Here is a 57,671-nt window from a genome sequence, read left to right as displayed (position 1 = left end):
TGCTTCAACCATAGCAACAGTCGTTTCACGCTCAACCCAACAGCCAGCACCATCTGGGATTAACTCTACAACCTTGACTTTATCTTGGCTGACTTCAGTAATTCGACCATTATAAAGCCCTAGGTAGCTTCCTACCGCAACACGATGAAGTGTTGAATCAGATGCTTGAACCAATGCCCATGTAATACCCAACTCACCTAACGTACCCCGCATTGATAGATCACTTATTGCGAACTTTTCTAACGGTTGCTTGCGTCTACGAGGATCAGGACTTAAACAACCTGACATTTGTTGGATTTTTTCTTGAATCGCTTCAGGTTTTGGTGCATCGAATGGACTTCTTAACGTTGATGCACCATATTCTACATGATTAAACACTGGCACTTCTGGCATTGGCTCTATCGTACTTGGTGTTGTTGATTTCACCTGCTCAATATGTGCATGTAAATCAGCTTTATCATTAAAGCAGCCACCTAAAAATATTAATAAAAGAGGTAAGCATCGTTGTTTTATCATTGTGCTGTCTCCCTATACCGATAGGTTTTAGCCTGTAATTTTAAATTTAACTGTCCGTTTGTATCGGCTACCATATTAATGTCAAAATCATGCAAGGTAACAATACGTGGTAACCCTGCGATTTTACTCACAAAGTTTCCAAATTCATGATAAGAACCAACAACTTCTATATCGATAGGTAGTTCAATATATATCTCTTGTGTTATCTCTGGCTGCCAATTTAATTTAACAAAATCTAAGCCGCTAGTAGTGCCTACAAAAGTAATATCGTCTAATAAACCTGGCGTTTCATGGCTTTCAGGTAAACTTTTTAATTGTTCAGCAAAAAGTGTTTCGGCTTCAACCATCTGTTGTTGAAAGCGTTCTAAATTGGCTGCAACATAATATTTACTTTGATACTGCTGTTTTAACGTTGTCTCTTCAGCAACAACCCTATCGAGTTGTTTGATTTTATCTGAGACAATAAGAAAATAGCCCAACGCTATCACAACAATGGCGAGGAACGTTGCAAACACTCCTTTTGCCAACGGTGGCCAGTTGCCAATATTGTCGAGTTCTAAGTTGTCAAATTGCGAGAAATCTATCTTCATTAACTCGCCCCTTGGGTTGCTGTTTGTTCGTTTGCGTTTAATAAACCTTTAATACGAACACGCATTTTAAAATCACTTAATAATTTACTTGTTGCGTCGTTAGAGGTAATAGATTCAAGCACGGCATCCGTTAATAAATCTGAGCCTTCAATGTTACGGATCATATTAGCTAAATGATTGTTTGACTCACTTTTACCTAACAATTGAATAGTATTGCCCTGTTTTTCCATCTTGGTTAAATAAACGCCTGAAGGCACAATCTTAGCGATTTCATCCAGTACTTGCGTACCGACATTACGACTACGCTGTAATTGTTCAACAACTGAGATACGTTTTTCTAACTCTTGTTTTTTCTCATTTAAGGTTTTTATTTCACTAATACGTTTATCTAAAATCGCTATTTCAGTTTGTAAAAAGCGATTTCTTTCTAGTTGACCATCAATGCGTAATTGATAAAACTGTCCAATCAAAAAAACGACAGCAAACGCAACTAAAGCAACCGCTGTTAATAACGTAAAATATTGCCGCTGTTTGGCTTTTTCAGCTTCTTCACGCCATGGTAGTAAGTTTATATATGCCATGTAGAGAAACTCCTTAGCGCTAATCCAGCGGCAACCATGTATTGACTTGCTGATTGCGAGAGTTCAGTTTTATCGATATCAGCTGAAATTTCCATCCCAGTGAATGGATCCGCAATAATGGTATGTATACCAAGCTCTTCATTCAATAGTTTTTCTAAACCTTCAACTTGCGCGCAACCACCTGACACAACAAGGTAATCAATTTTTTCTTTACCACTAGAAGTTAAAAACATTTGTATCGCTCGACGTACTTGCTGTACAAAAATAGTATGAAAAGGCGCTAACACTTCAAACGTATAATTTGGTGGAAGATTATGTGTAACCTTTGCCTGCTCAGCTTCTTCAAATGATTGGTTATAATAAGAAACGATTGAACGGGTATATTGTTCACCGCCAAACATTTGGTCGCGACTATAAAGGTGTTCTCCATTTTGTGTCACTGAAAAAAGTGTCATCATGGCACCTACATCTACCATCGCAACAACTTTGTCATTCGCATCATCAGGTAATTGCGATAAAATTAAATCATATGAACGACTTATCGCGTATGACTCTACGTCGATTACTTTAGTAGTAAAGCCTCCGGTATCTAAAGCAGAAACCCTTGCTTCAACCGACTCTGTACGGGCAGCGCTGAGTAATACATTAATTTTAGTCGGGTCAGATTCATTTACTTCAAGAGGTTCAAAGTCCAGGCTTACTTCGTCAAGTGGATATGGGATCAAACTGTCGGCTTCAATTTCAATTTGGCTGGCAAGTTCTTGCTCATTCAATGAAACATCCATATAAATAACTTTCGTAATGACGGTTTGCCCTGAAACAGCAGCAGCAGCATAGGTAGCAGAAGAGGCGATTTGTGTGCGAAGTTTTGCAATCACTTTGCCAACGGCTTCGATATCTTGAATCTCTCTATCGATCAAAGCACCTCTTGGCATTGACTCTGTAGCAATCGATTCTAATTTATAGGAATCGCCAGTTTGACTAAGCAAAACAGCTTTTGCAGAGTGCGAACCAATGTCAATTCCGACAATGAGAGAAGCTTTCTTTCTCAATAGATTACTAAGCATAACTTCCTACTAAATCATTTTATTATAATAATATAGATATATTTTCCATATAAATACATTTATTACATGGTTTTAAAGGATATACTAGTAGTTATAGTCAATTTTTGTAAATTTTTGTCGAGCAGTTTAATTTGAAATCTTTCAGAAAAACGATCAAAGTCCTATTTTACATCGGCTGTGCGGGTGTTCTAGCACTGAGCGCTTTATACTTATATATGCGTGATGATCTGCCAAGCGTAACCTCTTTAAAAAGTGTTAAGTGGCAAACCCCAATGACCATATATAGCGCTGATGGTAACTTAATGAACCAATTTGGTGAGAAAAAGCGCATTCCTTTATCCATTGATGAAATGCCACAGCAGCTTATCAATGCGGTACTTGCAACTGAAGATGATCGTTTTTATCTGCATTTCGGTGTGGATCCAATCGGCATGACTCGGGCAATTATCGGTCAAGTTATGGGGCAAAATAAAGGTGGCGCAAGTACCATCACCATGCAAGTCGCTCGTAACTTTTTTCTCACTCGCGAGCAAACCTACATTCGAAAAATTCGGGAGATATTCACCGCGTTCCATATTGAAATGTTGCTAACGAAAGATGAAATTTTGGCTTTGTATATGAACAAAATTCCACTTGGACATCGTTCATTTGGTTTCGGTGCCGCTGCACAAGTTTATTATAACAAAGATGTACAAGATCTTACCCTTGCACAAATGGCGGTGTTAGCGGGTTTACCAAAAGCCCCCTCTACGATAAACCCAATTAGTAATCCTGAGCGTGCAAAGGCACGTAGAGCTGTTGTATTACATAGAATGTTAGTCACGAACTATATTACCGAGCAAGCGTATCAACAAGCACTCAATGCACCGATAACCGCGCAAAAGCATGGCGCTGAAATTGTACTTAACGCACCTTATGCTGCCGAAATGGCTCACCAAGAAATGATTGAGCGCTTTGGCAAAGAACAAGCTTATACCGGTGGTTATAAAGTGTTCACCACAGTATCGACTTCCTTACAAAATGCTGCAAAAAAAGCGGTGATTAACAACTTAATGGCTTATGATCAGCGGCATGGCTATCGTGGCCCGATTATGCACTTGCGAGAACCTAAAGATGAGGACGAACAAGGAAATATCGAAGCTGAACAGCCTGTTACTCCCCTTTCAGATAAAGAGATACAAGAAGCTTTATCGCAAATACCGCCCTATGAGCCTTTAATACCTGCCATTGTTTCACAAGTAAACGAACGTTCGGTACAAATCATGTTTTCTGATCTCTCTACAGAGAACATTAATTGGCAAGGTTTATCTTGGGCTCGAGAATTTTTCAACGATAACAAACAAGGGCCTGCTCCAAAACAAGCGGCTGAAATTCTACATTATGGTGACGTTATTTACGTGACCAAAGAAAAAGGACAGCTTAGATTAAGTCAATTACCTTCAGCAAGTTCTGCCTTAGTCTCGCTTTCTCCTGATGATGGCTCAATCAAAGCAGTTATTGGTGGGTTTAATTATGCACAATCACAGTTCAACCGTGTTACTCAAGCTAAGCGTCAAGTCGGTTCAAACATTAAACCATTCGTTTATTCTGCAGCATTAGAAAACAACTTTACCTTAGCCTCATTGGTTAATGATGTACCTATTAATCAATGGGATCAACGAACAGGTGTTGTTTGGCGACCAAAAAATTCGCCGGAACAATACAGTGGTGAAATTCGCGTAAAAAGAGCCTTGGCACAATCTAAAAACGTGGTTGCAGTTAGGCTCTTTCGCGCTGTTGGTTTAGATAAAATGATCCCACATTTGGCCTCTTTTGGTTTTGCTCCTGACGAGTTGCCTCGTGATGAATCTTTAGCACTCGGTTCTGCCTCATTAACCCCTTTAGAGGTGGCAACAGGTTTTGCAACCTTTGCCAATGGCGGTTATTTAATTGAACCTTATATTATCGACAGGATAGAAGATGCCAACGGTAATATTATCTTTCAAGCAAGTCCCAAGCTCGCTTGTGATGATTGCAGTGAGTTGGTTAATCAACAAGGCGATGCAGAAAATGAGAACATAGCAATTTCTGCAGATCCACTTACGACAGAAATAATAGACTCATCAATAGATGAAAACACTCCTCAATACGAACGCGCAACACGGGTAATCAGCAAGCAAAATGCATTTTTAATTACACAAGCATTAAATGAAGCTATTTGGGGGGCTGACTGGTCAGTTTCACCCGGTTGGCAAGGCACTGGCTTTCGTGCAAGAAGCCTTAAAAGAAGGGATATAGCAGGGAAAACTGGAACAACTAACGAAGCCAAAGATGCCTGGTTCTCTGGCTTTAGCCGACGCATAGTCACTACAGCTTGGATAGGCTTCGATGATCCATCTCGGAACCTTGGTAGTACGTCGTATAATAACAACTTAGATAAAAATCAGATCACTGGAAGAGAGTTTGGCGCGAAGTCTGCTCAGCCTGCTTGGATCGACTTTATGGAAAAAGCTTTGCAAACACTTCCTGTTGAACCATTTGTTCAACCTGAAAATATCATTTCTGTGCGTATCGATAAAGCCACTGGAAAATTAACCGATAAAACCGATCGAAGTAGTACCTTTGAATATTTTATTTTTGGCTCTGCACCAAGCGAATATGTAACCAGTGATAATAGCCATGAAATTTTTGACTCCAACAAAAATGCTGAAAGTGAGATTTTTTAACCAATATATTTGGTGGAATATTCTTTCGTTTCGATAGCTTTTAGTATTAAAAAAGTGAAATTCAGCCATTGGGTTTCACTTTTTTTGTTTCAATTCCTACATTTTTACGTATAACCTTACTTACGCTCTACCCCTTTTGAGCATTGAACATTCATAAAAGTACCAGTCAGTTAACTATATCTCTATTGGTTTTCAATTAACATCACTGAAAGTTACACTGAAAACTTTCACTTCGAAACAAAAAAACCTTTCGTTTTATTTTATGATCGCCTAAAATTGCGCCTCAATACAGATTGAAACATTCTTACCCCGAACGTCATACCTTTAGGAGCTGACACGCTATGACTGCTTTGTTACAAAACTTAGACTTATCTCAATACGGCATTACTGATATATCAGAAGTGGTTTATAACCCGTCGTATGAAGTGTTATTTGCAGAAGAAACCAAAGCAGAACTCAGTGGTTTTGATAAAGGTACAGTGACTGAATCAGGAGCTGTAGCGGTTGATACGGGTATTTTTACGGGACGCTCTCCGAAAGATAAATACATCGTTCGTGATGACGTAACAAAAGACACGGTATGGTGGTCAGATCAAGGCAAGAATGATAACAAACCCATGACGCAAGAGACCTGGGATCATTTAAAGGGCTTGGTTACCAGCCGGCTCTCTGGAAAGCGACTATTCATTGTGGATACCTATTGTGGTGCCAATAAAGATACTCGTTTAAAAGTACGCTTTATCACGGAAGTTGCTTGGCAAGCACACTTCGTTAAAAACATGTTCATCAGACCTTCTGAAGAAGAGTTAAAAAATTATCAACCTGATTTCGTCGTAATGAATGGTGCTAAAACCACCAATAATAAATGGCAAGAACAGGGGCTTAATTCAGAAAATTTTGTTGCGTTTAACTTAACCGAAAAAATGCAGCTTATCGGTGGTACTTGGTACGGCGGAGAAATGAAAAAAGGCATGTTTTCAATGATGAACTACTTGCTACCGCTTAAAGGGATTGCTTCAATGCACTGTAGTGCTAACGTTGGTAAAGAAGGTGATGTAGCCATATTCTTTGGCCTTTCTGGTACGGGTAAAACAACACTGTCAACGGATCCGAAGCGTGAACTGATCGGTGACGACGAACATGGCTGGGATGATAATGGCGTCTTCAATTTCGAAGGTGGTTGTTATGCCAAAACCATCAATTTAAGCGAAGAAAATGAACCTGACATTTTCAATGCGATTCGTCGTGATGCGTTATTAGAAAATGTTTCGGTCGATGAAAATGGAAAAATTGACTACGACGATAACTCTAAAACAGAAAACACACGTGTGTCATACCCTATTCACCATATAGAAAACATCGTAAAACCTGTATCACGTGCGGGACATGCAAAAAAAGTTATCTTTTTAACGGCGGATGCCTTTGGTGTATTGCCACCAGTAGCAAAATTAACACCAGAGCAAACGGAATATTATTTTCTTTCTGGATTTACTGCCAAATTAGCTGGTACTGAACGCGGTATAACAGAACCAACGCCAACGTTCTCAAGTTGTTTTGGTGCAGCATTCTTAAGTTTACACCCAACGAAGTACGCTGAAGTATTACGCAATAGAATGCAAAACGTTGGTGCTGAAGCATATTTAGTGAATACTGGCTGGAATGGCACTGGTAAGCGTATTTCAATTAAAGCAACCCGCGCTATTATAGATTCAATTTTAGATGGCTCTATTGATAATGCAGAAACAGAAGTATTACCATTATTTAATTTAGCTGTGCCTAAGGGAATTTCAGGCGTTGATGATAATATTCTTGATCCAAGAGCGACGTATCAAAATACCAACGAATGGCATGAAAAAGCCGTAAGTTTAGCCAATAGATTTATTGAAAACTTTACTAAATTTACCGATACAGATAACGGTAAATCTTTAGTAAAAGCAGGACCACGAGTGTAACGATACTCAACTCAGAAGAGAGCCGGTTATTCCGGCTTTTTTTATGGCTGATGAAGTGGTAGAGAAACTTTCGCAGACAACCCACCTTTTACGCGATTCGATAATACTATTTTACCGTTATGAGTATCCACAATCCGTTTAATAATCGCCAACCCTAAACCACTACCTTCAGTGCCTCGAGCTTTATCACCTTGAGTAAATGGTTGGAATAGACGGTCTATATCCGTTTCAGGAATACCTGGCCCTGAATCACAAACAGCAAAGTAAACGCTTTCACTTGCCTTATCAATACCCGATTTAAGCGTAATATCTTCATCACTATAACGTAAGGCATTTTGGATTAAATTCGACACTACCCTTTTGATCGCCACATACCTTACTGGTACTTTAGGGGGATCGCCGGCCTCAAATGTTATAGTTCTATCAATATTTGACTCAGCCTGAACCACTTCACCAATCAAGACATTAAGATCCGTAAGCTCCATTGTGTCTTTACTGTCATGGCGAATATAATCAATAAATTGATCTATGATGGTGTTCATGTCATCAATATCGCCTTCGATGCCTTCCTTGAGAAACTCATCTTCTTTTGACATCATTTCAGTTGCCAGTCTGATCCGTGTTAATGGCGTGCGTAAATCATGAGAAATACCTGCCATTAATAAATTTCTATCTTCCTCTAACTGTTTGATGCCTTTAGACATATGATTAAAAGCTTGCGTTACCGCCACAATTTCCGTAGTGCCATGTTCATTAAGCGGTTCTGGAAATGCGCCACGCCCCACCTGATGGGCTGCCGATTGTAGTGCTTTTAAAGGCCTATTTAATTGCCTAACAACAAGCCAACCACCAATGACACTTAATCCCCCTAAAATCATGAGTACAATAACAAGGGGGGTGTAATTTGCTTCTTCTAAACTATTTAATGGTATTTTCACCCAGTACTCAGGAGCTTGAGGTGGACGAACCCAGTAAAGAAAATCATCTTCTTGGGTGAACCTTACTTCGGCTGGTCCCCCTAATAAGTTAGACATATTACGGGAGGCTATTTCTTTGTAGATAGCGCCACGTAAACCTTGTTCCATGGCGTCTTGTTCAGTGTATACATTGATACCGGTTTCTTGTTGAAATGCCTTCACCATACTCGCACTGAGTACAGGTTCATCAACTTCAATAAAAATAACACGAATTTGTTTAGCTAATAATTGTTCTATTTGATCCGAATTGGGTTGTAAAATATACACCATTATTGAACCAAGCGTGATTGCCTGATTGATCAATAATAAAATACCAATTAATAATATGGTTTGCCCAAAAGCACTACGTGGCAAAATTCTCATAAATGGTTAAGCAACAGCCTTACCTTCAGGCACAAAGACATACCCTAAGCCCCACACAGTTTGAATATACCTTGGTTTAGCAGGGTCTTCTTCAAGCATGCGACGTAATCGTGAAACTTGCACATCAATACTGCGCTCTAATGCAGAGTAATCTCTTCCACGAGCTAGATTCATTAATTTATCACGCGATAAAGGTTCACGCGGGTGGGTGATCAGCGCTTTTAGCACTGCAAATTCACCACTGGTAAGTGGCATATTAATATCGCCTTTACACATTTCACGTGTGGCAAGGTTGAGCGAATACTCACCGAACTGGACCACGTTTTCTTCTTGTGATGGCGCGCCTGGTGCTTCAGTAACTCTTCTTCTTAATACTGCTTTTATTCGCGCCAACAATTCTCGAGGATTAAAAGGTTTAGGCATATAATCATCAGCACCTAATTCTAGGCCAATAATGCGATCAACTTCGTCACCCTTAGCAGTAAGCATAACAATAGGAATATCATTATTCATTTGTCTTAAGCGACGACAAATTGATAAACCATCTTCACCTGGTAACATTAAATCAAGCACCAATAAATGAAAATTTTCACGCTCTAACAAACGATCCATTTGTTCTGCGTTAGCAGCACTACGCACCACAAAGTTTTGTTCCACTAAGTAACGCTCTAATAATGCGCGTAAACGCATGTCGTCGTCGACGACTAAAACCTTCGGTGTTTCTTGTCCCATACCCTCACCATTCTTATAATTTTTAATTACAGCTACTATAAGCTATTCGTTGTAAATATGATAAAGGAAGTATGTGTCAATTTTCCTCGATTTGTTACAAATTATTAAACTTTTTTTATCAAGTAAGCCAAAGAGTTATTACAAAATGTTATTAGTTGATTAAATATCAAAATGATAAAAATATCATTCAAAAAATAAAACAAGTGACAACATTATTTCAACATACTGAAAAGATTATAGAATGTAGCTGTTTTCTTCCTTTGTTTGTCGTTTATGCCAACAATACGTTTATACTCAATGAAATAAATATTGACAACTTTTTGCGAAAACCAAAAGGTGTAACGGCAAGCATTGTTAGTACAGAATTGATTTGTCTGCAATACATACGCTTTGAAAGGCAATAACACGCTAATGTAATTTTAAATAAGTCAAATAGTTATATCATTAGTATGACTTGTATTGCTTTTGTCGATGTTTAATCTACGAGAAACAAGGTAGAATATAAACCATGAAAGTTTGGCGTCATGTTTTTAAAGCCCCACGTCGTGTTGTTTCCATCAAGCGACGGAAAAACACCTCACTATTGAAACGACAATTGGTGATGATTAAACTCGCCCTCGAACAAGAGAAGAAAGAAACCAAAGAAATGCTGTTTACGTATAAACGTTACACATTGCGTCAAGCATCTTCCGAGGAAATGAAAATTGCCAATAAACAATTTATTGATGTTTTAAAAGGCTTAGGTATAGGTGTTGTTGCCGTTTTACCGTTTGCGCCAATTACCATTCCTATTGTGATAAAATTAGGAAAGTGGTTTGGCGTTGATATTCTTCCCAGTTCGTTTAACGAACAGCATAATATTATTTCAGATAAGAAATCGCTTGATCAGTAACACAATGGGTAAACGATTTTTGTCGGTCTGATTTTGATAACTTCGCAATTGCCTGCTTAACTAATTTTTGTTTAACCTTCTTATCTTTTTCTGGCATACCTTTTAATTGCTCATCAAAACAACCAATTAAACCAAAATTAAGAGCAGTATCTGAATTAGGCAATTCACCAGCTAAACAATCCGATAACTTCAATGCAAGTTCGTCTCGACCCATTTTCGTAATCAACTGTTTAACACTGGGTTGGCTAGCATCTACATTACGCGCTTTATTGCAGCCAAAAAACATATCGGCCACAGCCACAACGGGTAACAGTTCTTCATGCTGTTGCTGAAATTTATCTTTTAACCATTTATCGTAATCTACCGCTGCTTCTTGCGCTGCACTCATAAAAGAAACAACGCAATACAGTGAGAAAAAACTTAATGTTTTTACTTTCAAGTTAAGATCTCTCGTTAACCGCCCATTTCTAATAAGTGTACCCTAATTTCCGTGGTAATCTTAGTGCTTTATCCACATTTTCCGTAAAGAAATGTTATTTCATTGTTGGCCATGAAAAAATATCAATATACCCTTTACTTTCTATGGCTATTTTTTTCACTTCACCCTGTAAATCTTTCACAGCACCCTCAAATAAAAATAAAATTTCAATATTAAAACAATAAGTTAGGAGTTGGCACAGTGTTCGCTTATTAGCATTTGAACATGTTAAATGAAATCAAGGAGAAATGATGAAATATTTATCAAGTGCTATATTAATTGCAACAACGTTAACAATGACATCTGCTGCAGCGAATGAAAATGATTGGAGTAAAGAAGCAAAAGATGCATGGATTGACGGTAAAACTGAAGCTGTACTCTTATTTAATGGCAATTTAGATTCATTCGATATCAACACCACCGTTAAAAAGGGTGAAGTTACCCTAACTGGTGAAGTTGAATCAGATGTTGAGCGTAAGCTTGCTGAAGAGCTTGTACACGGTGTTGATGGTGTAAAGGCTGTTAACAACGAACTTACAGTAATGAAGCCTGATAGAGACAACAGAAATGACTCGAAACAAAATGATAACGAAGTCGGTGCAATGGTTGATACCAAAATCGCAGTGGTATTGAAATCTCGTTATTTACTAGACTCTGATATCGATGGTACTGACATCAATGTAGACGTTGAAAACGGTCGTGTATCATTATCAGGTGAAGTTGACTCAACGTCTGAAAAACAATTAGTCATTCAAATGGCTAAGAATATTGATGATGTAGTTGAAGTATCAGAAGACTTAACGATTATTACCGCTTCATAATACTTATTAATACTTAGTTTTTAGACAAATGTGTAGCAAAGAAGTAGTTGTTTTGATTTTATATTCTTGAGAAATAGTTATATGCCGTCATCTACTTCTTTCGCTAGTTTCTCGACATTTAAAACCTTTTATTACTCGCTGTAAATGTATTGGCCTGGCAACTTCTGTCAGGTCTTTTTTTGAGGAAGCTTTATGCGACAATTAAATTATCTTTGGCTCCCCGTGTTAGTTATTATCGGTTTATGGCTAGATAAGCCTATTATATCAGTGCTATTAATCTGGTGTGCTATGTCTATTGGCTTAGCGACACTTAACGACTCCGCAAGATACACAGCTTTCTGGCTCAAAAAAGAAACCAATAAGGTCCCATGGTGGTTTCGTTCGCTATTCTTTCCTTATTACGCATGGCAAAAAGGCGAGACATATATACGTACACGTAAAAACATCCGAAAAGAACCAATAAAAATTACATCTAACCTTTTTATATCACCAACGATTCATATGACGAAAGAAGCAATGGAAAAACACAACATTGATGCCATGCTAGATCTTTCTAACCCTTTAAACGTCACATCTTGGTTTAATAAAGATGAAAACATTGATTATTTATCAATCTCATTTACCCACCTTAAGCAAAATGATTTGCTCAGATCATTGCGGTGGCTGCACAAGCAAATTACTCAACAGAAAAACTGTCTTATCTATTGTGATGACAACAGCGCAGCAGTAGTGCTTTCTGCATACTTTTTAGCAACAAATAAAGTTAAATTTTCTGCGCTAGCGATGAAAGAGTTCAAAAAACAATACCCATCCTTAAAATTAACAGAACAACAAACACAATGGCTTGATCAACTATCAAGAAATAAAAGCTTAGCCTTAAAACAAAAAGCTTGGCTTATTGCCAACCCCGTAGCAGGACGAGGTAGTTGGCCAGAAGTTAAGCCAGATATCGTAGAACAATTATCGCCATTTTTCGACTTACACATACATGAAACAACAGAAGAAAAAATCGCCGAATCAATAGCCAAACAAGCGATAACAGAGTCTGTAGATTTGCTGATTGCTGGCGGTGGTGATGGTACTATTAAAGAGGTTGCTACCATTGCGATAGAGCATAATACCAGTATAGCGCTAATGCCTTTAGGCACGGCAAATTCACTAGTTCATGCCCTTCAAGGCAGCGTGGCTAAGTTATCACCGATTTCTAACGCCTGTAAACATATTATTGAAGGTGTTGATACCTTAATTGATACAGGTAAATGTAACAATGAAACCTTTTTATTATTATGTGGTTTAGGTATTGAACATAAAATGGTTTCCGCAGCAGATAGAAATAAAAAAAATGACAGTGGTGCTCTAGCTTATCTACAAGGGTTTACAGAGTCCGTTATCAATCACCAAGCAAAAGGATTAACCGTAACAATCGATGAACAACCAGCAAAAACAGTATCAATCGCGAGTCTGGTTGTCGCAAATGCTGCGCCATTTACGACTATGTTAGCTCAGGGTAATGGCGAGCCAAACTTTGCTGATGGGAAGCTTGATTTAACGTGGATAAACGCGCTACCAGATAACACAATACCACTGGCGAGTTTAGCCGATTTAGCACAGTCGACTTTAACGGACACGCATATTGGAGATAATGTGCAACACAGCCAAGGTAAACAAGTAATCATTACCGCTGATGAGCCTATCGACTATATTATTGATGGTGAAACACGACAAGCATCAGCGCTTGATATTTATATTAAACCGCAAGCCCTATCCATAGTAATGTGTGCTGATGAATAGTATGAGTGCTTGCTATTCATCATATTTTTCAAGCTTGTTGTACAAGGTTTTAACACTAATATCTAATAGCTTCGCGGTATCACTTTTATTACCATGTTGCTCTTCTAATGTATTTAAAATAGCTTGTTTTTCCACTTCAGCAAGTGGAATACCTGTGGGTACAGATTGATCATTCACTTCATCATTTAGTGGGTCTTCAAGGATAATGTGTTCACCATCAATCACATCGATTGACATGATATAAGCACGTTCAACAGCGTGCTTTAATTCTCGAACATTGCCTGGCCAATGATAATCGCTTATTTTTGCTATTGCGGTATCAGAAATTTTTTTACCAAATCCTGCACTGGCATTTTTATAGGCCAAAAAGTGCTTTGCTAACCCCTCAACATCACCGCCTCTACTTCTTAAAGGTGGTACATGTAATAAAAATTGCGCTAAACGAAAATAGAGATCTTCTCTGAACACTCCCAGATTAACTGATTGCGCTAAATCTCGGTTAGTCGCGGCAATAATTCGTACATTAGAGTTTAACACTTTGTTACTACCAACAGGGCTATAATCTCCTGTTTCTAATACGCGTAACAACTGAACTTGTAACTCTTCTGGCATTTCAGTCACTTCGTCAAGAAATAACGTGCCACCTTTTGCTTCCGTAAAAAAACCGGTGCGATCGCCAACTGCGCCCGTAAATGCACCTTTTACATGACCGAATAAATCACTGGTAGCTAAATCTTTAGATAACGCACCACAATTTACGGTTACAAAGGGGGATTCAGCACGTTCACTGGCATTATGAATAGTATTAGCGACAAGCTCTTTACCAACACCACTTTCACCAACAATCAAAATACTGGTGTCATACATAGCGACCTTACGTAAACTTCTATACAGCTTTTTCATCGCACGGGAAGAACCAAATAATAAACCAAACTGATCTAACTCACTTGATTCGATACTTTTTGTTTTACGTGGACGTTGTTGATATTCAGCAGTCAGCTCTTCTATAACTTCTGCAAGATTGTGTCTTTTAATCGGGGTTCTATAATGATACGCAGCACACCTAACCACAGCTTTATCTAACAATGGATTTGGTATTCCTTCACTTAAAAAAATAATATCTGTTTCAGGACAAAAATTAAGTGCTTGTAGCGTATCGTAATGTGATTGCTCAAAGGTATTTACTTCAATAATAGCAACATCAGGCGAATCACTTAACCCACTGAGCCAGTCGTAATGTTCTGGTTCAATAACAGTAAAATTTTTCGTTAACGATAAAGAAGAAATAAGCTGCATAAATTGCGCTTGATTAACACAAACTAACGCCGAAGGATAAGACATGCGTATATTCCATGTATGTTTAAGTTGTCAAAGTTACAAATTAACCCTGTAAAAACTACCGGATTATAAATAAACGTATTCCTTAAGTATGGTGGTATAAGGCTTTATATCAAGACTAACTAGATTGGCACATATATTGGTTGTTGTCATGTTAACTACATTGAAAAGGTGAAGTAACGTGACCAATAACGTAGAGACAGCACATAGGTTTGGTGATTTAGCGCTTATTCAACAAGCGTTACAAGCTTGCTATGAAGAAACTGAAAACTTTCTCTCTATTCAATGCCAATTAGCCAATAAGCAAATGACAATTGATTTAACCAAGCCAATTGATACTAGATTAGAGGCAGTTTCAAGCTTAAATCACTTAATGATCAAACAAACCCCGCTCATTCAACAAGAATTTGGGCTAACAAAGTCGCCCTCAACAAATGTATCTGTAGAAACTAGCACAGTAGAACAATTACTTGCGCTTAAACAACTATTAAAACATACGCAACAAACAATCGATTTGCTAAACAATATTCAACGTTATACTAAAGATACACTCATTAAGAAGAATTTCGATTTAATCGGCGAGCAACTATCTCTTTCTTATCAACGTACAAAAGCAATGCACGATACATTATTAAGCCAGAGTGAACGGACGATCAAATCTTGAGCTACCAAACAGAATACCATTAGATTAAGTAGCTTATACATTATATTTTTCGCTGCTTTTACAGAGCATTACCTGTTTTATTTTTTTAGGTTTTTTTAAATGAAAATAGATATTGAAGAACAAGAACGCGAACGTATGCCATTAGAGCGTAATTTCGATCGCATTATTTCTCCACTGCAAAGCTTCCTACAAAGCCAATCATCAGCTGGCATGTTGTTATTGATCGCCACGTTTATTGCTTTATTTATGGCGAACTCTCAGTGGCAAGAAACGTATACGTGGTTAACAGAGTATCACGTTGGCTTTATTTGGGGAGAGGGCTATATCATTCACTCAGCAGTAGAGTGGGTAAATGAAGGCTTAATCGTACTATTTTTCTTTTTACTAGGCTTAGAAATTAAATATCAAGTGCTTGCAGGTGAGTTACAAGACACGAAAAGTTCAATGTTGGCAATTTTTATGGCTGTAGGTGGGATGGTTATTCCAGCACTTACCTATTTAGCCATTATGACGTTAATGGCAGGCGATAGTTGGCAAGGATGGGGGATCCCGATGGCAACCGATACTGCTTTTGCCATCGGTTTATTAGTGCTACTCGGTCGCAGAGTCCCTACCTCGGTATTAGTGCTTATCACTGCACTGGCAATCGTTGACGACATGGGTGCTGTGTTAATTATCAGCTTTTTTTACACCGATAGCGTTTCTTTATTGCAGTTAGGTTATGGTGCGATCACATTATCGTTGATGGTATTAGCCAACTTTTTAGGAATACGATGGGCATGGTTTTACCTGTTTGCCGGGTTAGTGTTATGGTGGTTTGTCTCTCACTCTGGCGTACACGCAACAACAGCCGGTATTTTAGCTGCCTTAACTGTACCAGCAAAGCCTTACGCTGATACTCACTGGTTTGCACGGAATATGGAACGTTTAGTAAGTCGCTTCAAGCGCATGGATAGTAACGACACAACCATACTAGAACAACAGCAACAACATGATTTAGCCGAAGCGGCCGAAGACATTGCAATCACTGCTACAACCCCTGTGCAGCGCTGGCAAAGTAAATTAAGCAAACCGATAAGCTTATTGGTATTGCCACTTTTTGCTTTATTGAATGCTGGTGTGATAATGCCAGATAACAGCGCATCAATGGGTTCTGCAACCGTTTTTTGGGCGACCATGCTCGGCTTACTGGTCGGTAAACCATTAGGCATATTTTTCTTTGCATACTTCGCGATAAAGCTTGGTTTCGCTCAAAAACCAAAAGATATGATTTGGCGTGATGTTATAGCACTAGGTTGTTTTGCCGGCATAGGTTTTACCATGTCATTATTTATCGCTAACTTAGCATTTTCTGGGGCCGCTGATTCATTAGCGCATGCAAAACTTGGGATATTAGCCGGTTCACTTTTATCCGCGGTACTTGGTTTCTGCTTATTCCTAAGCAAAAGTAAAACTGAATTGAAGTAATCGCAATCCGTATAAATACATGAGCTCGTATTTATACGGATTAACACCTGCTCTTCGTTTATATCGCTGATTCGGTAATTTTTACCATACCCGTGAAAATATTTACCCTTCTCTTAGCAGATCACTAGTAAAACACTTCATCAAAGAACAGTAACGCATTGTTTTTAATATATTTTCAATTCTTGGCATAGCTTCTGCTTTTATCAGTGTGAATTAAATAATTTCACAAGGAGTAATCTTTATGTCAATTGATATTGGTATTGCACATCAAGCTCGTCAACAAGTTGCCAATCAATTAAACTCACTGTTAGCTGATACGTATACCTTGTATTTACAAAGTCATAATTTCCATTGGAATGTAACAGGGCCCTTGTTTCGTGAGTTACATTTAATGTTTGAGGAACATTACGTCGAATTGGCAGAAGCCGTTGACGAAATTGCAGAGCGTATACGCACCTTAGGTTTTCCTGCTCCTGGTACATATCAAGCCTTTGCTTCATTAAGCTCAGTCAAAGAGCCGAAAGAAACGCCAGATGCACAAGGCATGTTAGCAACGCTGTTGGAAAACCATGAAACACTCGTTAAAACATGTCGTTCTGCACTAAAAGAAGCACAGCAAGCTGATGATGAATCATCAATGGCGCTTATTTCAGATCGCATGAGAGTTCACGAAAAAACCGCCTGGATGTTACGCGCAATGACACAAAAGTAGCGCAAATATCTCTGTCAATAAAACTAAAAACCAGTCACGTTGTTGACTGGTTTTTGCCTATTACCTCTTTAACATTACACTGACATTGGCTTGAAAGGGATGTCCCGATAACGCTTCCCAGAAGCTGCGAATACAGCATTGCTTAATGCCGGTGCAAAAGGAGCAACACCTGGTTCCCCTAGCCCTGTAGAGGGATGCTCAGAATCAACAATATGTACATTAACTTGCGGCATTTCATTGATTCGCATTACAGGGTAATTATGAAAATTAGTATTAACCACAGCACCCTCTCTAAACGTTACCTCTGTACGAAGTGCTAACCCCATCCCCATGACTACGGCCCCCTCCATTTGCGCCGTTGCCCCATTTACGTTTAGCACTTGACCACAATCAATTGCTGAATCAACCTGTAAGACTTTTATATCTTCACCATTGACTTCCACACGAACAGCCATAGCAACATAACTTTGGAAACTATAATGAATTGCAAGGCCAATCGCTTGATTTTTAGGTAGTTTATCTCGCTCAAACCAACCGGATTTTTCAGCAGCGAGATTAACAACATGTTTTGAGCGAGCCGCTTGTTCTTGCTGATCTGGGTTAGTGTTATTATCATATAATTGGTTTAAATAGGTAAGCGGATCTTTACCAGCTAAGTAAGCTAATTCATCAGTAAAGCTGCTAAACGAGAAACCGTAGAAAATCGCATAAACAGCACGATACCAACCTATACGGGTATGGGCTTTTGCTTCACCACTCTCACTGCGAAAGTTTTCAATGCCATAGGGGTAATTGTCAACCGCATTAAAATCGCTATTACTAGGTCGCGTTTGAGCAGGATTAAATAAGGTACCTATAGAAGGAAATGCGACTCTATGTAACCAACCTTTAATATTACCTTGTTCATCTATCCCTGCCTCGATATGCTGCGCATTAATTGAGTGATAATACCCAGTTTTCGTGTCTTCTTCGCGTGTCCACGTTAATTGTACCGGCGCGTTAATTTTTTGTGAGATTGCCGCTGCTTCATGCACGTAATCACATTTAAATTTACGACCAAAAGCACCGCCAGACATAGTCACATGTACTGCTATATCTTTTGCTTCGCGACCTAAAAACTGCGCTAACACTTTCTGAATATCCGCAGGGCTTTGCGTTGCAGCCCATACTTCGCAACTATCATCTTTCACCCAAACCACGCTGGCATTTGGTTCCATTGGAGCATGTACTAAATGGCCACCTGTGTATGTCGCTTTTAGTGTTTGAGCCGCACCTGATAATCCTTCAGTCACATTACCGCGTTCAGTCACTAATTGTGCTTGCGTTTCTACGTTTTTAACCAACTGCGCTTTATATTTCACAGTGTCATAATGCGCATTTTCACCAAGATCCCACTCTATTTTTAACTTCTTAACTGCTTGTTGAGCTGTCCAGCTATTATCTGCAACAACAGCGACACCACCTATAGAACCATAAGGAATAGCGAGTCGATCAATAACTACAACATCAATAACACCTTTAATGGCACGCGCATCTTTGTCATCTAATGTCTTCAGTTTACCGCCTAATACAGGACAATGAACGATAGCCGCATACTTCAGTCCAGGTAATTTTGTATCAACACCGTAAGTAAGTTGCCCTTTAATAATTTGTTCAATATTTTGGTTGGGAATAAATTTACCAATGTAGTTAAAGTCTTTTTTGGCTTTGAGCGTCACCACCTCTGGCACCGTTTGTTTTGCCGCTAAGCTTGCTAATTGTCCATAAGAAAGCTGTTTACCGCTTGCTTGATGATGAACAACATGGTTTTCCGCATAACAGCTACTTGGGTCAACATTCCACACTTTAGCTGCAGCAGCAATAAGCATTATTTTTGCACTGGCGCCGGCTTCACGCATGGGTGTTAACATTACACGTATACTAGCCGAACCTCCGGTTGCTTGTGGCCCGTATTTTTCTTCATTACCATCGGCCTGCTTCACAGTAACTCTTTGCCAATCAGCGTCCATCTCATCAGCAACAGCCGCGGGTAAGGCGGTATTGATACCCTGCCCCATTTCACATCGACCACAATAAATCAACACGTCGCCATTATCTTGTATATGAATAAAGGCATTGGGTGAAAACGTTGATTCTTGTGCGTCTTCACTAAAGGCTACCGCATGTGCAGGTAAGTTGATACTGATCGCTAAACCACCTGTTGCCAAGGTTGATGCTTTCAGAAATTGTCTTCGACTTTCGTTGGTAATCGACATTATGACACCTCCTTAGCCAGCTCATCAGCCGCATCAGCAACTGCTTTCTTGATTCGCTGATAAGTACCGCATCGGCATATGTTGCCTTGCATCGCGGTGTCAATTTCTTCAGCAGAAGGTGTTGGGTTTTGTTGTAAAAAGCTAGCGGCATTCATAATTTGCCCTGCCTGACAATAGCCACATTGTGGCACATTATTTTCCACCCAGGCTTTTTGTAATGGATGCTCGCCGGTTTCTGACAATCCCTCAATTGTCGTGATTTTTTTATCAGCTAACACACCTACAGGTGTAATACATGCTCGTGTTGCAACGCCATCTACATGGACAGTACAAGCGCCACATAAGCCAGCTCCACAGCCAAATTTAGTACCTGTTATTTCTAACCTATCTCGTAGAAACCATAGCAATGGCATATTGCTATCAACATCAATCTGATACTTTTCACCATTTATAATTATCATTTTTTCCATAATAGCCAACTCTCTTTTGGTTGTAATATGAGCATAAAGAATAATATTTGAAAACAGAGTCCCCTTACGACCAGCTGTTCACTTTTTACGTTTAACAACCCGATACACACAATTTGTTACAGGCGATTAAATAAGTACTTTATGCTTTAAAGTGTAATCATTTCCTCATGTCATTTGCCGAAAATAAACGATAAGCAATCAAGATCGACATTGTTAGTTATAGTGCTATCAACTTTTAATTGCAATGCAAACAATGTTAGGCGAGGAAGAAACAAGTATAGCCTGTTGTTAACCTTTTTAAGAAAGCTTGTTATCATCAATGCAACTACGCGATTGATACTACAATAATGAAAAAAATATTCTTTGTTCTACTGCTATTAAGTAATATCCATTTAAGCCAAGCTAACAACACCCTAGATGAGTTTGAACAACAAGTTCATCAATTAAAAGGACAAGTCGTTCTAATCGATTTTTGGGCGTCTTGGTGTATTCCTTGTAAAGATTCATTTCCTTGGCTTAATGAAATTCACACAAGCTACAAGGATGATGGGTTTACTGTGTTGAGTGTTAACCTTGATGCCATTAAGCAAAACGCCACAGATTTCTTAAAAAAGTATCCGGCAAGCTTCCCTGTATTTTACGATCCTAGAGGTAAAGTGGCCAAAGCATTTAAACTCAAAGGTATGCCAAGTAGTATTTTAATCAACCGAAGTGGTAACGTTGTTAGCCGGCATGTTGGCTTTAATGAAGAAAAGAAACACCAATATCAGCAAGAGATCGTACAGCTATTATTAAATAACCCAATCGATGATTAAAGCGTTAATACTCACTTAATTGGAGCCAATATTTCGCTTCTTTTATCGGAGTTTCAGCAGGGAGAAAACGATTATGCAGGCGAATAATATTTTTATTTGACCACTTTTCAATCGGAAATATTGCTTCTGTAAGCGGGTGACGTTGCATGAACGCTATAAAACTTCCGTCATCAATCGCTTTATTTAATGCGTAACGTAATCGTTCTGCCAGCATTATGTTTTGTGGTTCAACAAAGAAGTACAAAGGAAATTGATAATGCAGAATTTTGTCATCAAACATCATTAAATTAGGGTACTTTTTAATGATAGCGTTCAGTTCATTGTACCCTTCATAAACAGCTCGTGGAAAGTAGTCACAACGTCCATGAGCTAACATTTTAAACATTAAATCAAAACGGCTTATACGCATTACATTATAGCCATTATCTTCCAAAATATCAGAATCTCCCCAAACTTGTCCTTGGCAAGCAATCATCGATTTGAACTGTTCAACAGAAGCTTTCGAAAACTTATCATGATCATCTTTTCTGATAATCGACACACGGTACCCTAGCAAGCCACCCAATAATGGTATTCGAATAGGTAACAGCTTTCTTTCTAAATTCTTAGTCGTTCCTGCCCAAGACAAATCTAACAAACCGGTACTAATAAGGTTTAAAGTCTTTTCATGCGTATTATTTTCTGCATAATATAATTCGATCGTTGCTTCACCATATTTTTCGCGTGACACATCGAGAAGAAAGTGAACTAAATCAACAAAATATTGATGACTTGCATTCTCTTCATAAGGCGTATCAATAATAGCAATACGTTTGTCATTCGCATTTACCTGTGTAGCAAACGCTAAAAAAGTCACTAGCCAGTAAAATAAATAATGAATAAAAACTCGCACTCGTATTTTCTTTTAACTCCAGTTTGGTGTGATTACCCTTACCGTTTTATCCTAGATCGCTGAATATGTCACGCGTCAAGATCTTGTTTAATACATAAAGACAAAAATAAACGTTGTTTACACTTCTTTAAATTTATACGCAAAAATTGACGTTGGCAGAATACATGACATAAAAAACGCTCCAAAAAAGGAGCGTTTTTATCAATGCTTGTTCTATTATTTATTTAGAGAAGCTTCAACGCTTTAATACAACGACCAACATTTTGGTGACGTGCTTTAACCGTTTTCAACACTTGAGGCTTCATTGACTTGTATTCTTCAATCAATTTCGCGAGTTCCGCTTCACTTTCAGCAGTACATTCGCTGGGTATCATACTACTGGCAAATGCCCCTAATAAGCCTAAGTCACTTCCATCATTTAATTTAGGAATGTGCGCCAGGATTCTTTCTTTATATGGTGCCTCTAATGTTGATTGTTCTGTTGGGAAAAGCCCCCACATAATGTAACGTAGTGTAGATAACTTGAGATTTTCAGGATTATTGATCACCACATCAAACCATTTCTTTTTCACATCTGCTTCTGGGCGAACCACTTCGGCATAAATGGCATTTTTAACTCCGGTATCAGAATTATCTTGCTCTTTTTCACTATCTAATAGTGCAACATAATTACCATATTGATAACGATTTAGTTGTGCGAGTATGCCCCAGCGTTTATCTTGATCAATGGTTAACCCTTCATAACTACGCTCACCTTGTAATATCGCAAGTAAGTTTTTCAGATGTTTATCTGATTTACTAAAAGATACATAACGACCATACCACATTTTTTGCAGATCAGAGCCAGCAGGTGCTTTCTCTAACAAACGTAAGTAGAGATTTTCAACATCTTGATATAAGGCGGAATAATCCTGTTTTTCCAGACGAGTTGCTGTGTTTAAGTAACCCATAGCAGTGGTTAAACTAGCTGATATTTTTCGGATCACATTATAATCTTGTTCACCTTCAATATTAGCTATAGCAAAATTCACAAATTTATCGGCAGCTAGATTTGCATCTCTGACACTATCTGAAAGACTTTGCCATAGCATTAGTCGCATCGTAGCACTTTCAACAGCATTAATATGTTGTTCAACGGCCGCCAGTGACTTTTCATCAAGATCAACTTTAACAAACCCCCAGTCCCCTTCGTTAGGGTACACTATATCAGGGCAGGCTTGGCCGATAGCATCGCTTACCTTAGTGCTTTCACCTTTATACATAACAGGTATTGCATTAGCTAATGCCATATTCTCGCCATCTAATTGATACAAACCAACTTGTACTCGTTGCTCACGTAATGTTGGATAGTCATCAGGTGCACTTTGAACAATGTTCATCTCTGTAATTTTATCTGCGTCACATTGATAATTAACTTTAATCGTATTAAGACCTGCATTGTATAACCAGTCTTGAGTCCATTGTTCCATATCCATATCAGCTGCTTTACCAAGCTCGCCGATAAAGTCTTCTAATTCAGTGTTTTTGTAAGAAAACTTTTTCAAGTAATTACTCACCCCAACGCGGAAGTTTTCTTCGCCAAGGTAATAAGGTAGCTGTTTTAACACTGAAGCCCCCTTACCGTATGTAATACCATCAAAATTTGTTAATGCATCTCCTGTTGATGGAACTGGCAATTCAATAGCATGAGTATTCACTGAATCGTCACTGCGATATGCCCACTGCTTAGTGCCTGAATAAAAGACATCCCAATTATTTTTAAAGTCACTGGCCTCTGCTACTTCTAAATTCGCCATGTAAGTTGCAAAACTTTCATTCAGCCATAGGCCATTCCACCAACGCATGGTCACCAAATTACCAAACCACATATGCGCCATTTCATGAGCAATCACATTCGCTAAGCTCATTTTGGCTCTAGTTGATTTTTCACCTCGTGATATATAGCCTTCATTGAAGGTTACTGCAGCAACATTTTCCATCGCGCCGGCATTAAAATCTGGCGCCACTATTTGGTCGTATTTAACGAAAGGATAACGTACACCAAAGTAATCATTAAAAAATTTAAAGCTTTGCTTAGTCGGTGTGAACCACTCATCGGTATTCACATATTCCGCTAAGCTCTGACGAGCAAATAAGCGTAATGGAATATCTTCAAATTTATCTTCCCATACGGCGTAATTACCAGCATGTAATGAAAAAATATAGGATGAAAATTTAGCGGATTCAGGAAAATGCCATACGTTGTTATCACCACTTTCTTCAATCTTATTTTCTCTTACTGAAGTGATCACTTTCCAATGATCAGGTGCCGTCACTTTCATGGAATACGTTGCTTTTAAATCTGGCTGATCGAAATGAGGAAATAAGCGATTAGCATCGTAAGGTTCAAAATCTGTGTAGAGATACACTTCACCATTTTCAGGATCTACAAAACGATGTAAGCCTGAACCATCGGTAGAATATGGACGCTCATAAGCAACTGTGACAGTATTTTTTCCAGCAGATAACTCACTTTTTGGAATGGTAATAAACCATTTCTCGTAGTTAAATGTTACTTCTTTACCATTCACTTTGACAGATGAGACTGTGCCCTCATCAAAATCGATGGTTAAATCATTTTGATTATCATTGGTTAAGTCAAACACAATGTCTGTGACACCTGAAAAACTTTCAGAAGTATTATCAAGGGTAACTTGAAGGTGATAATTAACGTTGCTAACTTGTTGAGCACGCATTTTAGCGTATTCTTCAAATAATGACTCACTTTGTTGGCGAGCCGCTGTGGCTTGTGTTTTTTGAGTTGTTACATGCTCAGGGGCAGAGGTATTTTTTTCACACCCTGTTAATGCAACAACACCCACTGCCAAGGCAACAGTAACTGCTTTGTTTATTTTTGTTAATTTCATGAGGAGCTCAATATTTTTGTTATGTATTAAATTTAGCGGAAGCACAAAATATGAAAATATTTTGTATATATTTGGTTATATCATATGCTTTTTCATAACGGCATTAAAAGATGTGATTTGTGTAATATATTAATATTTTGTTACATTTAGCCTGTTAACAACTATATTTTATGCTTATAACGTTAACTTTATTGAAACAATTATCGAATAAATAGGGACTAATTAAATGTCCGTAAATCCGCTATAGTGACTACTATCAATTTTCGCTTTACAAGGACTTCTGGTTAAACAAGTAGCTAATCATATGACAGAAACCGTTTATCGAAATTTTTCATTACAGGCGTTAGCTAGGGAATATTCACCTAGCAGTTGCGTTGCCAATTTAGATATTTATCTACAGCAGTACGCAGAACAAAGCCAGCAAGTAAAACAACTTGCCTCTCATCATGGCTCGTTAAAAGAAAATTTACGTTATGGTCAAAGCCCTGATGAAACCCTCGACTTATTTCTTCCCCATCACCACAATTCGCAACGTTCGACTATTTCAATAAAAAGAAAGCTACAAGTCTTTATTCATGGTGGTTATTGGCAGGAGCTAAGCAAGGAAGAAAGTTGCTTTGCTGCGAACAATTTTCAACAACATGGTTACCATGTTGCAGTAATAAATTACACGCTAGCGCCAAAAGCCTCATTAACAAAAATTGTAAACCAAGTTAGAAATGCCATTGCTTGGCTCTATCGTCATGCAGACCAATACGGTTATGATAAAGACCAAATTTATTTGTCTGGAAGTTCAGCAGGCGCACAATTAGCTGTTATGGCTGCAATGACTGACTGGCAAACAACGTTTGATCTCACTGCTAATCCCGTAAAAGGTGTTTGTGCGGTTAGCGGTATTTATGATTTAACGCCACTTCAATTTACCTATATCAATGAAGCATTAGCGTTAACACAAGATGAAATTACTCACTTGAGTCCATTATTAGCGGCAAATAAATTAACACACTGTAATGAAACACGCTTTATCGTTGCTTATGGTGATCATGAAACAGACGAATTTAAACGCCAATCGAATGATTTTTATCAATTAAATTGTTTAGGCTGCAACAAAGTATTATTAGCGAATATTGAAAATAAAAACCACTTTGATGTGATCACCACGTTATCAGATAAAAAAAGCACACTATTCAATAGTGTACTTAAGCAAATGGAAGCGTAAAGTTAAGCCTTACAAGCTGCTAATAGCCGCTCAGTAAATAAATTGCTGGCAACAATGATCTCTTTACCTTCTTTATGTAAACGGTGTAACGTGTTTTTAATACGCTTCGCTTCATCATGGCGAATCTTTACACCGTTGTAACAACTTTGTGCAATGGTTAACGCCAAGGTATTTATATCTCTTGCTTGATCGATAACATCTGGTAAATCATCAAGCTTTGGTGCAATTTTCACTAGTGATATCACCTTGTCAAAATTGAAGTGCCAAACCCGTAACCGATCAATAATACCTTGCAATGCGTTTTTATCCCCTTGTTGAAAGGCTTTCAATTGTTGATGCATTTCAATTAACGCCATACTTTCAACTGGTAAAAAATCAGCAAAACGATTCAATGGTGCATTTTGGTGATATTTATCTTGCTGAAACTTAATATGATGACGCGTGTAATAATTTGCTGGTTCTAATTGCTCAGCCAATACCGTTAAAGGTGTGATGTTGGTTTTAGCAAAAACAAGTGATTGTAAACCCGCACGATATTGCTGTTTATGATGCAAACCTATCTGCTGCGAAAACTTATCTAACACCATCAAACGCGAAAACATGTTATCAATATTTTTCAGTGATTTAGATGACCAAAAACGCTCGGCTATAACAAACAATCGCGGCCAAGCACGTACGTCAAGGTTTTGCTCTGTCACTAATTCACTCCATAACGTCGCTTCGCCACCTAAAATATTTCGCGCGGCAATCGGTGAAATATTGGGTAGTAACGTGACTTGGCTATAATCAAAATTATCTATCGGTGCAATTGATACTGGATAATAGGTATTGCCAATTAATATGCGCCCTGTTGATTGTTCATCCGTTAGTAAAAACTCACCACGCGTTGGTCCCATCCAACTATCAATAGCAACATTGACTTCCCCTTTACTGAGCACTAGATGCCTATCAACATTCGCCTTTTTGAAGTGATTATTGTTAAGCTTCACATAAGCGTGTAACACGTAATCATTATGCATCACCATGGCTAACGTACCGTTAACTGCGCTGCCTTTCAAACGAGGCATCTCAAATTGATAAGCGACGACTTGTTGCCCCTCTTTTGGCTGAACCGCCGTTCTAGGGCGTTGTTGAAGCAGCTCATTTCGATAATGATAAGCACTACTTTGAGGCTGATCGATATAAAAACCTGTAGATAGCAGGCCTTGATAACCACTGACAGCGATCTCTGATAAGTTTTCCATACCTCGCCACGATTGCACCATAATATTTTGTGGCAAATCTGGATGGAATATTTCATCCCACCCCATCATTTTACGTTGATGTTTAGCCAGTATTCCAGCCACTTTTTGATTAAAAAATGCTTGTAATGCATGCGCATCTTGCAAGCTATTTTCTTTCATGAATGCCTGAATTTCAGTACTATTATTCCATTGCGTTGGATCAACTTCATCACCGCCAATGTGTAAATATTGATCAGGAAATAGCGTGGTTAACTCTGCAATCACACCATCAATAAACTGATAGACTTCAGGGTTACTTGGATCTAATAACGGTTCAAATACTCCCCAACCATCTTCCATTTGATAGTGTTTTTGCTCACTCATTAAATGAGGATATGCAACAGCAATAGCAGACGCATGACCTGGTACATCAAACTCGGGTACTACGCGAATGCCTAGCAAGCTTGCATACTCAACCACTTCACGAATTTGTGCTTTGGTATAGTATTGTCCATCAGAGGCTTTTTTATGTAATTCAGGGTAACTATCTAGGGCAATACGCCACCCTTGATCATCGGTAAGATGCCAATGAAATACATTTAACTTTGCCGCAGCCATACCACGTAATTGACGCTTTATCGCATCAATAGAAATAAAGTGGCGAACACTGTCTAGCATAAAGCCACGCCATGGAAACCTAGGAAGATCTTTAATGGTAAGCTGGGCCAACACCTGGTTACTTTTTGCTTGATAAAGCAATTGTGTCAATGTTGCCACGCCATGCAATGCACCGAAGTCAGATTTTGCTTCGAGCAATACTTGCTGGTTATCTAGCGTGAGTTGATAACTTTCATCTTGGTGTAACGCCGGAAATTGATAATCCAACCCCCCCCCTTGGTTAATACGAATAACAATCGGTATTGCCTTATCATTCGTTGTAGAGACTTGCCAGCCAAAGGTACTGATTTGTGACTCTAAGGTATTTTTCAATTGAGCGGAACGTTGTTTACTCCCACCTTCTACCGAAATCGAAAAGCCATCGCTAATGGTAAATTCCTGCTCATTAATAATGACTGTTTTAGGGTAGGGCATTACGTTGAGTGACAAATCGTTAGCCCACGAGACCATGGTGATGTTTAGGCACAACATAACAAGAGCAATAGAAAATAATCGATTAAACATTAAATTTTACCTTTTACGTCAAAAAAGATCGGCCATAACCTTGCGGTCAACAATGGCACCTGAGTACTGAATAACTCTACCTGCAACTCGATGGGCAAATTGCGCACAATGTTCAACACTTGCATGCTGAAGCCGTTGCGAAAGATAACCTGCCGCAAATGCATCACCCGCAGCACAGGTATCAACAAGATTAGTGACAGGTTCAGCACTTACCGTTTGTTGCTCACCTTGGCTATTGATAATAATACAAGGTTCACTGCCCCGTTTAATAATGGTTTCCGTTGTATTGTATTGTTTTGCGCGAGAAATAATACCATCCAATGAATTATCTTGATAAATTTCAAATTCATCTTCATCGGTTAAAAAAGCAATATCCGCTAACGCCATTGCGCTCTGATAAGTAGGTAGAACCTCTTTTTTATTCCACAGTACCGGTCGATAATTATTGTCAAAAATAACCTTGCCACCATTCGCTTTAAAACGTGCTAATGCATCAAATAGCCACACTCTATCTTCAGGAGAAATAATCGCTAGGCTAATCCCGCTAACATATAAATAATCACCTGTACGACCAGCAATAAATCGGGTTAAAGCGCCTGGTGATGAGGTTAAATAATATCGAGCAGCACTTTTACTTCGTTGGTATTTAAAGCTTCGCTCACCTTGTTTATCCGTTTTAATACGGTAACGACCAGGGAATTTATCGACAAGCTGAGTAACAAACCTGGTATCAATGCCTTCTTTTTTCCACGCGGCGAGTAATAAGTTACTGTCTAAATCAATACCAATTGACGTCGCAAACGCAACATTTATCGGTACATTTTCAGTAAGCCTAGCTAAATACAACGCAGTATTGAGCGTATCACCACCGAAACGGAACAAACCGTCTGAGTGGTCCTCAATCATACATTCCCCTAAAAATACAATATTATTCAAGGCTTACTCCATTTGCTTCCGTTCTTTCGCTAAGACATCCAATGCATGTTGTTCGTCTAATTCTGACGCTGGTGTCACTAAACTGCCAATAATACCCGATATTGTACCGGCAATTAGCGCAGGAATAACGGGATTACCCCAGTAACTTTCCCATTGTGGTATTAAACTTACCGCTAACGCACAAACAGTTGAACACAATAAGGTGAGTAACGCACCTTGCCAGTTATATCTTGGCCAGAAACGACCGAGTAAGCCAGCAACACACATACCAGACATTAATATAGCGATCATCTTGGTAATATAGGAAATAATATCATCCGACAATAGTGCAAAACCAAGCGCGATGCTGATGGTAAAAAACAGGCTAAAACGTGACAACCAAATCACGCGATCAGGCTTTGGCATTTTGCCGGTAACTAAGCGATATAAATCGCGCATAGCTACACTTACTGCTGCGATCGCATCTGAACTTGCACTTGATAATGTCGCAGATATACCCGCAATAATAATTAACACCCCTAACGCAAGTGGCATCACATTCAATGCAATATGAGGAAAGGCAAATGAAGCATTGTCTAAATCTTGATTAATCGCATACGCTGACATGCCAATGATTGCAGGTACAATTGAAAATCCCAGATACAGCACACCTGAATAAATAAAAGAGCGACGAATTGAGCTAACACTTTTACCCGAATATATCCGTTGTCTAAATGACGGCGTTGCCAAAATACCTACTAATATCGCTAAACTTAATGATAAAGCATGCAAGGCACCAACTTTATCTATTGCAAACCAAGAAGTGTTCGCTGTTGGTTGTGCATCTAGCATTGCTTGCCAGCCACCTACATAGTCCACTGAAAAATATGCCATTAAAATAAAGCCAACAAATAAGATCAGCGCCTGAATTGAATCTGTCCAAACCACAGCAGTATAACCGCCAATAATGACATAAATAGCGAAACTAATCGCAATAATCATTTTAGCGGTGTTGATATCTAAGCCAGTCAGCCAAGAAAGATACATGCCACCACCAATGATATGTGCGCCTAGCCAACCAATACTGGCGATGTATATTACAATCGCCAATAAGTTTTTGATTAAAGGATGAGCACCAACATAAAACGCTATTTCTTCACTCATGGTCATAAATTGATATCTGCGCATAGGGGCAAATATCCACGCTAATAGCAAGATACCAATGGCGCCGCCTATGCCGTACAGCATGCCAGCCCAGCCGTTGTGATAAGCAAAACCCACCGCTCCCATCGAAGAGCCAGTACCAACCATAGTCGCGACGGTAGTACCTAAGGTAAGCAGTAACGGTAAACTGCGACCACCCAGTAGAAAGTCTTCACCCGACGTTTGTCGGCGAGATACCCACCAACTCAGTCCGATCATACCTAACACATATAGCGCGAATGCAACGAAGAAAACACCTTCCATTAGCTCACTCCCTCTTTATTTACGGTGCTTTATAACACGTAACGTCAACTTCAACTTTTACATCAACCACTAAGTCAGCAACGGCACAAATACGCGCTGGTGGATGTTCACCGAAGTATTCTTTAAAGACTTTATTAAACGATTGAAAATAACGTGCATCGGTTAAGATCACTTTCACATGCACCACATCTTCTAAACCGTACCCCGCATCTGTCATAATTTTAATGCAGTTATCAATTGCTAAGCGTGACTGTTCAACAACACCACCTTCGACAACTTCACCATCGGTCATCGGTGTTTGACCAGAAACATAAAGCCAACCGCCAGCTTCTACTGCACTTGAAAACGGTAAATGTTGACCACCTGTACCTACGCCGCCATCAGCGCCAAAACGAGTAATTGTCATGATTTATTCCTCTTGATATATGTATGTTTTAAAAATTGTCCGGTGCGAGGAGAATGCTCTGTAGGGCATACTCCTTCACCTTGTTGGTAGGTTAACCGACCATTGACCCACAGCTTTTTAATGCCAGAAGAAACAGCAAAAGGTGCAGTAAAGTCAGCATTGTCAATGATGCTTTTTGGATCAAATAACACTAAATCAGCGTAATAGCCTGATTTAATCAGTCCCCGATTGTGTAAATTGAAATTTTCCGCCGACTTTCCTGTCATTTTATGAATTGCAGTTGCTAACGGAAATAATGATTTATCTCGGCTGTATCGTCCAAGTACGCGAGGAAACGCTCCCCACAACCTAGGGTGTGGATGTGGATCACACGGCAAGCCATCTGAACCAATCATGCTTCTGTCATATTTTAAAAATGCTTCAACATCTTGTTCGTTCATACCGTGGTAAACAGCACCTGCTGGCATTAAACGTTTTGCTGCATCCTGTAAGCTCACGTTCCACGTCTTCGCAATAGTCGCCAAGCTCTGACCGGCCATTGTTGGCTCTGCATCTGACCAGGTTATAAAAATTTCAAAATCATCAGTCACTTGGTTTAAATCTAAGGTGCTAGAACTTGCGTGATACGGATAACAATCACAGGCAATCGGCTGTTGTTGTGCGGCCTGCTCAACATGCGCTATGATCTCTTTTGATCTGCCCCAATTTTGCTTCCCTGCACATTTTAAATGAGAGATAACCACCGGTGATTGCACTTTCTTCCCTAAGGTAAACGCCTCATCTAACGCGTCAATAATCCCGTCAAACTCTGTGCGTAAATGCGTGGTATATAATGCATCAAAATCATGCAGTACACTGGCAAGAGCTTGTGTTTCGTGCTCAGTTGACGCTTTAGCATTTTTATAAGCCAGCCCTGTACTTAACCCCTTTGCACCTTGTTCAAGTGCACGGCGGAGTAATTGCTGCATTTTAGCAATTTCATCATCGGTAGCACCTCGAGATAAATCATCCATTACCTGCGCGCGTAATGCCGTATGACCCACCAATGCGACGACATTCACGTTAGGCGGTGCTGATGATAAATAATCAATATATTCAGACAAACAAGCAAAGTTAAACTCACCCTGCTTGCCCAACAAATTGATAGGGTCTGGTGGTTCAATGCCAAGTTGATAGGGGCTAGCACTGATGCCGCAATTTCCAACGACAACGGTAGAAACCCCCTGACTCACTTTGGCGAGCATGTCAGGGTTACGCACAACTTCCAGATCGTCATGGGTATGAACATCTATAAACCCTGGCGAAAGCACTAAACCTTTCGCATCAATAACATGTTTACTAAATGCCTGTGACTCACCTACCGTAGCAATTTTGTCTCCACAAATGGCAACATCAACTTGCTGAGCAGGGGCTCCGCTGCCATCTATTACTTGTGCATTTTTAATGATCAAATCGTACAAATCATGCTTCCTTTTAATCGCCTAATGGTGTTCTACTTGCACAACCACGATGCTCATCAAGTTGTAATTTAATTCGGCGCAATTTTTCACGCGAATTTCGCTGATTCTTAAACGCTACTTCACTTGCTAGCATGTCAATCGCAGCTAATAACACGTACCGTGATGCGCTTGGCATATAAATAAAATCCATTTCTTGAGTGGTGATAGGCAAGTGCACATCAGCCAACGCTGATAACTCGCCTTCTGGACAAATAGCAACGACTTTGCCACCGTACTCCTTAGCGATGTTGGCAGCTTCTAATACATCAGGGCTTTTACCGCTTAACGATAAACAAATCAGTAAATCATTGGCATCAATGCTTGCTGCTGTCATCCGCATTAACATGGGATCAGAATACGCATTACTTTTGACATCTAAGCGGAATAATCGATGTTGGCACTCTTGCGCAAAGATGGTACTACCACCGCCTACACCAAAAATTAAACAATGATTTGCCGCTAAAATTAATTCGGCTGCCGTGATACATTTATCTTTGGTGATTAAACCCCGATTAACCTGCAAAATATCTTGAATAGATTGATATACCTCTGGCATATCTTGTTGTTCGATATGCTGTTCATTATGAAAACGCTCTCCAACGGCAGCAACTTGTGCTAGCTGCAGTTTTAAATCACGTACATCATCACAAGCTAACGTTTTTGCTAAACGGGTAATACTGGCATGACTCACGCCTGCTTTTTTCGCCAACTGTTGAATGGCACAACGACTGGCAAACTTTAAATCTTTTCGGATCAAATCTGCTACTTTTTGTTCCGCCGGGCGCATGTGATCATAACGCTGACTTATTCGGGTTAAAATATCCATTTAGAAGTAAGTCGCCACTTGTTTTGTGATCACATGTTGGTCATTACTAATGCCAATAAAACGCCATTTATCAAACGTTAGACACGGGTGTGACGTTGAAAAACACATCATATCGCCAGGTTGTAAATCGGCACTTTCGTCAACCTTGAGCATCAAGTGTTGATCCATTATTTTTACCGACTCCCAGCTATTAGGTACTTGCTGTGGTTTGTCGTTACCAGGGCGATAATACAAGGTAGGGGTTGGCAACCCTGCGTCAAACGCAGCATCTCGCTTACCTAAACCGACAATGACTAATCCTGGTTCAGGCGTAGCATAAACATACGCCCACACGTAAAGGCTAGAAATCAGGTCGCCGCCAATATCACACGCTAGTTGGCTGCGTTGCATGATCGTTTGCTGCGCATCTTGATAGATGCCGGTATCATGTATCAAATAGCAACCAGGTCTAATAATGGCGGTAAAGTTTAATGATTGTTCTTGAGTTAATGCGTTAGCGACGACATCATACCAAGCGGAGCCAGCACCTGTAATGATCACATTTTCACCGTTGAATCGGCCTTGTTGCTGTAGCTGGTTAAACAATTGCTTAATACGCTCAATAAAATGCACTATCTTTGCTTGTGCATCTTCACCGTGAATCACGCCTTCATAAAAGCTAACACCCGATAACTGCAACGCAGGTTGTGCTGAAATTGCATCAACAAGTGGCTCAATGTTATCAATATTGCGCCAACCACAACGACCACCTGGCACGCCTATTTCTATCAACACGTTTAACGTTGCTTTTTGCTGTTGGAAAAATTCACCTAAAAACACAACATTAGCCACTGATTCAACAAAGCAATAAAATTCAACATCAGGATCTTGTAAAATTTCCACTAGTTGCTGACAGTGAAATTTACCGATTAATTGATTGGCGAGTATAAAGCGTTTAACGCCTTGTTTGTAAGCACTTACCACCTGAGGAATAGTTGCCAAGCTTATGCCCCAACATCCTTGTGACAACTGTTGCTTAAAAAGCTCTGGGGACATGGTAGTTTTACCATGCGGAGCTAATTTAACACCGGCTTGCTCACTAAAAGATTGCATCCACTGCGCATTACTCTGTAAAGATGCCTCATCAAGTACCGCTACGGGTAAGCCAACCTCTTCATTAAGAATATTCCAACCAGAGCCCTCTAACGCGGTTACATCGCCAAAGCCTTTATTTACATGCAGTTGCTGTTTGCTTGTTGTCATATTATCGCCTTTCAACAGACATCAATGTTAAAATATAACAACAATATATCAAATTAATAGTTACTAAGTAACATTAAAAGAGATAAATTTACTTATATCGCTATAGTGTTTAGTTATAATGTTGAGATAAAAGAGAAAATAATTTTTCTGCCGGTGCGATAATATGCTCGTGATTGCGATAAACGACATGCCAAAATACCGGTAACCCAGCTTCACCTAATCGGCATGTTGTTAAGGAAGCATCGGGGAGATAGCGGGTTAATTGACGTTGAGAAAATATAGACACACCTACATTTGCTTTAACTAACGCGAGAATGGCATCATTAAAACCTACTTGTAACACTTTTGGCGGGATAACCCCTGCTGGTTTAAAAAACAACTCATATTCACGTTCAGTTTCTGCTTCAGTTGAATTTGTCACATAGGTTTGATCGGCGAAATCTTCCGGCATCAAAAACGCCTGATTTGATTTGTGATGTTGCTTAGATAAACAAGCGACTAACTCATCTTGCGTGATCACTTTAGCAACATATTGCTCTGCATCTATTTCTAACTCGGCCTTAGCACTAGAAATAATAGCCACATCTACATCATGATTATGCAAAGCTTGAAGCGGTTTAACCGGTGATTGCGAAGTAATTTCAAGCTCTATTTGAGGGTAGCTTAACGAAAAACCTTCAAGTACATCAGGTAGCCATGAAAAGTTTGCATAGTGCGGCATACTAATGCGTAGCACCTGCTCAACACCATGAGTTAAGCGAGAAATATCATGTTCGACGCGCGCTAATTCTTGTAAAATTTTCTTGGCTGATACCAGCAAACGTTTACCCGCATTCGACATATAAATTCGACGACCACGGCGGTAGAATAATTGGCTATTTAAACGTTTTTCAGCCTCGCGAATACGGTTGGTTAATGCCGGCTGAGAAATAAATAATGCTTGAGCAGCCTCTTTTACCGTTTCACTTTCAGCTAACTGACAAATCATTTTTAAATGACTGATCGTTAATTGGCTTTTGCTAATATCCACTGAGTTTCAACATATCAATATTACTGATATATCATGCTATAACGATAAAAATAATTTCACAATTATAAATGAGTACGTAAAGCAAACAGTTCAGGAAAAAAACTAATATCTAATGCTTTCTTTAAAAAACTGACACCAGACGAACCACCTGTTCCTGCTTTATGACCAATAATACGTTGCACCGTATACATATGTTTAAACCGCCACTGCTGAAAGGCATCTTCAATATCAATCAATTTTTCAGCAAGCTCATACATCTGGAAATGTTCATCAGCATGTTGATAAACGTTTAACCATGCTTGCAGCACAGATTCATCTTGCTGATAGGGTTGGGTAAAATCTCTTTCAAGTACGTGCTTATCAATAGCCAAGCCATTTTTTGCTAATGCTCGAAGTACTTCATCGTATAAGCTTGGCGCATGAAGCACAGCATTTAAAGATTGATAACTTTCCGGTTGATTTTTATGCACCGCTAATAAACTCGCGTTTTTGTTCCCTAATAAAAATTCAAGTTTACGATAACCATATGATTGAAATCCAGATGAGTGGCCTAACGCATCACGAAATTTCAAATAATCAACAGGCGTCAATGTTGACAGAATGTGCCAAGATTGCGTTAGTTGATTAAGTATGTGTTTAACGCGAGAAATCACTTTAAAAGCGTGACCAAAGTCTGCTTGTTGAATATTTGTAATGGCAGCAGTTAATTCATGCCCAGCGAGCTTTAACCATAATTCACTTGTTTGATGAATAGTGATAAAGAGCATTTCATCATGTTGTTCAGAGACGGGTTTTTGAGCCGTTAATATTTGCTCAAGACATAAATAATCGCCATAAGACATGTCATCTTCAAAGTTGGTATGAATGCCCTCTTCCATATCGCGGTAGTTTGATTTTTTCTTATCCGAATTTGATGCTTGGTATGGACAACTCATGTTATACCTCTTGCTTGATCAGCGGTATTCTGTCACGACTCAATTCATATAGGGTCGTCATCACCGATTCGTCTTGCCAACATTGCTCAATATTATCTATGTGCATAATGTCATCCATGATTTTGGCTTGAATGTCACCTATTTCAAGTGCAGTTTTGTATGAAATATTGGGTGAAAATGTCACCATTGAATAGAGCGGGATCCATAATTCAGGATAACGTTGATGAAAGCGAGCTTCAATTTTCTTACGTAACAGAAAGCGTTCATCGCCGGCTAAGTCACTCATTTCAATAAAGTTACGCTTTGCTAATTCAATGATCGCATCGCCATTTTCTTTTCGCTCCTGCTGGTAGGCCATTAATGTTTGCTGCCAGTCTCCCTGAAAATTATCCAGTAGCTCACACAACACACGACAATCTTCAAAGCCACAGTTCATGCCTTGACCATAAAATGGCACCATTGCATGTGCAGCATCACCAATAAGTGCTACTTGATGATTAACCAACCAAGGGTAAACATGTACCAAACATAACGGTGAAGGTGCCTTCGCAAGAAATTCTTCTATCGGATTAACGAGTAACGGTAGCGCATCGGCAAAATACTGTTCAAAGAACGCTGCGACTGTTTCATATTCAGTGAACGCAGAGAATGAAACCTCACCTTGATGATCCATAAACAAGGTGCAAGTAAACGAGCCATCAGCATTCGGTAATGCGATCAGCATAAAATCTTTACGTGGCCAGATATGAAGCGCATTTTTTTCCATCAGATGTTCGCCGTTTTCCCCTGCCGGAATGGTTAATTCAATGTAGCTTTGCGGCATGTACTCTAAACTATAGCTTATTCGCTGCAGCGGCAGTTCTTGCATTAATCGTCTTACTTTAGAAAACGTGCCATCAGCGCCAAAAAGTAAATCGGTTTGATGTTGTTTGATTTGTTTATTTGCATCAATATAAGTCGCGGTGTTTGTGTCAAAATCATGCTGGGTGAGTCGATGAGAGAAATTTAGTGACACATTGTTTTGCTGTTCGGCTAATGTCATTAATTGTTCATTAATACCTGAGCGAGAAACAGACCAAATGGCTTGACTATCTTTGCCATAATTTTGTTTGGTGATATTCCCTTCAATATCGTGCATGACACGGCAATACATGGGAATCGCTTGTTGACGAATTTCTTCATCAACGCCCACTGCATTTAACGCTTTCCAACCACGATCGGAAAGCGCTAAATTAATCGATTTACCTTGATAGATATTGCTTTTTCGTGAATCTGGTCGAGATTCGAATAGATCAATAGGGTAACCGCGCTTAGCTAACATCAGCGCTAATAATGCGCCAACAGGCCCAGCACCGTTAATCGCAATAGATGGCTTAGCTATCATTGGCCATTTCCTTAAGCAAGGCGTTTAATTGTTGACCGAATTGATAGATATCTTCAAAGGAATTATACAGCGGCACGGGGGCAAGCCTAACCACATCTGGCTCTCTAAAATCAGTGATCACACCAGCGTTAGTTAATTGATTAAAAAATCGTTTATCGGTACCAATAAGCTTTACTGATAATTGGCATCCTCGTTGCTCTGGTGCTACGGGAGTAATAATTTGCAGTTTAATATGAGTAAACTTGTTAACAACATCATTAAACACATATTGCAAAAAGGCGGTGAGTGTAAGGCTCTTTTTTCGTAGCGCATCCATACCAGCCTTTTCAAAAATATCAAGTGATGATTTCAACACCGCCATCCCCATTATCGGCACATTGCTTAATTGCCAACCTTCAGCGCCTGCCATGGGCTCAAAGGTGTTTTCCATTAAAAACCGACGTTCTTTATTATGCCCCCACCAACCACCAAAACGGGGAATTTCGGTATCTTGACCATGCTTATCATGCACAAAAATTCCCCCGACATTACCAGCACTTCCGTTGAGATATTTGTAAGTACACCAAGCGGCAAAATCTACTTGCCAATCATGAAGTTTCAATGGCACATTACCAACAGCATGTGCCAAATCAAAACCCGCTAATGCGCCAACATTATGTGCAGCTGCGGTTAGTTTTTTCATATCAAATAGCTGGCCAGTAAAATAATTAACCCCACCGAAAAACACTAAGGCAAGTTCATCACGGTGCTCTTCAATCGCGGCTAAAATATCGCTTTCTCTGATGGTAAATTCACCCTCTCGCGGTGAAATTTCGATAATGGCTTCATCAGGTTCAAAGCCATGATGTTTTACTTGAGTTTCCAGTAAGTAGCGGTCAGATGGAAACATTTTAGCTTCACTGATAATTTTAAAACGCTGCTTAGACGGACGATAAAAGCTGACAAATAATAAATGTAAGTTGGTGGTCAACGAGTTCATACACACCACTTCTGATGCTTTTGCACCAACAAGTTCTGCACTTGCTGGTGTTAACAGTTCATGATAACTCACCCAAGGATTTCGACCGTGAAAATGCCCTTCTACTCCCCATGCAGCCCAATCATCAAGTTCTACTTGTAGATATTCTTTTGCTGCTTTCGGCTGTAAACCTAAAGAGTTTCCGGTGAAATACAAAACCTGCTTTCCCTCTATGACCGGGTGATAGAATTTATCTCGATAACTCGCTAATGGATCTTCATTATCAAGTTTTTGTGCATAAGCTAGGGTATTTTCAAAGGTCATAACATTCTCAATTAACAAGTCGGCAAAGAAAAAAATAATTGTGCATTCGTGGCGAGCATTTGTTGCTTTTTGGCATCCGATAAATTTGGCGCGGTTTTAATTAATGCGCCCATTTTTTGCTCACCTAACGGGAAAGGGTAATCAGTACCAAACAACAAACGATCGGTGGTCATTTTCTTAACCAATAATTCGAGCGCATCATGATCAAACACCGCGGTATCTAAATAAAATCTATCTAAGTAATGACTAGGCGGATATTCAGACTTACCACGGGCAATATCTCGATGAAGCCAAGCATTTTCCAATCGGCCAAGTAAAAAAGCGAATGCACCACCACCATGGGCAAAGCAAATCTTTAAGTCGCGGCTAATACGGTCAAAGCCACCACCCAAAATCATCGACACGATCGAAAGCTGCGTTTCAGCAGGCATTCCTACCGTCCAACCCATCATGTAATCTTTCGTGCGACTTGCTGCCATCATGTCCCAAGGGTGCACAAAAACCGGTATGTTCTCTGCAGCACAATGTTGAAGAAAGGTTAATACGCCTTCGTCATCCATGTTTTTCTCGCCCACGTGATTCCCAATTTGAATACCAACATGACCGGTGTTCATTGCTCGACTTGCTTCTTCACACGCAGCATCTGCATCTTGTAAAGGCACTTGTGCCATAGAAAACAAACGCCCTTTACCTTGTTGGCAAATCTCTAGCGCGGCATCATTGAATATCTGCGCACAGTACACCGCTTGTTCAAGGGGCTTTTCATAAGCGAATAAAATCGGCGTGGCAGAAATAATTTGCTGCGAAACGCCTTGGGCGTCCATTTCTGCCAATCTTATTTCAGGATCCCAGCAAGCGGCATAGATAGGACGAAATGGTTTATCGCCTTTCATTAACATCGCTTTGGCAAAGCCACTCTCATTTTTTTCATTCGGTAAATGTTGTAACCAAGGCCAATCGTTACCACCAAATTTCTCTTGAAGACTCGGCCATTCTTTTGGGAAAAAATGTGAATGTATATCAACCACCTGCATTAGCTGTGCTCCTCAAGTGATACCCAACCTTTCGGTGGCTCTTTACCAGGGTGTATCGTTTGACAGTGGGGGCAAGTTCTTGCTTGTTTATCTTGATAAAAAGCCTGATACAAAGGGGGAAGATCATCGACGATTGATGTCAATTGTACCTCGGTGCGATGTACTAACTCACCACATTCAAAGCAATACCATTCAAAAGCATCTTTCATACCTTTTGGTCGTTTAGGTTCGATCACTAAACCTATACTGCCAGCCATTGGACGTTGTGGTGAGTGCCTAACGTGTTTAGGCAAGAAAAACACATCCCCTTCACGAATAAACACATCTTTACATTGCCCCTCTTCAATCACTTTTAACACCATATCGCCTTTCAGTTGATAGAAGAACTCTTCAACGGGATCATCATGAAAGTCAGTTCGCTGGTTTGGACCACCAACAACGGTAACCATCATGTCGGTATTTTGCCAAACTTGTACGTTCCCGACAGGTGGCTGCAATAGCTCTTTATGCTCTTCGATCCATTGCATAAAATTAAACGCAGCTAAGTTTGCTTTCATAGCTATTTCTCGCTCTTTGCTAAGGGCTTATAGGCGATTGCTTTACACTCTATTAATAGATGAGGATGTGGAAGTTGATGCACAGCAACGGTTGTTCTTGTTGGGCCATCAAAATCAAAAAATTCACTGTAGGTTTCGTTATAGCCTTTAAAGTCATTCATGCTGACCAAAAACGTACTTATCTCGACCAAATCTGAGAGCTCTGCATCAACGGAATGTAAAATATCACGAATGTTTTCGATTACTGCGGTAGTTTGAGCACGAATATCTAAGGTCGTTGCACCGAACTCATCCACTTCCACGCCTGCAAAGCTGTTATCTGGCCGTCTTGAGCTCGTACCTGAAATATAGATAAAATCACCTGCACGTTTTACATGTGGAAATGTTCCTCGCGGTACGGCTTTTTTTGCTAATACTTTACTTTCCATCGTCATTTTTCGCTCTTATCAATGTTGATACAAATATTGGTAGGTTCGCTATAAAATGCCATAGAATGCGCGCCCCCTTCTCGACCGATGCCCGATAATTTAACGCCACCAAAAGGTGTTCGAAGATCACGTAAAAACCAAGTATTTACCCACACAAGACCAACCTCCATTTTCGGTGCTACTCGATGCGCTCTTGATAAGTTTTCCGTCCAAATAGCGGCGGCAAGGCCATAAACTGTGTTATTAGCTCGACTTATCACCTCTTGTTCACTATCAAACATTGCGACGTGACATATCGGGCCAAAAATTTCCTCTTGATTGACCGGATCTTCATCCGACAACCCCGTAATAATGGTTGGCTCAATGAAACAACCGTTATCACGTTCATCACCAAAATTAGGCACACCTCCCCCGGTAAGAACCTTTGCCCCTGATTTTTTTGCTTGTTGGTAATAGGACAATACTTTTTGTTGATGTTGTTTGGAAATTAATGGCCCGATAAGCACATTTGGCTCTTTCGGGTAACCTATTTTTATTGCTTTGGCTGCTTTTACTAAGCGCTCGACAAATTCTTGATATATTTCACGGTGTACATAGACGCGCTCAGTACATAGGCATACCTGACCACAATTAGTAAAGGAAGAGCGAGCTACGCCGGCAACGGCTTTATCAATATCTGCATCTTGAAAAACGATAGCAGCATTTTTACCGCCGAGCTCAAACGAAATCGGTTTAACTCCTGAGGCTACCCTTTTCATGATATGTTGCCCCGTAGATGACGACCCAGTAAATGTGATCGCATCCACTTTACCGTGCTCGGTGAGTAAATCACCAATCTTGTTACCGCGTCCTAGAATCAGATTGAACACACCATTAGGAAGACCTACTTCATCCATCACTTGCGCTAATAAAAAGGCTGTCGATGATGTTTCTTCAGAAGGTTTCAAGATCACGCAATTTCCGCAAGCCAATGCTGGCGCTATTTTCCAGGTTGCCAACAGTAAAGGGAGATTCCATGGTGAAATAATCGCGACAACCCCTAATGGTTTATTAACCGAATAATTGAGCGCCTGCTCACCACTAGCTGTTTCCGTCATAAACGTTTCACCAGAATGAAATTTTGCAAGGTCTGCAAAGGTACGAAAGTTTGCTGCGGCACGAGGAATATCGATGGTTTCAACTTGATGAAGTGATTTGCCAGTATCCGCTATTTCTGCGTCAATAAACTCGGTTAACCTTGCTTCAATACGATCAGCGACTTTATGCAATAACACGCTTCGCTGCTGAACACTCATTTGGCCCCAATCACCATTAAGTGCCTGTTTTGCAGCCTGAACTGCGGCATCAATTTTCTGTGGACTCGCTTCAGCAATATCCGCAATTTTTTCACCGTTTATCGGGCTAACATTATCAAAGTAAGTTTCACTTGGTTGAAACTGCCCATCAATGTAGCAGTGTAATGCATTTAGCATATTCATCAGATTGTTGCGTGCGTCATCAACTGACTGTATCGCCAACCAATAGATAAATATAATTAGTTATTTTTAGATAAAAGATAAATTTTATTGATATAAATAAGGGTAAAACCTTGTTTCAACGCCACTACATTTTCAAAAAATTTACTAACTGCTTATTTTATATTGATGACAAATACTTGTGGTCGGATGAGTTAGCACGTATAATTCTAGCTCGCTTTTCTAGGTCATTTACTGTCAACACGGACGTTCGTTACAAGGTTTTTAATGAACGCTGCACCCAAGGTTAGTTACCAAAACCTTATTGTTTTATTAGAAGTAAATAAAACGTTTACCTTTGCTCACCATCAAACTGTTTGCGCCTTGAAAAGAATATGTCGTCAACAGACTACTCACATTGATATTGATTTTAAAAACACACTTTATATTGATTCAGCGGGCTTAGGTATGTTGTTGATATTGAAAAATTTCTGTCGTAAAAATCAAATACTATTACGTATTTTTAACGCAACACGCGGTAATACCGCTGACATGTTAACGATGATTGATTTATTACCATCTGTTGAAAATATGATGTCTAGCCAGGTAGAACCTGCATTAACAACTGCCTATATATAACGCTACTGCGCCAAGAAGAGCTGCGTTATCTAGTTCACTTTTTACGATAGTTAGATTAGTTCGTACTTTTTTATAAGGAAAACTATCTAATGACTGCCGAAGTGAATCAATATACAAATCAAACGATTTAGCGACAGAGCCACCAACAACAATCACTTTTGGGTCAACCGTAAACATTAAATAGCTGATGCCTTTTGCTAAGTGCTGAGCAAATTCATGAAAAATAGCTTGTGCCGCAACATCACCCGAGCGTGCTCTTTCAGCCAATTCGGCACCATTTACTTGGTGGATTTTAGTAAAAAAAGAACCTGAGCAATAATCATCAAGTGTTCCCTTTAAATACGGAATGCCGCCGAGCTCACCCGCACAACAGTTATGGCCAGCATACAATTGATCGTTTAAATAAAACCCTGTACCAAAGCCAGTACCTAGGCAAATTCCAACTACATTTTTCTCAAAACGGGCAACATCACCAAAAGTGGCTTCTCCTGCAACAAAACAATTTACATCATTATTGATGTATACGGGTAAATCGAAATAGTCACTCAATTCGTCTTTTAGTGGATATTTTTGCCATGCAGGAATGTTGACCGCATCGAATACGATGCCATTTTCAACATCAACAATACAAGGTACGCCGATACAGATAGCTGAAGTATCTGAAGCAATCATTGCAGCAATGCCATCAATTAAAAACTGACGTATCTGTGCTGAACTACCATGCGCACAAAAGGGTATTTCTTGATTATGTTCAATAATGCCGTCGCGGAATCGACCAAAATTTACTTTAGTACCGCCAATGTCTAAAGTAACAAACGAAGTGGGTTGCATTGGAAAACCTAATAACGTTAGAAGATATGCCGAGCATTAATGGATACTCGGCGTCATATTTGAGTATATTACTGAACGTTGAAACTTCTACCTGCACGATCTTCGGCAGCATTACGTGCTCTTACATCTACACTACCAGATACCGCAACCGGTGCATCATAAGCTTGCCATTCACCGCCATTGACTCGATATTCAAGAGGTAAACCAGGCAATGAGCTATTGATATGCAATTTGCCGTCTATTAGTTTTGCGCCAACAGTCGGTACACGATAAAACACGCCAAGTTTATCAAGCTTAATCAGCTCTTTTTGTGCGATGGCATTGCCAAATGCTTGCCATTTTGCATCACGCTGCGCTTTTAGCTCTTCTGTTAGCAAACCTGTATCTTTAGAGTATTTAGCACCGTTATAGTTATAAGGTACTGACCATTCTGCCTCATGCCAAGCGCGCTCGGCTAATGACAATAAACGCGGATAAAGCATGTATTCGGCTTGCTCTTCACTGCGTATGGTTTCACTCCAGATTTGTCCTTGAACGCCAGCTACGGTAAAACCTTCTGGTAAAGGTTTATGTACCACATTGCCATCTTCATCTTTTTGCACGGTATCATCAATTTCAAAAGGTTTACCTAACGTTGTTAAACGAAACTCCGCATTTATCGGTAAATTATCCGGGATAAAATTAAACACATTACGGCTGTCAATACGACGTGAAGCCCAATTATAGCCACGTTCTTTAGGATCTACTTCATATGGAAAATCAAAATAAAAAACATCAGGCACTGATAACACAACATTCCAACCACGATGTGCTTGCTCGCTCACCATCTTATGCGCGCCCCATGGTAAAGCTCCCCAAATGTACGAATACACATCTTTAGGCATGTTCTCAACGTGCGTTTCACCTAAGCCGTCATTCCAACCACCAACAGAAATGCCTTTACTGACGATCATGTTAGAAACACGTTCAATAAAGTGCGCGCCTAAATGTTTGATATCAGAAACATCGTTACTTGTATCAGCGACTAATGCCTTACATGCAGGCGATTCAACCCAAGCGCCTGCTGTTTCATCAGCGCCAATGTGATACATATTAAGTGGATGTTTTGCTTGTTTATGCAAAGAAATTAAATCTTCTAATACTTGATCAACAAACGCATATGACGACTCTAAACACACATTAATGGTATTGTCGTTATAATGTTGAATGGAACGATATTCTGTTTTATCTTCTAAATCTGATAATAAGTATTTAGTCGCTTCAACTTCATTTTCTTCTGCCATATAGCGATGGTATCTCGATTCCATCGCTTTCACTGCAACTCGTGAATGGCCTGGCATGTCTAATGAAGGAATAACTTGGACATGATGACGACTCGCATAATTCAAAATATCAAGATAATCTTGCACACTGTAGTAACCATCACGTTCGCTTGCATCTGCACCACCTAATTGCGGCTGCATACAATGTTTGTCTGACAAGTCTAAACAACGTTTTGAACCAATATCTGTCAGCTCAGGAAAGCTCGGTAATTCAATACGCCATCCTTCATCTTCCGCTAAATGCATATGCAATTTGTTTAACTTATATGCACCCATTTGTTCAATAAGACGAAAGATCATCTCTTTACTATGAAAATTACGTGCAACATCCATATGTTGTCCACGGTATGAATATTTCGGCGCATCGTTAATATTGACATAAGGCAATGTAAGTTCATCAACCAGTAATAAACTTGCTAACGTTTGTACTCCGTAAAAAGCACCCGCTAAATCAGCTGCTGCAATAGTAACGCCTTGATCAGAAGTGGTTAATTGATAGCTCTCAGCAGTTCGTAGCCCTTTAGTGATACGAATACTAACTGCAATGCCGTTATCTGATTGTTCAACACCGAATGTTGCTAAACGATCGAATGCTGCGCTGACATCAGATGCTTCTAAACCCTGATAACTCACTGCTAAACCTTGTGAAACATCAAGCTGTTTTTCAGCATCAGTGACGGTTAATTCACGAGGGGTCGGTATAACGGTAGTCGCCAACTGACGGCTATCTACTTCAACATCAGCATTGTGCTCATATAACCACTCAGCATTTGCATATTGGTTAATATCTTCTGGTGTTGATTTTATTTGCTTTGGAATATCCGTGTAAGGCTCTATCCAAGGTGTTAGTTCTAATTTTGTTTCAGGATCAATGGTTGTTCGTGTGCTATCAATGACTGCTGGCTTCAGGCTATTACCCGCTATCCAATAATTTGGCATTAATTGTGAGTGAGTGACATGAGTAGCCGCCATATACACTTGTATTGATTGGGTTTCACCGGCCTTAAAGCCAGAAAACTTATCTGTTGGTGAAATTTGATGTATATCACCATTGTAAAATTCAATGTCTAGAGTATCTGATTTTCCTGCATAAATAGGATAAACCTGTGAATAGTAAATGTGCCAATCATTGACATTAATATCTTCTGGCGAAGTAAATTTAATATGAGCACTAAAACAATGTTTAACTGCTTTACCATCACGATCAGGGCAGTCAGTTTCAATATTACTTAACACTTGGTATTTTACATCAAGTGTTGTCGCTAACGTATCAAGCGAGGCTTGATCTATGCTTGCTAGCTTGGACGGCTTATCTGCATCTACTTTACTGACAGTACCTTCTTGGCTACAACCTGCAATAGCAAAAGCCATTGCACTGCATGCCAAAAATATTCGTGATAATTTCATGTGTTTATTACCTTATCGTTTAGCTGCCCCAAATGAGCAGCCATTTTAAAAGCTTCTCTTATCTCTATTCATATTACGTAACTGTTGAATCAGCATGGTGTTTGTTAAACAACTTAATTGTTTTGTTCACCACTAAAGGTTTTGCCCAAAAACCAATAGTAAAAATATAACCTAAGGTGATATACACCACGATCATACCCACACGTAAATCGCCAGTTATGTCGGCTATTGCACCTATCAAAGGAGATGCTAAACCACCACCGACAATACCGGTACATAAGATGCCAGCGAAAGAACCGTGATGCTCTGCGACTGAATTCAACGCCAGTGAAAATATTACTGACCACATTACCGATAGGAAAAAACCCACTAGCGGAAATGCATTCACCGAGACTTCTGCACTACCAAATAACGCAAATGACAGCGCTATCATTGCAGCCCCAGAAAAAATTTTCAAGACTAAACGGCTATCTAATAACTTAACCAACACCAAACCTAACAAACAACCTAGTGTCAGCATTAACCAAAAATCACTAACGACTTCAGCGCCTACGATAACGGGATCTAAACCATGGTAGCGTTCTAAGAAAATTGAAATGGCGTTAGCAACACCTTGCTCTGTACCGACATATGCAGCAATACCGATAAAAAATAATATCACTGATTTGTTTTTCAATAATTGCTTATAAATACCAATCGCACCAACAGCTTCGTCTTCTTTTAACTCAACTTTTGGCAATTTAATTAACGTAATTAAGATAAGCATTGCGACAGATACAGCGGCAAAAATCCAATACATTGAAAGCCAGCTCATATTCGCTGGAACATTATTATTGAAAAAACCTATGATGCCAGACGTTTCACCACTTGCCATCGCCTGAACAACATTGCTATACACAATAGGGCTTAGAGTTGCAGCACCACCGAAAAGCAATTGAGCTAGCACTGAGTAAAAAGCAAAGTGTTCTTGGCCACCTGATACACGCAATAATGGATTAATTGCTACCTGCAACATTGCCATACCAGTACCCACTAAAAATAACGACCCCATCGCCATAAAAAAACTAGGGTTCAACACAAAAAGGAAAGACCCGGTAGCAGCCATGACAAAAGCGGCTAACATGACGAATTTTTCACCGTATTTATCCACTAAAATACCCGAAGGGATTGACATCACACCGTAAGCAGCAAAAAAAGAAAACGGTAAAAAACCCGCGACAGCTAGGCTAATATCAAAATCTTTAACCAGCGATGGAAATAGCGGTCCCAGAATATTAGTGATAAAAGAAATAGCAAAGAACGTAACGAGTACAAGTGCGACTCCTGTGTAATTTGTCTTCATGTAAGTGTCCTTATTGTTATATTAATATTCCATCAGCGTGTTAATTATTTGAAACACACTTTAGTTTTACTGTATTACTCACTTGTTCACCAGTAGAAAAGTTTTCATGCTTACCGACATTTTCAGTTCACGCTCACATACTTTTTCAAAAACCTTCCACTCAATTTGTTATATTTTTATAAAGATATTGCGTTCGTATAACCATTTTGAACACCACCAGAAAAACACAACATGCAAAAAGGCAAACAAAAATGAGGCGAATTTTTCAGGAAAAACAATAGCTAAGCTATTAAACATAAAGTGATGAATAGTCCCGTCACCAACAGGGAAAAAGTTATAACTTGCTACCCAAACCCAAGACAACACATAAATAAACAATGGATTTGTGCCGTATACTAATAAAGGTTTAACTGGCTTTTCATATTTTTTAATATCAATCAGATAAACAAAAACCGCTAAGGTTAAACAAGCATAACCTGCCGTATAAATGACGTAGGAGCTTGTCCATAATGCTTTATTAATAGGTATAACGAAGTCTAGGGCCAAGCCAGCAATAAGCGCTAGAAAACCTAGTTGAATGAGCTTAATCATAGAATCACGTTTATCGTTTATTTGACTAATAAAGCGAGTAATTTCAAAGCCAAATAAAGCACTGACAATCGCAGGTATCGTACTCACGAGCCCTTCGGGATCAAACGGTACGCCGAAGCCACCATAAATATGATTAGCTCCTAACACAGCAATATCAACTTGGCGTACTAAATTACTCTCTAATGTGTAAGCCCCTTCACCGACCGTCATTAACAAAAAGTGATAGCCAACAAGGATAAGAGCAGAAGTAATTAACACCCCACGCTGTCTAAATAGCAGCACAATAAAAGCAGCAAAAATGTAAGCAATACCAATACGTTGTAACACGCCCATAATGCGCCACGTATCAGGATCGCCAGTGAAAGGATAGATGTTGAGTAAAAAACCGATTAAAAAGATTAAAAACCCTCGCTTGATCACTTTAAAGGCTAATGGGGCATCTAATTGAAAATCGACTTTTTTAAAAGCGAAAAACATTGCTGAACCGACAATAAACATAAAGAATGGAAAAACCAGATCTGTTGGGGTCAATCCATGCCATTTTGCATGTAGTAACGGCGCATAAACATGTGACCATGTGCCAGGCGTATTAACCAGAATCATCAAAGCGATGGTGAGCCCACGGAAGGCATCAAGAGCGATATAACGTTGCACTATTTTCTCCAAACTTAATAGTTAAGTACATTTAATTTATGAGGTGAGTGTTATACATATTCTGGAAGTCACCTTACAGTCCTTGCCTCATCCAGTGTTAACCATTAAATCCGTTTTGAACATATTATCTCTCAACCACAATATAAACGTGCTGAACAATATCTTCACTGCAACAATACCTTTAACGATGCTTAAAATATTCAGTGTTTGAATGTAAACGATCAATAAAAACGTGCTGAATACTAGTGTGCTGGGTATCAATCATCTATTGATATACTTTTCCATCATTTACTGATACTTTTCTATTAGCACTCGTAACACCACTAACACCATGAAATTATTATTTGAAAAAATTATTCCTTCCGAAAATTCCTCATGGCGTTATTGGTTATATGAGCAAGAACATATTGGTTTTCATTGGCATTACCATCCTGAGTACGAAATAGCATTAACGCTGAATAGCAAAGGTCAACGTTATGTGGGTGACAATATTGATGACTACGATGAATTTGATATGGCTTTTCTCGGGCCTCATTTACCCCATACTTGGTGTTCTTCCCCTGCCGTCAAAGGGAAAAAGCAGCAAGTTTATGTGGCTCAACTCCCTATCAGCTGGCTAGAAAGTCTTGTATTTGGTATGCCTGATTTAGAAAAATTCAAACCACTGCTATCGTTGTCAAAAAGAGGGATAACCTTTGGTAAACAAGCCGTTGTTAATGCCGCTAAGGTATTTTCAACCATGCAAAATGCTGACGCTAGCACACGATTCATCGGCTTACTTAACATATTAGATATTATGGCCAATGATCCTGATAAAAAGCCATTATCAAGCAGTGGCTACAGCGTTGTGCTCACCTCTGATCCTTCAACCGATAAATTGGATAAAGTTATTCGTTACATCCATGAACATTACACCGAAACTATTCGTGCGGAACACCTTGCAGAATTAGTACATATGAGCACCAACCATTTTCATCGTTTTTTTAAGCACCGCACTGAGCAAACATTCACTGAGTTTGTTAATCAATTACGTATTAGCAAGGCATGTTCGTTATTGATAAATAGTCAAAAGCCAATTTACACCATTAGTGATACTTGTGGTTTTAATAATATTTCCAATTTCAATCGCCGATTTTTACAATTTAAAGCAATGAAACCGAGCGAATTTCGCAAAATCTATGCAGGGAAAAATGTTGTGCTTGCGTAGAGGTGATAAACACGCTATTTGCCAACTATACTCGCCATATAGTCATTGAAAGTAAACTCCCCTCAATAAAAGCATCTTATATAAGCTAAACAAGTGACAAGGCATTCCTTTTTACTGTAACTTCTGTAAATATAAGCACGCTATTTACAAAATAATAATAACTCATGAACATTGTTTTAAAGTTACTCATATTGCTACTTAAAGATTTTTCTATATTTTCAGCCCCAGGCTTACGCCGCATTCGTTGGTGGTTATATCGGAAATATTTTAACGCTCATGAATTACATGTAGACACAAGAGTTACTATCGTCAAAGCGCATAAAAATAATAATAGTAAATTAATACTTTCAAGTAGCATTCATATCGGCAAAGATGTGTATATCGATTTTTCGGGTGGTGTGCATATCGAAGAGCAAGTTTCAATTTCTGAAGGTGCAAAAATATATACGCACAATCACAATATACATGATGGCGAAACAAATTGGCGTTTAAACGGCGTTACTTTTTCAGCGATTCATATCGAAAAGTACAGTTGGATCGGTGCAAATGCCATTATTCTCCCATCTGTCGACTTCATTGGACAAGGCGCTATTATTGCAGCAGGGGCAGTACTAACAAAAAACGCTGAATCGTTTGGAATCTATGCTGGTAATCCAGCTGTCAAAGTAGGTGAAAGGCGGATAGGTGAACGTTAATAAGCAACTAGTGTTGAGCTTTGGCTTGTATGGCCTTGGTTTATTGTCATTTTTTCTTGCTGATTTATATATAGTCGCAAATTACCCTAGCGATATAGTGACACAATGGGCCTTCTATAAATCAACCCTTTTTATCGCTGCCAGTGTCTGCATTCTGGGGTTAGATCAGGTAATCATACGAACACCCAATCAAAGCAAAAAGATATTCATTGCTTTTCTAGTCCAAAGCACTCTGGTTTGTTGCATTCTTTACATTGCTTCTACTGTATTTTTAACATTAGCCATCAGCACTTTACAGCTAATAATGAGTGTTTATTTTCTTAGTATTTTAACCATGATTTCAGCCATATTTCGCGCGAATCATTTATTAACACTTGCACAATTAGCAACTAATGGCTGGAAGATTGCAATATTAACTTGTATGGTTTTATCACTTTTAAATGTTGAGTCTTGGTTCACCGCTAGCTTAAGTATTTTGCTATTGTTTTCTCTTTATTACTTGAACAAAACGAAAATAATTAACAAAACAATAACACACAATACGATTCAAGAATCTAATCATCGTAACGTTGGACTTGCATTTTTTTTTCACAATATAACACTGGTTGTTGCAATTTATGGTGAACAAATGCTTATTAACGCATTGGGTCACCAAAAGACAGCCTATATTCTTTATACACACTTCGTTATGTTCAGTTCTATTGCCATTAGTTTTTTTGGTTTTTTCGGTTTCTACCTTGCACCCAAAATAAAAACAATGGATGTATTTACTTTACACACTTTTAAAGCTTACTCCGTGAAACTTTTTATAGTTTCCATTGCTTTATCTACTTTATCAATTGCCTTCGGTTTTCTTATCTACAAGCTATATTACCAAGATAAAGGAATTCAATTAGAACCAAGCATAATTATCTCTATCTTTATAATGTGTATTGCAAGAGGAAGTTATACTGTATCTTCAATTTGCCTAGGTCTTTTTGCCCGTCATGAGACACTAGCCTTTACCGCTAAGCTTAACTGGCTGTTCATGTTGACTTATCTAACTATTATTTACCTTTTGTTAACTAAAAGCTTGCCAATATACATTCTATTTACCTCAATAAGTGCAACAACAGCAATACATTGGAGCGTGCGCGCCTTTGTTTCCCAAAGATATGCACGTTTAGCCCTAATTGAAAAAGAAAAGCTATGTGTATAAAAACGACTTTCACGATTATCGCTCCGGTATCCTCATTATCCAATAGAACTAGGCTCTTTAAACTAGCAAACTTTTTATTCAATGATAAAAAAGTTAACTCGCTTAAGCATATTGCTTGGATAAGAGACGCAAGTGAAGCAATAGAAAAAGAATTACCAACGCATAAAATCGAAACTAAAGCTCTTATTACTGGCGGGGGCTATGGCGGTAAATTGACTAAACTTCTTTATATATGGTGGATGCTTCGTGTATTTGGTTACTGCCTATTAAGAAAAGATAACTCTCCTATTTGGGCCTTAGGATTTGAAACAGCTTTTCCGGCACTGTTAGCAGCTAAAATCAGAAAGTTTGACATTATCTTCGATGATGCTGATAGGTTTTCACTCGTTTTTCCCTTTCCCAGTTTTATTAAACGATGTATTCAAGCATTAGAAGAATATACTTCAACACGCGTCTTAATGCATGTGATCCCTGGCGAAGATAGGTATAAACAGTTGTCAAAAAATATGTTCACGTTAAAAAATACCCCCTCAAGAGAAGAGTTATCTAAAGCAAAGAAACTGTACCGTGAAAATAATTGGCCAACGTCGAAGATCATTATTAATATAAATGGCTGGCTTGGCAAAGATAGGGGAATGAATGCTGCCTTATATATAGCCAATAAATTTCAATCAGATGAGATTAAATTTATTGTCGCAGGTAAAGTCGATTGTAAAGCTGCTCAGGAATTGATATCACTCGATAATGTTAGCTACCTTGGTAAAGTGTCAAATGCAATGGCTTTAGCGTCTTACTTCTCTTCTGATTACGTCTTAACCTACTATGATCCAGCTATCGAAATTAATAAATTTGCTCAATCGAACAAATGGGGGGATGCACTTAGCACCAATACAAACATCATTGTAAACTCAGAAGTAAAAACCGCTAAATCACTTCGAAAGTATCCAGGAACAATTATGGTACCGTATCATGATACTGATCTATTGATAAAAATACTTAGGCAAAAATTAACAACATTTAAAGAACAGCAAACAAACTGCTCGGGCACGCAACCAGTATGTTTTGAACAACAATTACACGACTTATTTAATAAGGCAATATGTTGATTATTAGCAAGTCATATAAAGGAATCATACTTTTATGGTAACTTCATTGTTCTTAACATTAAGTATATTTTTTCTCTTTATTGCCCTTTTTAGAGTCTATAACTTAGGTGTAGCACGTTTATTTAATAGTCCTATTGTTTTATCAACAATCTTTTTCTTTCTGATCCATCTAATGATGCCACTACTGCAATGGGACGTAAGTTACTTTAGATACAACGTTGAGTACGATCTCCAACCATACATTTTTTCATTACTTTTTGTTGCTTTGCTTCATGCTGTTTTTATCTTTGGGCTGTCTTGTTTTCCAGTCGATGAAAAGCCAGAGCTATTACACTTTAATTTAAGCCACACTTTTCTAAAAAGAGCGTTGCAAGTGACAACAGTTATTTTTTTAGTCGGTGCTTATTATGCAGGAAAAAACATCATACACATACTCACATTAGGCTACGAAAATTACATCACTGATCGAATATCAATGGGAGTTGGTAACGGGCTTAGTTTGTTACTTGCCCATTGGACATACGTGTCATGTCTGCTATTTTTCTTTGTTTTTTATCATGGAAAAAAAAGCTTTTGGATAAATAAAATTAGCTTAGTCGGGTTCATTGTTTCATTGGTTTTAGCAGCAACTTATTATGGTATCAACAGTAATAGAAATTCACTTTTTCTTTTAATTATTAGTTTATTATCTTTTTCGCTATCGTTTAATCGCAAGTATGCAGGGCACCTCACTTTTAGCCAGTTACGCAAAACCGTTTCATTACTTTTTGTGATATTAAGTATTGTTTTTGCACTACATACCATTGGCAAAATGCGTAGCAAAGCAAGTACATTAAATACTCAAACAACAGAGTATGGTCTTATCAATTCCCTTAATGGTGCATTTGGTAACCACGAAAACATTGTTTGGTTAATGGAAAACGAACAAGATTTGGAGCTTGGCATCACCTATCTAGCAGGTTTTGCTAACTTTATTCCACGCTCTATTTGGCCAAAAAAGCCAGTAGGAGCTGGGCCACGTCTAAAAAATGCAATTTACCCAGGCTCTTACGTTGTAGGTAGAAAAGGTAATTCCTCACTTACTACAGGGCTTTATACCGAATTAATGATGAACTTTGGTCGCATTGGTGCGTTGGTTGGAAGTTTAATTTTTGCTGCTACGTTAAGCTTAATGCTTTTTAAATTAAAAAGGCAGCAGTCGCCTATAATTCGACTAATTTTTTTATTTTCTGTCGTTATGTTTTCAGCACAATTTATGTATGCTGAATTCCTCGGTTTTTTTGCACGATATATTTTCTCTATTGTGCCATTTTTAATCCTTTATATAGCAACAAGGCATATCAAGAGCTAATCAATAATGAAACAAATACTACAACATATGGGAAATGGTGAAACGTCAATTATTGAGGCGCCTGAACCACAAAATAAAGCTGGCCATTTAGTGATTGAATCTAGCGTGAGCTTAATCAGTGTAGGTACTGAGCGTATGCTAGTCGATTTTGGCAAAGCATCATTAATTGATAAAGCTCGTCAACAACCCGATAAAGTAAAAATGGTATTGGATAAAATTCAAACCGACGGTGTATTTACCACGCTCGATGCGGTTAAATCGAAACTTGCACAGCCATTACCGCTTGGTTATTGCCACGTTGGAAATGTAAAAAGTGTCGGCGATAATATAAGTAACTTTGCCATTGGCGATAGAGTCGTCTCTAATGGGCCTCATGCAGATGTTGTGAGAGTTGCAAAACATTTATCCGCTAAAATACCTGACAACGTTGACGATGAAAGTGCAGCCTTTACCGTATTAGCATCAATTGGTTTGCAAGGAATTCGCCTAGTTAAGCCTACTTTAGGTGAACATATTGTTGTGATTGGTGCAGGATTAATCGGGCTATTAACGATTCAATTGTTAATGGCAAACGGATGCCGGGTTTTAGCCGTTGATTTTGATAACGAGAAACTTGCACTTGCCCAACAATTTGGTGCTGAAATATGTAACCCAAGTGCTGGTGAAGACCCTGTGACAGCAGGGCTTGCATTTAGCCGGCAACAAGGTGTTGATGCCGTGATTATTACCGCTAGCACATCATCAAGTGACCCTGTATCTCAAGCAGCCAATATGTCGCGAAAACGAGGGAGAATTGTGCTTGTTGGCGTGACGGGTTTAACACTAAATCGCAGTGAGTTTTACGAAAAAGAACTTAGCTTTCAAGTGTCATGTTCCTACGGCCCAGGTCGTTACGATGATAATTACGAATCCCAGGGACAAGACTACCCTATAGGCTTTGTTCGCTGGACAGAACAACGCAACTTTACCGCAATATTAGATATGATGTCGCTAGGTAAGCTTAATGTTAAGCCGTTAATTAGCCATCGTTATCTTTTTGACAAGGCCCTTGATGCCTATCAAGAACTTTCTGAAAACAAATCGGCGTTAGGGATTTTATTAACGTACCCAACAGTAGAAAATAGTCCCCCAATTACACACTTAACACTTAACTCACCATCTGCAACAAAAAGTAGCGTAACAATGGGATTTATTGGTGCAGGGAATTATGCTTCTCGCGTATTAATACCCGCATTTAAAGCAGCAGATGCGTGTTTACATTCATTAGCCACATCAACCGGTATTAATAGTGTTATCCATGGCAAAAATAATGGGTTTCTACAAGCAACAACCGATACAGACGCGATGTTAAATGATGAAACAATCAATACAGTTGCTATTGTTACTCAACACAACAGCCATGCCGGATTTATCAATAAAGCATTAGCAAACAATAAACATGTTTTTGTCGAAAAGCCTCTGGCGATTAATCAATCGCAACACGATAGCGTGATCTCACAATATAAAAAATCTGAAAAGCAATTATTGATGGTAGGCTTTAATCGCCGCTTTGCACCGCAAATTGTTAAAATGAAGCAATTATTATCAGGTATATCGGCACCTAAATCTTTTATCATCACCGTTAATGCCGGTGTTATTCCTGCAAATCACTGGACGCAAAACCCAGAAGTTGGTGGCGGTCGAATTTTAGGGGAAGCATGTCACTTCATTGATCTGATGCGCCACTTAGCTAGCAGCAAGATAGTGTCAATTCAAGCGCATAAAATGGGTAATGACACTGCGGTTTCTGTTTGTGATGATAAAGTAGCGATTATTCTCGGTTTTGAAGATGGTAGTTTTGGTACTATTCATTATTTAGCGAATGGTTCGGCATCTTTTCCAAAAGAACGTATTGAGGTATTTGTTGAAGGTAAGGTGTTGCAGCTAGATAATTTTCGTAAACTGACAGGTTACGGTTTTAAAGGCTTTAAAAAAATGCATTTATGGCAACAAGATAAAGGGCAAAAAGCGTGCGCTAAAGCCTTTGTTGATGCTATTGAAAACGGCAAACCAAGCCCTATTCCAGCAGATGAGTTATTTGAAGTATCACAAGCCACGTTAGATGTGGTTCATCTGCTTGAGAACAAGAATAAATAACAGCTCATGACCAGTCTTTTTGTGACCTACTTACGCCTTGGCATTGCTAACCTTTTTGCGGTAGCGCTTTACCGTTTCAAGGTAAAACGCGGTTATTTTGATAAAATAATGCCGGTAAAAAATCA

At 39.1% G+C, this 57,671-nt stretch carries 49 protein-coding genes (2 of these 49 running past the window's edge); 18 read left to right on the top strand and 31 right to left on the bottom strand.

Going from position 1 to position 57,671, the window contains the following annotated elements; translation table 11 throughout:
* The 4 genes in view from BI291_RS07455 to BI291_RS07440 are tightly spaced (each overlapping or abutting the next) and all read right to left on the bottom strand, a layout consistent with a single transcriptional unit that may run on beyond the window.
* Positions 1-516: the 5' portion of a pilus assembly protein PilP gene (locus BI291_RS07455; RefSeq protein ID WP_074497833.1), read on the bottom strand. The gene continues 24 nt to the left of window position 1, outside the view; the window shows 516 of its 540 coding nt (coding positions 1-516); its start codon is at positions 514-516; its stop codon lies beyond the left edge, outside the window.
* Positions 513-1,106, bottom strand: coding sequence for a type 4a pilus biogenesis protein PilO (locus BI291_RS07450; protein WP_074497830.1), 594 nt, complete (start codon positions 1,104-1,106; stop codon positions 513-515). The genes BI291_RS07455 and BI291_RS07450 overlap by 4 nt, the downstream gene beginning before the upstream one ends.
* The gene (locus tag BI291_RS07445; protein WP_074497827.1) at positions 1,106-1,687 is read right to left on the bottom strand and encodes a PilN domain-containing protein; all 582 of its coding nucleotides are present in this window, start codon (positions 1,685-1,687) and stop codon (positions 1,106-1,108) included. The genes BI291_RS07450 and BI291_RS07445 overlap by 1 nt, the downstream gene beginning before the upstream one ends.
* A complete protein-coding gene (locus tag BI291_RS07440; RefSeq protein WP_074497824.1) occupies positions 1,675-2,754 on the bottom strand; it encodes a pilus assembly protein PilM in 1,080 nt (359 codons plus the stop codon). The genes BI291_RS07445 and BI291_RS07440 overlap by 13 nt, the downstream gene beginning before the upstream one ends.
* Positions 2,755-3,026: 272 nt before the next feature.
* On the opposite strand from BI291_RS07440, the gene BI291_RS07435 reads away from it, so the two are divergent.
* Positions 3,027-5,459 (top strand): penicillin-binding protein 1A, encoded by a 2,433-nt coding sequence (locus tag BI291_RS07435; RefSeq protein ID WP_254849545.1) that lies wholly within the window; start codon positions 3,027-3,029, stop codon positions 5,457-5,459.
* Positions 5,460-5,800: 341 nt separating this feature from the next.
* A complete protein-coding gene (gene pckA / locus BI291_RS07430) occupies positions 5,801-7,411 on the top strand; it encodes a phosphoenolpyruvate carboxykinase (ATP) (RefSeq protein WP_074497820.1) in 1,611 nt (536 codons plus the stop codon).
* A 41-nt stretch (positions 7,412-7,452) separates the two neighbouring features.
* Here the strand turns inward: pckA and envZ are convergent, their stop codons facing one another.
* Together envZ and ompR are read right to left on the bottom strand one after the other, a co-directional pair.
* Complete coding sequence (gene envZ / locus BI291_RS07425) at positions 7,453-8,751, bottom strand: two-component system sensor histidine kinase EnvZ (protein WP_074497819.1); 1,299 nt, start codon at positions 8,749-8,751, stop codon at positions 7,453-7,455.
* 6 nt (positions 8,752-8,757) lie between these two features.
* Complete coding sequence (gene ompR, locus BI291_RS07420; RefSeq protein WP_074497818.1) at positions 8,758-9,483, bottom strand: two-component system response regulator OmpR; 726 nt, start codon at positions 9,481-9,483, stop codon at positions 8,758-8,760.
* A 508-nt stretch (positions 9,484-9,991) separates the two neighbouring features.
* On the opposite strand from ompR, the gene BI291_RS07415 reads away from it, so the two are divergent.
* Positions 9,992-10,375, top strand: a complete 384-nt coding sequence (locus BI291_RS07415) for a hypothetical protein (RefSeq protein WP_074497817.1) — start codon at positions 9,992-9,994, stop codon at positions 10,373-10,375.
* Here BI291_RS07415 and BI291_RS07410 read toward each other — a convergent pair.
* Entirely contained in the window at positions 10,344-10,763 is a 420-nt protein-coding gene (locus tag BI291_RS07410; RefSeq protein WP_083601949.1) for a hypothetical protein, read from the bottom strand. The two genes, BI291_RS07415 and BI291_RS07410, sit on opposite strands and share 32 nt — an antisense overlap.
* A 338-nt stretch (positions 10,764-11,101) precedes the next feature.
* Between BI291_RS07410 and BI291_RS07405 the strand changes: the two genes are divergently transcribed.
* Both BI291_RS07405 and BI291_RS07400 read left to right on the top strand, forming a co-directional pair.
* Entirely contained in the window at positions 11,102-11,674 is a 573-nt protein-coding gene (locus BI291_RS07405) for a BON domain-containing protein (protein ID WP_322111096.1), read from the top strand.
* Positions 11,675-11,866: 192 nt separating this feature from the next.
* Positions 11,867-13,465: a diacylglycerol kinase family protein gene (locus BI291_RS07400; RefSeq protein WP_074497813.1), complete on the top strand. Its 1,599-nt coding sequence runs from the start codon at positions 11,867-11,869 to the stop codon at positions 13,463-13,465.
* 12 nt (positions 13,466-13,477) lie between these two features.
* Here BI291_RS07400 and BI291_RS07395 read toward each other — a convergent pair whose 3' ends face one another.
* Positions 13,478-14,806, bottom strand: coding sequence for a sigma-54-dependent Fis family transcriptional regulator (locus tag BI291_RS07395; protein ID WP_074497811.1), 1,329 nt, complete (start codon positions 14,804-14,806; stop codon positions 13,478-13,480).
* A 178-nt stretch (positions 14,807-14,984) separates the two neighbouring features.
* Here BI291_RS07395 and BI291_RS07390 point away from each other — a divergent pair, with 178 nt between their 5' ends.
* The 3 genes from BI291_RS07390 (at position 14,985) to BI291_RS07380 (ending at position 17,646) form a co-directional block, all read left to right on the top strand.
* Positions 14,985-15,467, top strand: a complete 483-nt coding sequence (locus BI291_RS07390; RefSeq protein WP_074497809.1) for a hypothetical protein — start codon at positions 14,985-14,987, stop codon at positions 15,465-15,467.
* Between the two features lie 99 nt (positions 15,468-15,566).
* A complete protein-coding gene (gene nhaA, locus BI291_RS07385) occupies positions 15,567-16,934 on the top strand; it encodes a Na+/H+ antiporter NhaA (RefSeq protein WP_074497806.1) in 1,368 nt (455 codons plus the stop codon).
* 241 nt (positions 16,935-17,175) lie between these two features.
* Positions 17,176-17,646, top strand: a complete 471-nt coding sequence (locus BI291_RS07380) for a Dps family protein (protein ID WP_074497804.1) — start codon at positions 17,176-17,178, stop codon at positions 17,644-17,646.
* 74 nt (positions 17,647-17,720) lie between these two features.
* On the opposite strand, the gene BI291_RS07375 is transcribed toward BI291_RS07380, so the two are convergent.
* Complete coding sequence (locus BI291_RS07375; RefSeq protein WP_074497801.1) at positions 17,721-19,901, bottom strand: molybdopterin cofactor-binding domain-containing protein; 2,181 nt, start codon at positions 19,899-19,901, stop codon at positions 17,721-17,723.
* Positions 19,901-20,362, bottom strand: coding sequence for a (2Fe-2S)-binding protein (locus tag BI291_RS07370; RefSeq protein WP_175573091.1), 462 nt, complete (start codon positions 20,360-20,362; stop codon positions 19,901-19,903). Before BI291_RS07370 ends, BI291_RS07375 begins: the two co-directional genes overlap by 1 nt.
* A 356-nt stretch (positions 20,363-20,718) precedes the next feature.
* Between BI291_RS07370 and BI291_RS07365 the strand changes: the two genes are divergently transcribed.
* Positions 20,719-21,186, top strand: coding sequence for a TlpA disulfide reductase family protein (locus tag BI291_RS07365; protein WP_074497795.1), 468 nt, complete (start codon positions 20,719-20,721; stop codon positions 21,184-21,186).
* Between the two features lie 4 nt (positions 21,187-21,190).
* Here BI291_RS07365 and BI291_RS07360 read toward each other — a convergent pair whose 3' ends face one another.
* Together BI291_RS07360 and pepN are read right to left on the bottom strand one after the other, a co-directional pair.
* Positions 21,191-22,078, bottom strand: coding sequence for a hypothetical protein (locus BI291_RS07360; protein WP_083601948.1), 888 nt, complete (start codon positions 22,076-22,078; stop codon positions 21,191-21,193).
* Positions 22,079-22,302: 224 nt separating this feature from the next.
* Positions 22,303-24,984 carry an aminopeptidase N gene (pepN, locus tag BI291_RS07355; RefSeq protein WP_074497793.1) on the bottom strand — a complete coding sequence of 894 codons (2,682 nt, stop codon included), beginning with the start codon at positions 24,982-24,984 and terminating at the stop codon, positions 22,303-22,305.
* 304 nt (positions 24,985-25,288) lie between these two features.
* On the opposite strand from pepN, the gene BI291_RS07350 reads away from it, so the two are divergent.
* Positions 25,289-26,203, top strand: a complete 915-nt coding sequence (locus tag BI291_RS07350; protein WP_074497791.1) for an alpha/beta hydrolase — start codon at positions 25,289-25,291, stop codon at positions 26,201-26,203.
* Positions 26,204-26,205: 2 nt separating this feature from the next.
* Here BI291_RS07350 and BI291_RS07345 read toward each other — a convergent pair whose 3' ends face one another.
* From BI291_RS07345 to BI291_RS07275, 15 genes are all read right to left on the bottom strand, one after another.
* The gene (locus BI291_RS07345; RefSeq protein ID WP_074497789.1) at positions 26,206-28,608 is read right to left on the bottom strand and encodes a family 20 glycosylhydrolase; all 2,403 of its coding nucleotides are present in this window, start codon (positions 28,606-28,608) and stop codon (positions 26,206-26,208) included.
* An 18-nt stretch (positions 28,609-28,626) separates the two neighbouring features.
* The gene (locus tag BI291_RS07340; protein ID WP_074497787.1) at positions 28,627-29,514 is read right to left on the bottom strand and encodes a sugar kinase; all 888 of its coding nucleotides are present in this window, start codon (positions 29,512-29,514) and stop codon (positions 28,627-28,629) included.
* A gap of 33 nt (positions 29,515-29,547) precedes the next feature.
* A complete protein-coding gene (locus tag BI291_RS07335; RefSeq protein ID WP_074497785.1) occupies positions 29,548-30,990 on the bottom strand; it encodes a sodium:solute symporter family protein in 1,443 nt (480 codons plus the stop codon).
* A 19-nt stretch (positions 30,991-31,009) separates the two neighbouring features.
* Positions 31,010-31,396: a RidA family protein gene (locus BI291_RS07330; RefSeq protein ID WP_074497784.1), complete on the bottom strand. Its 387-nt coding sequence runs from the start codon at positions 31,394-31,396 to the stop codon at positions 31,010-31,012.
* Complete coding sequence (locus BI291_RS07325; RefSeq protein WP_139302580.1) at positions 31,393-32,856, bottom strand: amidohydrolase family protein; 1,464 nt, start codon at positions 32,854-32,856, stop codon at positions 31,393-31,395. Before BI291_RS07325 ends, BI291_RS07330 begins: the two co-directional genes overlap by 4 nt.
* Before the next feature lie 13 nt (positions 32,857-32,869).
* Positions 32,870-33,721: a MurR/RpiR family transcriptional regulator gene (locus BI291_RS07320; RefSeq protein ID WP_074497782.1), complete on the bottom strand. Its 852-nt coding sequence runs from the start codon at positions 33,719-33,721 to the stop codon at positions 32,870-32,872.
* On the bottom strand, positions 33,722-34,963 hold the full coding sequence (locus BI291_RS07315; RefSeq protein ID WP_074497781.1) for an amino acid deaminase: 1,242 nt from the start codon (positions 34,961-34,963) through the stop codon (positions 33,722-33,724).
* Between the two features lie 109 nt (positions 34,964-35,072).
* Positions 35,073-35,993, bottom strand: a complete 921-nt coding sequence (locus BI291_RS07310; protein ID WP_074497780.1) for a LysR family transcriptional regulator — start codon at positions 35,991-35,993, stop codon at positions 35,073-35,075.
* A 62-nt stretch (positions 35,994-36,055) separates the two neighbouring features.
* Positions 36,056-36,928 carry a tryptophan 2,3-dioxygenase gene (gene kynA / locus BI291_RS07305; RefSeq protein ID WP_074497778.1) on the bottom strand — a complete coding sequence of 291 codons (873 nt, stop codon included), beginning with the start codon at positions 36,926-36,928 and terminating at the stop codon, positions 36,056-36,058.
* Position 36,929: 1 nt separating this feature from the next.
* Positions 36,930-38,312 (bottom strand): NAD(P)/FAD-dependent oxidoreductase, encoded by a 1,383-nt coding sequence (locus tag BI291_RS07300; protein ID WP_074497776.1) that lies wholly within the window; start codon positions 38,310-38,312, stop codon positions 36,930-36,932.
* Positions 38,302-39,594, bottom strand: a complete 1,293-nt coding sequence (gene kynU, locus BI291_RS07295) for a kynureninase (RefSeq protein ID WP_074497774.1) — start codon at positions 39,592-39,594, stop codon at positions 38,302-38,304. Before kynU ends, BI291_RS07300 begins: the two co-directional genes overlap by 11 nt.
* A gap of 11 nt (positions 39,595-39,605) precedes the next feature.
* Positions 39,606-40,628, bottom strand: coding sequence for an amidohydrolase family protein (locus BI291_RS07290; protein WP_074497771.1), 1,023 nt, complete (start codon positions 40,626-40,628; stop codon positions 39,606-39,608).
* Positions 40,628-41,185, bottom strand: coding sequence for a 3-hydroxyanthranilate 3,4-dioxygenase (locus tag BI291_RS07285; protein ID WP_074497769.1), 558 nt, complete (start codon positions 41,183-41,185; stop codon positions 40,628-40,630). The genes BI291_RS07290 and BI291_RS07285 overlap by 1 nt, the downstream gene beginning before the upstream one ends.
* A gap of 2 nt (positions 41,186-41,187) precedes the next feature.
* The gene (locus BI291_RS07280) at positions 41,188-41,619 is read right to left on the bottom strand and encodes a RidA family protein (RefSeq protein ID WP_074497766.1); all 432 of its coding nucleotides are present in this window, start codon (positions 41,617-41,619) and stop codon (positions 41,188-41,190) included.
* Positions 41,616-43,091, bottom strand: coding sequence for a 2-hydroxymuconic semialdehyde dehydrogenase (locus BI291_RS07275; protein WP_074497764.1), 1,476 nt, complete (start codon positions 43,089-43,091; stop codon positions 41,616-41,618). The genes BI291_RS07280 and BI291_RS07275 overlap by 4 nt, the downstream gene beginning before the upstream one ends.
* 264 nt (positions 43,092-43,355) lie before the next feature.
* Here BI291_RS07275 and BI291_RS07270 point away from each other — a divergent pair, with 264 nt between their 5' ends.
* The gene (locus tag BI291_RS07270; protein ID WP_074497762.1) at positions 43,356-43,706 is read left to right on the top strand and encodes an STAS domain-containing protein; all 351 of its coding nucleotides are present in this window, start codon (positions 43,356-43,358) and stop codon (positions 43,704-43,706) included.
* On the opposite strand, the gene BI291_RS07265 is transcribed toward BI291_RS07270, so the two are convergent.
* The 4 genes from BI291_RS07265 to BI291_RS07250 all read right to left on the bottom strand — a co-directional run bounded on the left by BI291_RS07265 (position 43,686) and on the right by BI291_RS07250 (position 49,853).
* On the bottom strand, positions 43,686-44,537 hold the full coding sequence (locus BI291_RS07265; protein WP_074497759.1) for an ROK family protein: 852 nt from the start codon (positions 44,535-44,537) through the stop codon (positions 43,686-43,688). The two genes, BI291_RS07270 and BI291_RS07265, sit on opposite strands and share 21 nt — an antisense overlap.
* 68 nt (positions 44,538-44,605) lie before the next feature.
* The gene (locus BI291_RS07260; RefSeq protein ID WP_074497757.1) at positions 44,606-47,266 is read right to left on the bottom strand and encodes a family 20 glycosylhydrolase; all 2,661 of its coding nucleotides are present in this window, start codon (positions 47,264-47,266) and stop codon (positions 44,606-44,608) included.
* 73 nt (positions 47,267-47,339) lie between these two features.
* The gene (locus BI291_RS07255; protein ID WP_074497755.1) at positions 47,340-48,608 is read right to left on the bottom strand and encodes an MFS transporter; all 1,269 of its coding nucleotides are present in this window, start codon (positions 48,606-48,608) and stop codon (positions 47,340-47,342) included.
* Between the two features lie 168 nt (positions 48,609-48,776).
* Positions 48,777-49,853 carry an acyltransferase family protein gene (locus BI291_RS07250; RefSeq protein ID WP_074497753.1) on the bottom strand — a complete coding sequence of 359 codons (1,077 nt, stop codon included), beginning with the start codon at positions 49,851-49,853 and terminating at the stop codon, positions 48,777-48,779.
* Positions 49,854-50,184: 331 nt separating this feature from the next.
* Here BI291_RS07250 and BI291_RS07245 point away from each other — a divergent pair, with 331 nt between their 5' ends.
* The 7 genes from BI291_RS07245 to BI291_RS07215 form a co-directional block, all read left to right on the top strand.
* Complete coding sequence (locus BI291_RS07245; RefSeq protein WP_074497750.1) at positions 50,185-51,060, top strand: AraC family transcriptional regulator; 876 nt, start codon at positions 50,185-50,187, stop codon at positions 51,058-51,060.
* Positions 51,061-51,224: 164 nt separating this feature from the next.
* Entirely contained in the window at positions 51,225-51,755 is a 531-nt protein-coding gene (locus BI291_RS07240; protein ID WP_074497748.1) for an acyltransferase, read from the top strand.
* Complete coding sequence (locus tag BI291_RS07235; RefSeq protein WP_074497746.1) at positions 51,745-52,953, top strand: hypothetical protein; 1,209 nt, start codon at positions 51,745-51,747, stop codon at positions 52,951-52,953. The genes BI291_RS07240 and BI291_RS07235 overlap by 11 nt, the downstream gene beginning before the upstream one ends.
* Positions 52,944-54,059 carry a hypothetical protein gene (locus tag BI291_RS07230; RefSeq protein WP_074497744.1) on the top strand — a complete coding sequence of 372 codons (1,116 nt, stop codon included), beginning with the start codon at positions 52,944-52,946 and terminating at the stop codon, positions 54,057-54,059. Before BI291_RS07235 ends, BI291_RS07230 begins: the two co-directional genes overlap by 10 nt.
* 34 nt (positions 54,060-54,093) lie before the next feature.
* The gene (locus BI291_RS07225) at positions 54,094-55,410 is read left to right on the top strand and encodes a hypothetical protein (protein WP_074497742.1); all 1,317 of its coding nucleotides are present in this window, start codon (positions 54,094-54,096) and stop codon (positions 55,408-55,410) included.
* A 6-nt stretch (positions 55,411-55,416) separates the two neighbouring features.
* Complete coding sequence (locus tag BI291_RS07220) at positions 55,417-57,546, top strand: bi-domain-containing oxidoreductase (RefSeq protein WP_074497740.1); 2,130 nt, start codon at positions 55,417-55,419, stop codon at positions 57,544-57,546.
* 6 nt (positions 57,547-57,552) lie between these two features.
* Positions 57,553-57,671, top strand: the 5' portion of a protein-coding gene (locus BI291_RS07215) for a heparinase II/III family protein (RefSeq protein WP_074497738.1). It continues 1,696 nt past the right edge of the window; the window shows 119 of its 1,815 coding nt (coding positions 1-119); the start codon lies at positions 57,553-57,555; its stop codon lies beyond the right edge, outside the window.

The organism is Thalassotalea sp. PP2-459 (assembly GCF_001913705.1).
In the GTDB taxonomy this organism is placed as follows: Bacteria; Pseudomonadota; Gammaproteobacteria; order Enterobacterales; family Alteromonadaceae; genus Thalassotalea_C; species Thalassotalea_C hakodatensis.
Note: the sequence above shows the minus strand (reverse complement) of the source record. Positions and strands in the feature narration are given on the sequence as shown.

What these genes read in the sequence shown, in the direction of transcription:
- BI291_RS07450 (WP_074497830.1), bottom strand. Translation starts at nt 1,106, where the DNA reads ATGAAGATAGATTTCTCGCAATTTGACAACTTAGAACTCGACAATATT.
- BI291_RS07445 (WP_074497827.1), bottom strand. Translation starts at nt 1,687, where the DNA reads ATGGCATATATAAACTTACTACCATGGCGTGAAGAAGCTGAAAAAGCC.
- BI291_RS07440 (WP_074497824.1), bottom strand. Translation starts at nt 2,754, where the DNA reads ATGCTTAGTAATCTATTGAGAAAGAAAGCTTCTCTCATTGTCGGAATT.
- BI291_RS07435 (WP_254849545.1), top strand. Translation starts at nt 3,027, where the DNA reads ATGACCATATATAGCGCTGATGGTAACTTAATGAACCAATTTGGTGAG.
- pckA (WP_074497820.1), top strand. Translation starts at nt 5,801, where the DNA reads ATGACTGCTTTGTTACAAAACTTAGACTTATCTCAATACGGCATTACT.
- envZ (WP_074497819.1), bottom strand. Translation starts at nt 8,751, where the DNA reads ATGAGAATTTTGCCACGTAGTGCTTTTGGGCAAACCATATTATTAATT.
- ompR (WP_074497818.1), bottom strand. Translation starts at nt 9,483, where the DNA reads ATGGGACAAGAAACACCGAAGGTTTTAGTCGTCGACGACGACATGCGT.
- BI291_RS07415 (WP_074497817.1), top strand. Translation starts at nt 9,992, where the DNA reads ATGAAAGTTTGGCGTCATGTTTTTAAAGCCCCACGTCGTGTTGTTTCC.
- BI291_RS07410 (WP_083601949.1), bottom strand. Translation starts at nt 10,763, where the DNA reads ATGAGTGCAGCGCAAGAAGCAGCGGTAGATTACGATAAATGGTTAAAA.
- BI291_RS07405 (WP_322111096.1), top strand. Translation starts at nt 11,102, where the DNA reads ATGATGAAATATTTATCAAGTGCTATATTAATTGCAACAACGTTAACA.
- BI291_RS07400 (WP_074497813.1), top strand. Translation starts at nt 11,867, where the DNA reads ATGCGACAATTAAATTATCTTTGGCTCCCCGTGTTAGTTATTATCGGT.
- BI291_RS07395 (WP_074497811.1), bottom strand. Translation starts at nt 14,806, where the DNA reads ATGTCTTATCCTTCGGCGTTAGTTTGTGTTAATCAAGCGCAATTTATG.
- nhaA (WP_074497806.1), top strand. Translation starts at nt 15,567, where the DNA reads ATGAAAATAGATATTGAAGAACAAGAACGCGAACGTATGCCATTAGAG.
- BI291_RS07380 (WP_074497804.1), top strand. Translation starts at nt 17,176, where the DNA reads ATGTCAATTGATATTGGTATTGCACATCAAGCTCGTCAACAAGTTGCC.
- BI291_RS07375 (WP_074497801.1), bottom strand. Translation starts at nt 19,901, where the DNA reads ATGTCGATTACCAACGAAAGTCGAAGACAATTTCTGAAAGCATCAACC.
- BI291_RS07370 (WP_175573091.1), bottom strand. Translation starts at nt 20,362, where the DNA reads ATGATAATTATAAATGGTGAAAAGTATCAGATTGATGTTGATAGCAAT.
- BI291_RS07365 (WP_074497795.1), top strand. Translation starts at nt 20,719, where the DNA reads ATGAAAAAAATATTCTTTGTTCTACTGCTATTAAGTAATATCCATTTA.
- pepN (WP_074497793.1), bottom strand. Translation starts at nt 24,984, where the DNA reads ATGAAATTAACAAAAATAAACAAAGCAGTTACTGTTGCCTTGGCAGTG.
- BI291_RS07350 (WP_074497791.1), top strand. Translation starts at nt 25,289, where the DNA reads ATGACAGAAACCGTTTATCGAAATTTTTCATTACAGGCGTTAGCTAGG.
- BI291_RS07345 (WP_074497789.1), bottom strand. Translation starts at nt 28,608, where the DNA reads ATGTTTAATCGATTATTTTCTATTGCTCTTGTTATGTTGTGCCTAAAC.
- BI291_RS07340 (WP_074497787.1), bottom strand. Translation starts at nt 29,514, where the DNA reads ATGATTGAGGACCACTCAGACGGTTTGTTCCGTTTCGGTGGTGATACG.
- BI291_RS07335 (WP_074497785.1), bottom strand. Translation starts at nt 30,990, where the DNA reads ATGGAAGGTGTTTTCTTCGTTGCATTCGCGCTATATGTGTTAGGTATG.
- BI291_RS07330 (WP_074497784.1), bottom strand. Translation starts at nt 31,396, where the DNA reads ATGACAATTACTCGTTTTGGCGCTGATGGCGGCGTAGGTACAGGTGGT.
- BI291_RS07320 (WP_074497782.1), bottom strand. Translation starts at nt 33,721, where the DNA reads ATGGATATTTTAACCCGAATAAGTCAGCGTTATGATCACATGCGCCCG.
- BI291_RS07315 (WP_074497781.1), bottom strand. Translation starts at nt 34,963, where the DNA reads ATGACAACAAGCAAACAGCAACTGCATGTAAATAAAGGCTTTGGCGAT.
- kynA (WP_074497778.1), bottom strand. Translation starts at nt 36,928, where the DNA reads ATGAGTTGTCCATACCAAGCATCAAATTCGGATAAGAAAAAATCAAAC.
- BI291_RS07300 (WP_074497776.1), bottom strand. Translation starts at nt 38,312, where the DNA reads ATGATAGCTAAGCCATCTATTGCGATTAACGGTGCTGGGCCTGTTGGC.
- kynU (WP_074497774.1), bottom strand. Translation starts at nt 39,594, where the DNA reads ATGACCTTTGAAAATACCCTAGCTTATGCACAAAAACTTGATAATGAA.
- BI291_RS07290 (WP_074497771.1), bottom strand. Translation starts at nt 40,628, where the DNA reads ATGCAGGTGGTTGATATACATTCACATTTTTTCCCAAAAGAATGGCCG.
- BI291_RS07285 (WP_074497769.1), bottom strand. Translation starts at nt 41,185, where the DNA reads ATGAAAGCAAACTTAGCTGCGTTTAATTTTATGCAATGGATCGAAGAG.
- BI291_RS07280 (WP_074497766.1), bottom strand. Translation starts at nt 41,619, where the DNA reads ATGACGATGGAAAGTAAAGTATTAGCAAAAAAAGCCGTACCGCGAGGA.
- BI291_RS07275 (WP_074497764.1), bottom strand. Translation starts at nt 43,091, where the DNA reads ATGAATATGCTAAATGCATTACACTGCTACATTGATGGGCAGTTTCAA.
- BI291_RS07270 (WP_074497762.1), top strand. Translation starts at nt 43,356, where the DNA reads ATGAACGCTGCACCCAAGGTTAGTTACCAAAACCTTATTGTTTTATTA.
- BI291_RS07265 (WP_074497759.1), bottom strand. Translation starts at nt 44,537, where the DNA reads ATGCAACCCACTTCGTTTGTTACTTTAGACATTGGCGGTACTAAAGTA.
- BI291_RS07260 (WP_074497757.1), bottom strand. Translation starts at nt 47,266, where the DNA reads ATGAAATTATCACGAATATTTTTGGCATGCAGTGCAATGGCTTTTGCT.
- BI291_RS07255 (WP_074497755.1), bottom strand. Translation starts at nt 48,608, where the DNA reads ATGAAGACAAATTACACAGGAGTCGCACTTGTACTCGTTACGTTCTTT.
- BI291_RS07245 (WP_074497750.1), top strand. Translation starts at nt 50,185, where the DNA reads ATGAAATTATTATTTGAAAAAATTATTCCTTCCGAAAATTCCTCATGG.
- BI291_RS07240 (WP_074497748.1), top strand. Translation starts at nt 51,225, where the DNA reads ATGAACATTGTTTTAAAGTTACTCATATTGCTACTTAAAGATTTTTCT.
- BI291_RS07230 (WP_074497744.1), top strand. Translation starts at nt 52,944, where the DNA reads ATGTGTATAAAAACGACTTTCACGATTATCGCTCCGGTATCCTCATTA.
- BI291_RS07225 (WP_074497742.1), top strand. Translation starts at nt 54,094, where the DNA reads ATGGTAACTTCATTGTTCTTAACATTAAGTATATTTTTTCTCTTTATT.
- BI291_RS07220 (WP_074497740.1), top strand. Translation starts at nt 55,417, where the DNA reads ATGAAACAAATACTACAACATATGGGAAATGGTGAAACGTCAATTATT.